The sequence below is a fragment of the Buchnera aphidicola (Aphis fabae) genome (assembly GCF_009069125.1).
GTDB lineage: Bacteria > Pseudomonadota > Gammaproteobacteria > Enterobacterales > Enterobacteriaceae > Buchnera > Buchnera aphidicola_BB.
The window spans coordinates 115,343-173,013 of record NZ_CP042427.1 but is presented as its reverse complement, the minus strand read 5'-3'; the positions used below and the strand labels follow the sequence as shown (position 1 = coordinate 173,013).

Here is a 57,671-nt window from a genome sequence, read left to right as displayed (position 1 = left end):
GCTTTTATTATTTTTTATAAAAATAATTTAATATATCAAAAAAAAAGATTAGTACATTGGGATTCAAAATTAGAAACAGTTATTTCAGATTTAGAAGTAGAACATCGTTTAATAAAAAGTAAAAAATGGTTTATTCGATATCCTATTATTTGTGATAAAAAAAAAAATAACAATCTAATTAAATATTTAATAGTTTCTACAACTAGGCCTGAAACTTTGCTAGGAGATACAGCTTTAGCCGTTAATCCACAAGATAAAAATTATAGTAAGTTTATCGGTCAATTTGTTATATGTCCTTTAGTTAATAGAATTATACCTATTATTGGAGATCAATATGCTGATATAAAAAAAGGAACAGGTTGTGTAAAAATTACACCAGCACATGATTTTAATGATTATAAAGTTGGATTTCGTCATAAGTTACCAATGATTAATGTTTTTACTTTTAATGGAAAAATTAAAACTCATTTTGATGTTTATGATTATAAAGGTCGAACTTCTAAGATATATAATTTATTAGTTCCGAGTAAATTTCAAAATTTAGATATTATTTCTGCAAGAGTAAAAGTAATTGAAGAAATAAAAAAAATAGGACTTCTAGAAAAAGTCGAGGAATGTGATATTCTTACACCTCATGGTGATAGAAGTGGTGTTATAATCCAGCCTATGTTAACCAATCAATGGTATTTAAAAACGTCAAAATTAGCTAATTTAGCTATTTCTGCAGTTAAAGATAAAAGAATTAATTTCATTCCATCACAATATAAAACTATGTATTTATCTTGGATGAACAATATCGAAGACTGGTGTATTTCACGTCAATTATGGTGGGGACACCGTATTCCAGTTTGGTATGATCATAAAAAAAATATATATGTTGGATATAGTGAAAATGAAATACGAAAAGAATATAAGATAGCAAATAATATAGAATTAATTCAAGATGAAGATGTTTTAGATACTTGGTTTTCTTCTGGATTATGGACTTTCTCTACATTAGGATGGCCTAAAAAAACAGAATTTTTAAAAATTTTTCATTCGACTAACGTATTAGTTAGTGGTTTTGATATTATTTTTTTCTGGATTGCTAGAATGATTATGTTAACTATGTATCTTGTTAAAGACAATTTTGGTATATCTCAGGTTCCTTTTAAAAATGTTTATATTACAGGTTTAATACGTGATGAAGAAGGTCAAAAAATGTCAAAATCAAAAGGAAATGTAATTGATCCTTTAGATATGATAGATGGTATTTCATTAAATAATTTAATTAAAAAAAGAACAAGTGATTTATTACAACCACAATTATTCGATCAAATTAAAAAACGTACTATAAATCAATTTCCCAATGGAATTAGTCCAACGGGTACAGATGCACTACGTTTTACATTTTGTGCTTTAGCTTCTAATACACGTGATATAAAATGGGATATGAGTAGATTGAAAGGATATCGAAACTTTTGTAATAAGCTTTGGAATGCTAGCCGATTTGTTTTAATTCATACAAAAGATCATGTTTTTTTTCATTTTAAAATCAATAATAACATGTTATTTATAAATAAATGGATTTTAATAGAGTTTAATAACATAGTAAAATCATATAGAAATTCATTAGATAACTATCGGTTTGATATTGCAGCGAATATTTTATATGATTTTACTTGGAATAATTTTTGTGATTGGTATTTAGAATTTGCTAAATTAATTATAAAATTTGGTTCGTCTCAAGATATACATGCGACTAAAAATATTTTGATTTACGTTTTGGAAAAACTTTTAAAATTATTACATCCAATTATTCCTTTTATTACTGAAAGTATTTGGCAACGTATAAAAAAAATTAAAAATATTAAAGAAAAAACCATTATGCTTCAGCCTTTTCCAAAATATAATAATTCATTTTTTAATGAAAATATTTTATTTCATATGAGCTGGATTAAAAAAATAATAATTTTTTTAAGAAATATTAGAGCTGAAATGAATATTAGTTCTAAAAAACTTTTATCATTGTTCTTAAAAAATATTTCTTTTGATCAAGAAAAAATTATTCAAAAAAATTTATTGTTATTACGAAATATAGCTCATTTAGATAAAATTGAAATTGTATCTAAAGAATATAAGGAGCCTTTGTTGTCTATAAAAAAAATAATTGACGGAGTAGAAATTTTAATTCCTTTACTTAAAGTAATAGATAAAAAAATTGAATTAAAAAGATTAAATAAAGAAATAAAGAACATAAAATTAAAAATATCATATATAGAAGAAAAAACTTTAAATAAAGATTTTTTACATTATGCACCTAAACATATTATAACAAAAGAAAAAGAAAAACTAAAAGATTTAAATGAAATATATTTAAAATTATCTCATCAAATAGAAATTTTTAATAATGCATTTAATGAAAATTAATAATAATTGAGTACCATATTTATTTTTAAAATAGTGTGAGTTTATCATGTCGATTTTACATAATTGTATTTCTAAAAAAGAATTAAAAAATCATATACTTTTAAATAGAAAACCTCGTTTAATTCTTTCTTTTTACAAGTATTTTTATATTAAAGAACCTAAAAATTTTAGAGATGAAATTTATAAAAATTTTTTTGAATATAATATATTAGGTAGAGTATATATATCTCATGAAGGAATAAATGCTCAAATTAGTATTCCTGTTAATATGTATTCAGTATTTAAAAAATTTTTATATCAATTTAATCCAGTATTAAATGGTTTACGAATTAATAAAACATTTAATATTAACAATACAAATGCATTTTGGATACTTTCTGTAAAACTTAAAAAATATATTGTTAATGATGGAATTAAAGATCCTTTATTTAAATTTAAAAATGTTGGAAAATATATTAATGCAGAACAAGTTAATTTAATGTTAAATAATAAAGATACAATATTTGTTGACATGAGAAATTCTTATGAATATAAAATAGGTCACTTTCCTAATGCTGTAGAAATTAAGAGTAAAACTTTTCGAGAACAATTAAAAAACGTAATAAAAGTTATGAACTATGATAAAAAGAAAAATATAGTAATGTATTGTACAGGTGGAATTCGTTGTGAAAAAGCAACATCTTGGATGATTTTTAATGGTTTTAAGAATATTTATCATATAGAAGGTGGAATAATTGGATATGTAAATGAAGCAAAGAAAAAAAGATTACCTATTTTATTTAAGGGTAGTAATTTTGTATTTGATAATCGTATGAGCGAAAAAATATCAAAAGATATCATGTCTGTTTGTAATCAATGTCGTCAACCTTCAGATAATTATGTAAATTGTGCTTTTAATTTATGTCATTTATTATTTATTCAATGTGGTAATTGTGCAATTAATTTTAAACATTGCTGTTCTTTAAATTGTATGAAATCTATATAATTTCTATAAAAGTAAAGAGCACATTAAATTTTCAATTAATTGTTTAAGTTTTTATTTATATTTTTCTAAATTTTCCCAACATATTAATTGTTTTTCTAGTTTTTTTTCTTCTAAATTTAATTTTTTTAATATAGGTAATTGATTAATAATATTTTTTTTAAAAAATTCAGGTTTATTGATTTCATCTTGTAAAATTTTAATATTTTTTTCTATATTTTCAATTTGATTTAATATTTTTTTTATTTCTTTTTTTAGTTGATTTTGATTTGATAAGTTTAATTTTTTATTTAAAGTGTATATATTTTTTTTATTTTTGTTTTTTTTAATTTCTTTTTCTGTTGGTTCTTTATATGCACCTAAATGTGTAGTAATTAATCCATTTCCTTTAAATAGCCAATATTTATTTACTGTATTTTGAATAAAATGTCTATCATGACTTACTATTAAAACAGTTCCGGAATATTGAATAATAATTTTTTCTAATAATTCTAATGTTTCTAAATCTAAGTCATTTGTTGGTTCGTCAAAAATTAACACATTATTTTTTTTTAAAAATAATTTAGCTAAAAGCAATCTATTGCATTCTCCACCAGATAAAGTTTTTACTAATCTTGCAAGATCATATGGTTTAAATAAGAATTTTTTTAAATATCCTACTAAATGTTGTTCTTTTCCATTAATTAATATTTTATCTTTACCTTCGTTAATATTATCTAAAATAGATTTGTTAGAATTTAAAATAGATCGATTTTGATCAAAATATGCTATCTTTAGTTGTTTTCCTGAATAAAAATCTCCTGTTTGAACTTGATTTTCTCCTATTAGTATTTTAATCATAGTACTTTTACCAGAACCATTTTTACCGATTAATCCTATTTTATCACCATGCTGTATTATTGAAGAAAAATTTTGAATAATAGTTTTGTTTTTTATACAAAAATTTATATTTTTTAACTTAAAAGCTATTTTTCCAGAATAATCTTTAATTTCATTAATTGTAATATTATTAAATTTTTCTACTTTTTTATAATTTTTATTCTCTTTTCTTAATATTTCTAAATTTCTTACTCTACCTTCATTTCTTGTAGTACGTGCTTTAATTCCTTTTTTAATCCAAATTTCTTCTTTTTCCAATTTTTGATCAAATAATTTTTTTTTAACTTTTTCAATAGAATTATTTTGATATTTTAATTTAATAAATTTTTTATAATCCCCTGGGAAAGATATTAATTTACCTCTATCAAGATCAATAATTCTTGTACAAACCTTTTCAATGAACCATCTATCATGTGATATAAAAACAATACTACCAGAAAATTTTTTTAAAAAATTTTCTAACCATTTAATTGTATTCATATCTAAATGATTAGTAGGTTCATCAAGTAATAATATATCAGGTTCATCTACTAAAGTTGCGCTTAATGCAATTTTTCTTAAAAATCCACCAGATACTTCTGAAAGTAAGGTATTTTTATTTAATTTTAATATGTCAATTATTTTTTCTATTTTTATAATTTCATTAGTATTAATTTTTTTAAACTTTTTTTTAATAAATTCAAAAATAGAAATATTTAAATAATTTAAATTTTCTTGTGCTAAATACGAAGTTTTAATATTTTTTCTATATGAAATAACACCTTTATCTAAGTCTTGTGTTTTATTAATTATTTTTAATAACGTTGATTTTCCAGCTCCATTTTTACCAGTCAAACAAATGCGTTCGTTTTTGTTTATATAAAAAGAAGCATTTTTTAGTATTTCTAAATTGCTAAATGATAATGAAGCATCTTTAATGCTAATTAAATTCATAGTTTTCTCATGTAAAATTTACTATATATGTTTTATTAACCAAGAATAATATTTTTTATTTAAAAAATCTTTTGATTGTACTAAATGGGTAATGTTTTTAACATATAATTGCATTTTATTAACTTCATCAAAATTAATTTGAAAATTATTTGTAGAACTTGAAAAAATAATATAACCATTTTTTCTTAAATTTTTTTTTAAACTGTTTATTAAATCAAGATAATCTTTTTTTAATTCAAAAATTTTTTTCATTTTTTTAGAATTTGAAAAAGTAGGTGGATTAAGAAATATTAGATCAAATGTTTGATAATTTGATTTAATCCACTCTAAACAATTTGATTGAATAAAAGAATGTTGTTTTCCAATTAAATTGTTAATTGACATATTTTTTATTGACCATTGTATATATGTTTTAGATATATCTATAGTTGTTGTAGTTTTAGCACCTCCCAATCCAGCATAAACACTAGCGCTGCCAGTATATGCAAATAAATTTAAAAAATCTTTTCCATAAGACATTGTATTAATAAGTTTTCTTATACGTCGATGTTCTAAAAATAATCCAGTGTCTAAATAATCAGTTAAATTTATTAATAATTTTGCATAATATTCTTGAACTATAAAAAATTTATTGCTATTAAAAAGTTTTTGATATTGTGATTTATTTTTTTGTTTTTTTCTGATTTTAAATACTATGTTATCTATTGGAATAGATAGTATTTCTTTAGTGTAATAAATTGCATGGCATAATCTTTTATAAGCATAATGTGTATTTATTATTTTTGGTGATTCATATTCTTGAATGATTAACCATTTTTTATAAACATCTACAACAATATTATAATTAGGTATATCTCTATCATATATACGAAAACATTCTATTTTTTTAAAATCATTCCATTTTTTTAATTTTTGAATATTTTTTTTTAATCTATTTTCATATTCTGTATTTTTTTGATTCAGTATTTCTGAAAATATTTTATAATTTTTTAAAAAACAGTTTAATGGACCATTTTTAAAAAATAATTTTTCATAAGCTTGCATTTGTAAAAAATTTGATAAAAATTCTGATGCAGTAAAAATTGATAATTTCCAATTTTCAAAATATTTTTTAAATATATATCCCATGTGAATATATAACGATACTAAAGCGTTTTCAGTATTTTCTCTTTCTCCATATGGCGGATTGATTAATAACGTTCCAATTTCTTTTTCTTTATATGGATTATTAAGATCATTTAAATTAGATGTTGAAAATTGAATAATATCTAATACATTTGCATTAAATGCATTTTCTTTAGCTTGTTCTATAATCTTATTATTACAGTCATATCCTATAAATAAATTTTTTTTACATTCTTTTATTTTAGTTTCAAATTTTTTATTTGCTTCATTAAGAACTGTATTCCATAAAAATTTATTATATCCTTTCCAAGATTGAAAACCCCATCTTGTTCTTTTTAGTCCTGGTGCCCTATCAGAATAAATCATTGCAGCTTCAATCAATAATGTTCCTGACCCACACATTGGATCGATTAAAGGACTGTTTTTTATCCATGCAGAACTTAATACAATTGCTGCGCTTAAGTTTTCTTTAATTGGTGTAGTATTAGAAAATTTTCGGTATCCTCTTTTATTTAAAGACTGACCACTTAAATCTAACATAATATCTATTGTGTTGTGGTTTAATATTGCTTGAATTCGAATATCAGGAGTAATAAGATTAATATTAGGACGCATAGAATATTGTTTGTAAAATTGATCAACAATCGCATCTTTTATAGTTAATGCTCCAAATAAACTATTTCGAATAATATTATTATTTCCTTTAAATTTTACTAAAAAAGTTTTATTTAAATATAAAATTTTATCCCAATTAATTTGGTAAGTGTGAATATATAGATCATTATTATTTTTAATAATAAATTTTTTAATGCATATAAAAATTCTTGAAGCAATTCGACTCCATATTAAACTTTTATATAGTAATACATCTTCAGCTTCATAATAAATACCTCCTTTAGTTATATTTAAGTTTTTTGCTCCTAAAAAAATGAGTTCACTTTCTAATAATTTTTCACATCCTAAATTTGTACTAGCATATAAATAATTCATTTTATATATCTTATAGTATAAAATTATTTTTTTAAAAAATATAATTTTTTTAAATATTTTATTTTAAAATAATTTATCGTGTTTATTTTTAAATTAAAATTTTTATAAAAATAAAATACTTTATAATTTTTTGATTATATTTCTAATAAGTTTTGGACCATGGTATATTAGTCCAGAATATATTTGTATTAATTTAGCTCCTGATTTAATTTTTTCTTTTGCTGAATTTATAGAATTAATTCCTCCTACGCCAATTATAGGAATGTTTTTTTTAAGTTGTTTGTATAATATTGAAACTATATCATTACTTTTTCTTTGCAAAGGCAAACCACTTAACCCTCCTTTAATTTGACTGTTTTTTATTTTATGTATTAATGAATGGTCTAAAGTGGTATTAGTTGCGATCACTGCATCTATTTTAAATTTAATTAATTGCTGTGAGATATAAATTATCTCATTTCTTGATAAGTCTGGTGAAATTTTAATCGCTATTGGCACATATTTTGAATGTTTTATATGCATTTCTTTTTGTTTTCTTTTTGTTTTCTTTAGTAAATTTTTAAATAATACTCCGAATTGTAAATTTCTTAAATTTTTTGTATTAGGAGAAGAAATATTAATAGCAATATAATCAGTATAACAATATATTTTTTCTATACATATTAAATAATCATTTATTGCATTTTCAATAGAAGTATTTTTATTTTTTCCTATATTTACTCCAATTATACCTTTAAATTTTGATTTTTTAATATTATTAATAAGATTTTCTATACCAAGGTTATTAAATCCCATTTTGTTAACAATTGCTTCTTCTGAAAGCATTCTAAATATTCTTGGTTTTGGATTTCCTACTTGAGGTAATGGAGTGACTGTACCTAATTCAATAAAACCAAATCCTAATTTAGAAAAAAAATCTATATACTCTCCATTTTTATCCATTCCAGCAGCTAAACCAACTTTATTGGGAAATGTTAATCCCATACATTTAATTGGTCTTGATGGAATAGGTTTTAAAAACATATCTATTAGTATCTGAATATATTTAGAATTAAGACATTTTAATGTCAGTGTATGTGATTTTTCAGGCTCTATTAAAAACAAAAGTTTACGTACAAAATAGTAAAACATTATAATTCCTTTTTAATTTTAAAATAAAATATGTATTTTAAAACTATTTTTTCATTGATATGTAAAAAAATATAATTGTTTTGTTATAATTTTAATAAACATTAAAAATTTAACATTATTATTCAGTTATAATAAATATATATTTTTTTCAAAAATTGATAACTTTTTTATTTATGTTATATTTTTATATAAATTTTATAGATAATTTTATATATAAAATCGTATAGTAATGATCATTAATATAAAAAAGTAGAATAAAAATAGATACATTATGAAGAAATATAATTATCCAATAGTAAAAACATTGCTAGATACTGATGCATATAAACTTCATATGCAGCAAGCTGTATTTTTTTGTTATAAAAATGTTAATGTTGTTGCAGAGTTTATTTGTAGAGGTGCTAATTTTTTAGGAATTTATTCACATATTTTATTAGATCAAATTAATATGATGGCATCTTTATCTTTGAGTCATGAAGAATATCTATATATGAATTCTTTTCCATTCTTTAAAAAAGAATATTTATATTGGTTAAAAAATTTTCGTTATAATATAACACAAGTAGAAGTAAATAATTATTATGGTCAATTACATATTCGAATTACTGGCCCATGGCACGAGGTAATTTTATGGGAAGTTCCTATTTTATCATTAATTAGCGAAATTTTTCATAAAAACCATTATCCTGATATTACTCCAAATATTGCAGTAGATTATTTAAACTTAAAGTTAAAAAAATTTTTTAATTATACTAAAAATTTAGATTTATCTCGTTTAAAAATCATTGATTTTGGAACAAGACGCAGATTTTCATATGATGTACAATATTCTATTATTAAAAGCTTAAAAAAACGATTTCCTTTTTTAGTTGGTTCAAGTAATTATCATATTTCTCGTATTTTAAAATTATCTCCAGTAGGAACCCAGGCACATGAATGGTTTCAAGCGCACCAACAAATTAGTTCTAATTTAAAATATAGTCAATCTTTAGCTTTGAAAATATGGTTATGTCAATATAATAGGCATTTAGGCATTGCGCTAACAGATTGTATTACAATGGATGCATTCTTGCGTGATTTTGATTTATCTTTATCTAAATCATATCAAGGTATCAGACATGATTCAGGTGATCCAATACAATGGGCTGAAAAAGCTTTAAAACATTACCAACATTTAGGAATTGATCCTTCTACTAAAACATTATTATTTTCAGATAATTTAAATTTTAAGAAAATTATAACTTTATATAAAAAATTTAATAAGAGAATTAATGTTATATTTGGTATTGGAACAAAATTAACTTGTGATATTCCCAATGTGAAACCACTCAATATTGTAATTAAATTAGTTAAATGTAATGGAAAACCAGTGGCAAAAATATCGGATAGTCCTGGTAAAACATTTTGTTTAGATAAAGAATTTATGAAATCTTTATTTAAAGCATTTAATTTACCTTTAAAAAATATAAAATAAGATTGGTAATTTTGATAAAACTTATTTCTATAGCTATTCTTTAAGAAATAAGGTATAAGGGAAAAAATTATGAATACAGTATCAATATCGAAAATATATCAAAATGATATTATCTTAAATAGTTCAATTACTGTATATGGATGGGTTCGAAATCGTAGAAGTTCAAAATCTGGGTTTTCTTTTATTACAGTATATGATGGTTCATGTTTTCATTCAATACAAGTTATTGCTAATAATACTTTATACAATTATGATAAAGAAATACTTCGTTTAACTATTGGATGTTCTGTATTAATTAAAGGTAAGCTTATTTTATCTTTAGGTGAAAAACAAAAATATGAGATTCAAGCAATAGAAGTTCAGGTGTTAGGATGGGTTGAAAATCCAGATACTTATCCAATTTCTGCGAAAAAACATAGTCTAGAATATTTGCGAGAAGTAGCACATTTACGTGGAAGAACAAATTTAATTGGGGTGATAGTAAGGATAAGAAATTATGTATTTCAATCATTACATAAATTTTTACATAAAAAAGGTTACTATTGGATTCCAACACCTATTATTACTGGTTTTAATGCAGAAGGTGCTGGAGAAATGTTTAATGTTTCAACATTAAATATGAAAGATATTCCTAAAAAAGATAATGGTTCCGTTGATTTTAAAAAAGATTTTTTTGGAAAAGAATCTTTTTTAACTGTTTCGGGACAACTTAATTTAGAAACATATGCTTGTTCTGTATCTAAAGTATATACTTTTGGACCAACTTTTAGAGCTGAAAATTCAAATACCATTCGTCATTTAGCGGAATTTTGGATGTTAGAAGTTGAGTCATCTTTTGTAAATTTAAATGAAATATCTAAATTTGCAGAAGAAATGCTAAAATATGTTTGTAAAGATGTTTTAAAAAATTGTATTGAAGATATTAAATTTCTTAAAAATTATATTGATAGTGATATAATTAATCGTCTTAAAAAGTTTTTGTTATTAGATTTTATACGTATAAAGTATATTGATGCTATAAATATTTTAATTAATTCTCGAAATAAATTTGATAAAAATATTGTCCCAGGAATAGATTTAAGTTCTGAACATGAACGTTATCTTGTTGAGAAACACTTTAAAAGACCTGTAATAATTACTGATTATCCTAAAGAATTAAAAGCGTTTTATATGAGATTAAATAATGATGAAAAAACTGTTGCAGCAATGGATATTTTAGTTCCAGGTGTGGGTGAATTAATAGGTGGTTCTCAACGTGAAGAACGTATTTCTATATTAGATTTACGTTTATCTGAGTTAGGTTTAAAAAAAGAAGAATATTGGTGGTATCGAGATCTTAGACGTTATGGTACTGTTCAACATTCAGGTTTCGGAATGGGTTTTGAGCGATTTATTTCTTATATTACTGGAGTTTCTAATGTAAGAGATATTATTCCATTTCCTCGTACTGTTAAAAGCTCTCATTTTTAAATAAATTTTTTATATCAAATTATTTTTATAATTGTTTGATTTATATTAAATTTACTAATAAGGTAATTTAAAAATTATGAACAAAAAAAAATCTTTATCAATGTTAATACCAATATTATTTGCGACTAGCAGTGCAGTTACAGCTGCAGAAATTTTTAATAAAAATGGTAATAAATTAGAATTATATGGCAGTATAAATCCTAATCATGATTTTTCTAATCAATTTTTATCTACTAAAATTACTTCGAAAGAAGATAATACAAATGGTATTTTAGGATTATCCGGAAAAGTTAATATTACTAATAAACTTTCTAGTTATGCAAAAATAGAATATAAAACTGATTTTTTTATGCCTGAAGACTTAATGAATAAACAACAATCTAGTACTATACGTTTAGGATATGCTGGTTTGAAATATGGTAATTTAGGATCTATAGATTATGGTAGAAATTATGGTGTTATTCATGATGTAGAATCTTTAATTAATTATTCTCCATATATTAAAAATGACAGTGTTTTTGCATATAATGATAATTATATGGTAAGTAGAAATAGTAGTTTACTTACTTATAGAAATGATAATATTTTTGGTTTAGTTAATGGAGTTAGTTTTGCATTGCAATATCAAGATGAAACTAAAAACAGAAGTGCAAATCAAAAAAATAATTCAGGCTGGGGTGCATCCTTAAAATATGACAGTCATTCAGGATTGACTGCAATTGGTTCTTGTTTTACATCTAAAAGACCTCAATCTACAGTAGACAAAAATTTAAAAAATGAATCTGTAAGTGCATATGGATTAGGTTTTAAATATGATGCTAACAATGTATATATTGCTGCTTTTTACGGTGCTGCAAGAAATTTAACACCTCATAATGTTCATAGTAATAGTTATATAAATGAAACACAAAATATTGAAGCAATTGCAGAATATAGTTTTAAATCTGGATTTCGTCCTTCTTTAAGCTATTTAGAGTCTAAAGGCTACAATATTAATGGTTCTGAAAAAAGTGAATTAGGTTTAGCAAAACAAATTAATATTTCGACTCGTTATGAATTTAATAAAAATATTTCAACTTATATGAACTATAAAATTAATTTATTAAAAGAAAATGATTTTATTAAAACAAACAAAATTTCTACAGATAATATTATTGGTGCTGGACTAGTTTATCAATTTTAATTTGTATCGTAAGTTATTCTTTTAATTAATTTTTAAAAAAATTTTAATATAAAAAATTAAGAGTTAGAACTTTCTACTGTTTATAATTCGTAAAATATATTTTTTATTTAAATATTAAAAATATATATTTTATAATATAAATTTTAGTAGAAAGATCTACTCTATTAAACATTTTAATAATTTATAATTAATATGTATTTTATAAAAAATCAAGAGTCTTTGTTTTATAAAATATAATTTCTCCTGTTTGTACAAGTATTAATTTAATTTTTAATAATAATGATTTATTATCAATAATAATACTGCTATCAAGATAGTATGTTGCATTGTTGTTTCTAGCCAATAATATTGCAGTACTTATATTCAAAAATTGATTTTTTTCAGATAATCCTAATTCTTTTTTACTTTTATTAATTTGATTAGCATTAATAATACTAAATGTGTTTATTTTTTTTGAAACTTGATTGTTTATAACATTCGTTAATTTTTTATTTTCTAAAAAAATATTGCTTTCATTTCTTAATATATTAATGTATAACGATATTTTTTTAGAAAAAAAGATGCTTTTATCATTAGACATTTCTGAAATAATATTTTCAATGGAATTTTTAAAATTTAAAAAAATAAGATTTGTATTTTCTTCAGCAGTGTTACTTTCTTTTAAAGAAATGTGTGTTGTTTGAAAAAGTGAACAGCTATTAATACATAATAAAATAATAAATAAAAATACTGAGCTCTTACTCAAATTATTACCTTTTACAAGAATTATATTTTTTAATATAATGTTTTTAGTTTAATTCCACCTAATAAATGCATATGTAAATAATTTATTTCTTGACCTCCATTTTTATTGCAATTAATAATTATTTTATATCCATCTTTGCTAATTTTTTTTTCTTTTGCCATTTTTATTGCAATACAAAACATATGTGCAATAATATTTTGATTTTTTTGATTTATATCGTTTGCTGTTTTTATGAAATCGTTTGGTACAATTAGTATATGTATAGGAGCTTTGGGATTGATATCTTCAAAAGCAGTTACTATTTGATCTTGATATAAAATATTTGATGAGATTTCTCTTTTTATAATTTTTTGAAAAATTAAATGATTATTCATAATTAAATTTTTTTACTCATATATTTTTGTGAAACATATTTTATTAATTATTGGGCGAGTGAAGCTTTACTCACCCCCTTTTTTATGTTTTATTTATATATTCATCCATCGCTGTTTTAATATTTTCAGATCTAGTGCCAAAAACAGCTTGTATTCCTGATCCTGATATGACTATTCCCGCTGCTCCTAGGTTTTTTAAAGCAATTTTATTTACTTTTGATATTTCCAAGACTGTAATGCGTAACCGAGTAATACAAGCGTCTAAATTTTTAATGTTTTCTTTTCCGCCTAAAGCGATAATAATATCAGGTGCTATTTCAATATTATTTTTTGTAATAGTATTATTCTGATCGTATTCTCTTCCTGGAGTTTGTAAGTTAAATGTAACTATTAGAAAATAAAATATAATATAATATAAAGTACCATATAAAATACCAATAATGGGAAAAAGAAATAGTTGATTGCTATGTCCACTTAATACTATAAAATCTATAAATCCATGAGAAAAACTTGTTCCAGCGCGCATATTTAAAAAAATACATAATGGAAAAGATAAACCTGCTAAAAAAGCATGAACAACGTATAATATTGGAGCAACTAATATAAATGAAAATTCAATTGGTTCAGTAATTCCAGTTAAAAAAGCTGTTAAAGCAGCAGAAATCATAATGCTACCTATTTTTTTTTTGTTTTCTTTTTTTGCTGCATGCCAAATTGCTAATGCGGCTCCTGGTAGACCATACATTTTAAAAATAAATCCACCTGATAAATTGCCAGCAGTAGAATCTCCAGCCATATATCTTGCAATATCCCCATGAAATACTTGTCCAATAGAGTTGGTATATTCTCCAATTTGCATTTGAAATGGAACGTTCCATATATGATGCAAACCAAATGGTACTAATGCCCTTTCTACCAAACCATATAGAGAGAAAGCAAAAATTGGATTTTGGTAAGCAGCCCATTGGGAAAATATTTGAATTTTTTTTGCAATTGATGGCCAAATAAAAGATAATACTAATCCTATAAATATTGAAGATAGACCTGAAATAATAGGAACAAATCTTTTTCCTGCAAAAAATCCTAAATATTCAGGTAGTTGAATTTTATAAAATTTATTAAACATATATGCAGAAATAGCTCCTGCTATAACTCCTCCCAATATTCCTATATCAGAAAAATTTTTATTTTTTATTGTCTCAATATTTGAGTGTAATATACTTGGTTCAAGTACAGATAATGTTTTAATTAAAATACTATATGCAACAACTGCAGCTAAAGCTGCTACACCATCATTATTGCTAAATCCTAAAGCAACTCCAATTGCAAAAATTAATGGCATATTTGAAAAAACCGAACCTCCTGTTTGAGCCATAATTTCAGAAATAGTATCTGGTATTAAGCTAAAATGAGCAGATCCTATACCAAGTAATATTCCTGCGATCGGCAATACCGAAACAGGCAACATAAGTGATTTTCCGATTTTTTGAAGGTTTGAAAATACATTTTTAAACATATCAAAAAACTCCTAAGTATATATAAAATATAAATTATTAAATAATATATTTTATTTTAAAATTTAAATAATGTATAAAAATTATTTTTTATAATTTTAGCAAATTTTTCTAAATGTATTTCTTTTATTAAACAAATATGTTTTGCTATATCAAGCAAATATGCTGGTTGATTTTCTTTTCCTCTATATGGAACAGGTGATAAATATGGAGCATCTGTTTCGATTAATAAATTTTCTAACGGTATTTTTTTTAGTGTGTTTCGTAATTGAATTGAATTTTTAAAAGTAATAATTCCAGAAAAAGAAATATAAAATCCTAGATCTAATAATTTAAATGCTATTACATCATTTTCGGTAAAGGAGTGCAAAATACCTCCACATTTTTCTGCATTTTCTTCTTTTAATATTCTTATTGTATCGTCTATAGCATTTCTTGTATGTACTATAATGGGCTTATTTAATTGTATTGCAATTTGTATATGTTTTCGAAAAAAATATTGTTGTATTTCTTTTGTTTGAATTGAATAATGATAATCTAAACCTGTTTCACCTAAGGCAATAACACGTTTGTTTGTAGATAATACTTGTAATTGATTAAAATTTTTTATTTCTTTTTGACAATACAAAGGATGTACACCGCAGGAATAAAAAACAGAATTATATTTATCAAATAATTGTTTTATATTATAAAAATTACTAATAGAAGTAGATACTGTTAAAAATTTTTTTACAGAATTTTTATGTGATTTTTTCAGCATATCTTCTATGTTTTTATGTAATTCATTATAATTTAGTTGGTCAAGATGACAATGAGAGTCAATTAAAAACATAATTTTATCTCTTTAATGTAAAAATTAAGATTAAACAATAAAACCTAAAATTTTTTCCCATTTAAGTAATTGTTCTAATAATAATAATTCATTGTTAATACCAGGTATATTTGATAATCTATATCGACATTTGGTCCAGGTTTGAATACTTTGATTTAAAGTAAAATAATTATAATTATGAGAAAAAAATTGAATTAATTCTAATTGATCAAAATTAATTAATTGTTTTTTTATGTTAAAATAGATTTGTATAGCATCAAATAATAATAGACAAATCCAATCTATTTTTAATAAAGTATTATTCATGGATAAAATTGGTAATATTTTTAGTAGGTTGTAATTTTTAATGGATCTTAAAAAAAATACAAATAAATTTTTTCTTTCCTCCCAAAGTCCATTATTAATAAATTTTTTAGCAGATATTGGTGAGCCTTGGTTAATACGTAATGAAATTACATTAAATGTTTTATTTAATAAATTTTGATTTTTTAACCAATTTAAACTATTTTTTTCTTGTGGAGGAAATAATCTATATATTAAACAACGGCTATGTAATGTAGAATTAATTATTATGTTTCTATAATCTATTAAAAAAAACCAAGTGTTTTTTGGTGGTTCTTCTAAAGTTTTTAATAATGCATTTTTTGCAGATTCTGTCAACTTTTGAATATTAGATAAAAATATTATTTTATTTTTTCCTTGTTGTGGATATTTAAATATTTTTTCATTAATTTCACGAATATGATCAATAGTAATAATTTCATTTCTATTTTTCATATATTGATGCCAATCTGGATGGTTTCCTGATGACATTAGTTGACAACTATGACATTTTTTACAAGATTCGATTCCATTTATTTCATTACATAGTAACCATGTGCTAATATTCCAAACTAATGTAAATACTCCTAATCCTCTTACAGTTTTTATTAAAAATGCATGATGTGTTTTTTTTATTTGATGTTGTTTAATAATTCTTTTATATGGATTTTTGAGCCAAGGATAGTGTTTCATATAAATTGTTTTTGAAGCCATTTTAATAGTTGCTTTTTGATATTTTGAGTAACGTTTGTAATATCTAAATTAGCATTAATTTTAATAATTTTTTTGTCTGATTTTATATTATTTAAATAACTTTTTCTTGTTTTTTTAAAAAATGTTAAAGATCTTTTTTCTATTCTATCTAATGAACTGCGTTTTAATGCTCTTTGTAAACCAATTTCTGGCATAACATCTAAATATAGAGTTAAATCTGGAATAAAATCTCCTAATAATAAATTTTTTAATTGATTAATAATATTTTCATTAATACCTAAACCTCCACCTTGATAAGCTAAAGAAGATAGGTCGTGACGGTCTGAAATCACCCAATCTCCTCGATTTAAAGCTGGTTGAATAATTGTTTTTACTAATTGCATTCTTGCTGCATATATTAATAATAGTTCTGTTTCTTTTGTAATTTTTTCAGTATAATATGTTTTAATTAATTTTCTTATTTCTTCTCCAATAGGTGTACTTCCTGGTTGTCGAACTAATATAATATTTTTAATATTATGATTTTTTAGAATATTTTTTACACAAGTACATGCATGTGTTTTCCCTGCACCTTCTAATCCTTCAATTACAATAAATTTGTTTTTTATCATTATTTTTTATATATTTCATATAAATTCATTTTTTAATAGAGTTTAATAATTTTAATCTTGAAGTTTACTATTAATAAAATTTACAGCATTTTGTACTGTTTTAATTTTTTCTGCTTCATTGTCAGATATTTCTATATTAAAATCTTCTTCTAAAGTCATAATTAATTCTACAATATCTAATGAATCAGCTCCAAGATCTTCTAAAAATGAAGAATTATTAGTAATATTTTCTATTTTTATATCTAATTTTTTTGCAATAATTTTTTTTATTTTCTTTTCAATATTATTCATATTATGTTACTCACTGTTGAATATGTTGTTTTTACATATAATATATTTTATATTATATATATTACATATACATTCCACCATTTATATGTAATGTTTGTCCAGTAATATAGGAAGCTTTTTTAGAAGATAGAAATATTACAGCATCTGCTATTTCTTCTGCTTTTCCCAAGCGTTTCATTGGAATATTAGACAGATACTTTTTATATTGAAATATATTTAAATTTTTAATAAAATCTGTTTGAATAAGTCCTGGTGCTACCATATTAACAGTGATTCCTTTCGAAGCAACTTCTAGTGCTAAGGATTTATGAAATCCAATAAGACCTGATTTTGCAGTACTGTAGTTAATTTGACCTTTATTGCCTGTATAACCAATTATAGAATTAATTGTTATTATTCGTCCTTCTTTTTTTTTAATCATAGAACGAATAACAGCTTTAGAAGTATAGAATATAGATGTTAAATTAATTTTTATTATATCTTCCCACTCTGTATTATTCATATGCACTAATAATTTATCTAATTTAACTCCAGCGTTATTAACTAATATATCAATAGAATATTTATGTTTATAAATTTCTTTAATTTTTTCTGTAATCGAATTAGTATCTTTTAAATCTAAAATGAAACCGAAACCATTTTTTTTTAAATATTTATTAATTGTTTGCACTCCATATTTATTAGTAGATGTGCCAATAACTCTTATTCCTTGTTCTAATAATTTTATAGCTATTGCTTTTCCAATTCCTTTATTTGCTCCTGTCACTAGAGCTGTTTTTGTTGTAATTTTCATTATTTTTAATTTATTGTTTTGAAAGCTTGTAAAAAATATTTTTTATTACTTGTATTAAGAGATATTAAATTAATATTTTTTTTATTTAAATTAGTTAAAATATTATTTGGTCCAATTTCTAGCATAGTAAAAATATTTTTTGATTGTATAAAATCTATTATTTCTTTCCATCTTACAGTTTTATATACTTGCTTTATTAATGCTTTCTTGATATTTTCACTATTATTTTCGCATTTTACATCTACATTATTGATCACTGGTATTTTAGGTTTTTTTATTTCGATATTTTTTAATATATGTTTAATTTTTTTAGCCACTGGTTTCATTAAATAACTATGTACTGGTATGTTGAGATTAATATCAAATATAAATTGAGCTCCATTTTTTTTGCAATCTAAGCTTGCTTGGTATACATCTAGCTTATCTCCCGAAATAATTATTTGATTATCAGAATTAATACTTGCAATAGAAACAGTATTTGATGTATATTTTCGACAAATTTTCTTAACAATATTTTTATTTAAACCAATTATAGCTTTTACTAAACATGATCGATTTAACGTTACTTTTTCCATATATTGTCCACGTAAAGCAACAATTTTTAATGCATCACTAAATTTTAAAGCATTAGAACAAACTAATGCAGAATATTCTCCTAAACTATGTCCAGACATAAATAATGGATTTTTTCCATTACATTTTTTCCAAAGTTTATAAATTGCAATTGATGAAGTTAATATTATTGGTTGTGTATATTTACTATTATTTATTTTGTTTAACGGTCCTTCTCTTATGAGTTTTAATAAATTATAACCTATATGTTCTGATGCTTCTTTGAAAGTGTTTTGAAAAAGTTTTTCTTTTTGTAAAAAAGAAGATAACATGTTTATATATTGAACACCTTGACCTGGAAATAACATAGCAAATAAAGCCATTAAAACAACCTTCTCTATTCAATAAAATATTTTTAAAAATAAATTATATTTAATATTAAAACTCACTTTTTATAAAACGGTATTTTTTAAAATACCGTTATTGATGTTTTTTTAAATAACTTTTTTACCTTTATAAAATCCTTTTTGAGTTATATGGTGTCGAATATGTGTTTCTCCAGAAAACTTATCTATAGATAATGATATGTTTTTTAAAGCGTCATGTGAACGACGCATACCTCTTTTAGAACGAGTAGGTTTATTTTTTTGTACAGCCATATTGTTTTTTCTCTGTGAATATTGTTAGATAAAAATAAATTCTTTTTTAATACCATCATACAAGAGTTTGTAGAAAATTTCTAATATTCATATCTAATGGTGCTTCTATATGTAATATATTACCATTATTTGGATGTGTAAAATCAATTGAAATAGCATGCAATAAAAGTCTATTAGAATTAATTTTATTTTTAATTAATTTATCTAAATCCGAGTTTCCATAACGTTTATCAAATAATATTGGATGTCCTGCATGTAAAGTATGTGCTCGAATTTGATGTGTTCTACCTGTTTGAGGAAAAATAGACATTAATGTTGTAAAAGAATATTGTTTTTTTATTTTAAAATAAGTTTCTGAAGTTTTTCCATTATTACTAATTAACATTTTTTTTTGTTTATTTTTTAGATGAACTTTTAATAAAGGTGCTGATATTTTTTTTAAATCATGTGGCCATAAACCATGTACTAACGCAACATATTCTTTTTTTATTTTTTTTTCTCTTATTTGTTGATGCATAGATACAAGAGATGTTCTTTTTTTCGCTAAAATTAATATACCTGATGTTTCTCGATCAATACGATGTACAAGCTCAAGAAATTTATCTAGTGGACGAATATTTCGAAAGTATTCTATGACTCCAAAATTAATACCGCTTCCACCATGTACTGCAATACCAGAAGGTTTATTTATTATTAGTAAATAGTTGTCTTCATAAAGTATATTATTTAATAAATTTTTTTCATAATTATTAACATGAAAGCAGGTTTTTTCTTCGATTAAAATCTTTATCGAAGGAACTTTTAAATGATCTCCAATTTTTAATTTATAATTTGGTTTTATTCGTTTTTTATTAATTCGAATCTTTCCTGTTCTAATAATACGGTAAATCATACTTTTTGGTATATTTTTAAATTTTTTTTTCAAAAAATTATCAATTCGTTGATTTATCATATCTTCATTAATATATATAATAGATGCAGATAATATTTTATATGTCATTAAAAAAATCTCTATAATTAAGTAATTTTTTTAATTTTTATTAATTATAATATAATTAAATATATAAATATATTAGTATCAATAATTAAATTATTTATGATTTTAAATTATAGAAAAAATAATATTTATTAATTTTTAAGTTATTTTTATAGTATTTTAAAACAACTTATTTTTATATATATTTTAAATAAAAATCATAGTTAGATAATAAAATATTAATTTTTTAAAAGTATATATTTCCTGTTGATGTATTTACTTATTTATAAAAATAAGAGAGAAAATGTTACAATGAAAAGAATGTTAATTAACGCAACTCAGCAGGAAGAGTTGCGTGTTGCTCTTGTTGATGGTCAGCGTTTATATGATCTTGATATAGAAAATTCCGGATCAGAACAAAAAAAATCAAATATATATAAAGGAAAAATTACTCGTATAGAACCTAGCTTAGAAGCTGCTTTTGTAGATTATGGGATAGAAAAACATGGGTTTTTACCTTTAAAAGAAATTTCTGAAAAATATTTCCCGAAAAATTATAAGAGTAATGTACGTTTAAATATTAAAAATATTTTACAAGAAGGAAAAGAGCTTATAGTTCAAATAAATAAAGAAGAAAGAGGAAATAAAGGTGCAGCTTTGACTACTTTTATTACCCTAGCAGGAAGTTATTTAGTGTTAATGCCTAATAGTCCTAATGTTACTGGCATATCTAGAAGAGTTGAAGGCAATGATCGAATTGAATTAAAAGAATTATTATTTTCTTTAAAACTACCTAAAAATATGGGTTTAATTATTAGAACAGCGGGAGTTGGAAAATCTATAAAATCATTGCAATGGGATTTATCTCTTAGATTAAAACACTGGGATGCTATTCAAAAAGCTTCAGAAAGTAGATCTGCACCATTTTTAATTCATCAAGAAAATAATGTAATTTTTCGTGCATTTAGAGACTATTTACGCCAAGATATTGGTGAAATTTTAATTGATAATCCTCAGACACTTAATATAGCTCGAGAACATATTTCTTCTTTAGGTCGTCCAGATTTTATTAATAAAATAAAACTCTATACTGGCGAGATTCCTTTATTTAGTTATTATCAAATTGAATCTCAAATCAATTCTGCTTTTCAAAGAAAAGTCCGACTTCCTTCCGGCGGTTCAATTACAGTAGATACTACAGAAGCTTTAACAGCTATTGATATTAATTCAGCTCGTTCTACACGTGGTGTGGATATTGAAGCAACTGCATTTAATACAAACTTAGAAGCAGTTGAAGAAATTTCGAGACAATTAAGGTTGCGAGATTTAGGTGGTTTAATAGTAATTGATTTTATAGATATGACGCCTATAATCAATCAAAAATCTATTGAAAACAAACTTCGAGAAATTGTACGAGAAGATCGAGCACGTGTTCAAATTGGTAATATTTCTAGATTTGGTTTATTAGAAATGTCTAGACAAAGACTGAGCTCGTCTTTAGGTGAATCTAGTCATCATATTTGCCCTAGATGTACAGGAACAGGTACTATCAGAGATAATGAATCTTTATCTTTATCAATCTTACGTTTAATTGAAGAAGAAGCATTAAAAGAGAATACATATGAAGTACATGCTATTGTACCTATAGAAATTGCTTGTTATTTGTTAAACGAAAAACGAGATGCAGTACATGCAATTGAAAAAAGACAGGCCGGTGGGAAAACAATTATTGTTCCTAATAAAAATATGAAAACTCCTCATTATCTTGTTTCTAGAATTAGAAAAGGGGAACATATACCATCAATGAGTTACTATCTTTCTAGTGTTTTAAAGAATAAAAATTTAAAACATATTAAAAGGGAAATTATAGAAAAAAAAATTAAATCGAAACCATTTTTAAAAAATAGCACATTATTTAATTATTCTGTCAATCCAAAAAATATTATTAAGAACAAAGTATCTAAAAAAAGTATTTATAATAATTTTTTGATTAATTTTATATCCTGGATAAAAGGGTCTTTTTTTATAAAAAATATTTTTATTAAGAGTGAAGTATTGAAAAAAAATATTTTTCAGTATAAAAATAATATTTTTTTCAAGAAAGAAAATAACTTTTCAAGTAATAACACTAAAAATAATATAAATCTTATATCTATAGATGATAAAATTAAAAAAAACAATAAACTTAATTCATTTAAACAAACAAAATATAATATATCTGTTAATAATAACTATTTAAAAAAAGTTAATATTATTTATTATATGGAACAATTTAACCTTTTTAAGTTGAATTTAAATAATACAAAAAACAATATTTTTTTAAAAAAAGCAGTGTTCTTTAAAAACATCATTGCTCAGAAAAAAAATATTATTAAAAATCAAGATAAATATATTAATTTAATTAAAAATGAAAATTCTATTATTTTACAACTTCATAACACGTCTAATATTAAAAATTTAAGACCTTTAAAAAATAAATTTATTAATTTATGCTCTATTAATTCTTCAACATTAATTGGTACTAGTATTATTTTTTCATTAGAATTAGCATTAGGAAGAGTTTGGTGTAAAACTTCATTAATAAAAGTTAATACAATAAAAAAAGATAACAATTTAAGTGTTAAAAAAAAAATAAATATTTCGTCTGTTTATGAATACAATAATATTATTAAAAAAAATATATCATTAAAACAATTTAATAATTTAAAAGAAAATAAAAAAAATTGTTTTTATAAAATTAAAAAAAATTTTCAAGATCTAAATATAATTCAAGAAAGAAAAAAAAATAAATTATCTTATAACAAAGATCATATGTTAACATCAAATCAAAAAAAAATTTTAGGTAATCAAAATTTAAATAAAGAAAAAAACAAAAATCAAGCTTATGCACCTATTACTAAAATTTTTAATAACACACTTTCTAATAAACATAAAAAAATAATAAAATCTTCAATTTTTTTAGTAAAACCAAATAAAAAAAAGAGTTCTGCCGGAGCACATTCTGCAACTAATTTTTCTACTTCACCTATTACTAAAACTGAATAAAATTATTTTTTTATAAATTATTGTACTTTATATTAAATATTCAAAAATAAATTAATTCATTATTAAAAAAAATAAATATAAAAAATAAAAACTTACTTTTTAAAGTAAGTTTTTATTTTGAGAAAAACTTATAAATATTAACTATAACAATCAATAATATCATTGAAAATACTTTCAGCCATTTTTAAGATTTTCACATTTGCAATATAACATTTTTGTTCGTAACTAAGCTTTTGATAATCTTCATTTATATCATCAGATACTGATAATTTTTTATTTTGTAATATTTTAATCATTTGACGTTTAAAAGGAACTTTTTCTTCAAGATCATTACATTTATAAGATATAGATTTTAAAAATTTCAGATAAGACATACCTAATGTATCTTTTTTATTTACTAATTTATCTTTATTTAAATTCTGTATGATAATTGCGTTATTTTTATTTTGCTGACTAATATCATTTGTTGAGGAAAATGCAAATGGACTATTTTCTACAATTAGCAATTCTAGTTCATCTAATGTTTTAGCATATGGTTTGATCATATACATATTACCTTCGTTGTTATTTCCTTCAATTTTTAACTCCATTCCATCAAAAGTAAGATATGTATTATTATTATTTTGATATATTTCTGGTTCAAATATTGTTTGATCGCGTAATCTTTGAACTATCCAGTGATTATTTCTCATAGATACTACATAATCAGTATCTTCTGCTTCGTTAGTAGACATCCATTTAATAGAAGTAAAAGGATTTGATTGATTCTTTGAACTAGATATAATTTGAGGTTCACTGATATTAAATACTTGTTTTCCAATGTTACCAAGTAAATCATATCCTAATGTATGATTTTCATTGATACTATCAGCAAAATTTACAGTTAGTTGTCCAAGTTTATTTTTAGCATTTTTTAACTCTTCTCTTCGAAATGAAAAAAGTCCACCTAAAGATCCACTTGGAATCATATGTTCCATTTTTTTAAGTTTTTTTTCATTTTCATCCCAATATGCAACACTAACATATTTTTCATCAGTATTAGATGTTAAAATCATTAAATTTTTCTTTTTATCATTCTTGATAAGAGACATACCACTATTTAAGCGTACTTCAAAATTATCATTATCTTTAATTACTGTAACACCGATAATATCATTTAACTCATCGACTAGTTGATCCCTCTCAGCAATATATTTGTATATACCGTTAGGAGCTTCTTTTACTGGAAAATAGTGAATATCAATGTTGAGATTATAAATTTTATTAATTAAGATATTTGCTTTTTTTATTTTTTCTAATATATTATTTCTAACATCATTTTCTAATAAATTTAATTTATCATGAAAAATTTTTAATTCACTTATAATATTTTTTAAATTAGTTTCAATTTCTTCATTAAATACATTTTGATTTCTATTAACAATATTTTCCTGTATAGAAGAGTATAATTTATTCATCAAGTCATTAAATACATGTATTTTCTCAATAAATAAATCTTCTAATTTTAAATATTCTTCAATACGTGTCTGTTCATCTTGTACTCGTTCACTGGTTTTTCGTTTTTCTTCTTCAATAAAATTATTATATTCATCATATACTTTTTGTATTCTTACTCCTGCATTAGCATTAGATTCATCTATATTATTCTCTACTGAAACACGTTCTGATGAATTTCTATAATTTGGATTTAAAACTTTTTCTGATGTATTATCAATTAATATTTGTATAGCATTAATATTAGAAATAGTAGAAGTTAATATGGAACTCATATAGCTCCCCTTAAGAAATTGTTATATATGTAGTTTTTTTTGTTCAATTTGTTTTAAAATAATATCTGATAATCCAATACCTTTTTTAGTTAATTCTTTTGAAATTTGCTCATCATATACTTCCGTATATAAACGACTTTGATCGTTATCTAATAAATTCCCTTCTGTCAAGGAATATCTCATACTTTTCAATAACATATGAATAAAAATACCTTCAACTTGCTTAGCAGTTTCTAAGGAATATTTTTGAGGATTAATTTTTACTTGATATTTTAAATCATCGACTAATTTAGCATGGTAGTTTGTTATATTAAATAAATATAAATTGTTTTGCATTAAATAATTTCCAATTTCGCGTAAAGACAACCTGCACTTTTCATTGATTGAAGAATAGATATTAATTCATCAGGCTTAGTTCCTAAAGAATTTAATGCTCGTACTATGTTATTCAAACTTTCATTATTAAGTGTTTCATTTTCAAGATAATTTTTATCATTAATACTTGTTAACAAATTTGATTTATCATTTAATGATGAGCGTGAAAAACTTAAATGATTATTTGTATTAATTATTTTATTAACTATTACAGATAAATTTTTATGAGAAACAATGCATGTTCCTAATCTTACTTCTTTATTCATAACAATTGAACCAGTCCGAGGATTGACTATTACTTTTGCTTCTTGTGATGGCATTGAAATATCTATATCTTGAATATTAGAAAGCATATGAACTTGTATTGTATTATTAGCATATGTATTTAATTGTACTGTTTTAGAATTTATTGCGATAGCTGTATCTGGATACTTTATGTTAATCATATCACTTATTTTTTGTGCAATACTAAAATCTTCTTGATTTAATTGTAGGTTAATTATTTTTTTCTTTCCAAAATTAGTATTTATTTCTTTCTCAATTGTTGCTCCATGATGAATTTTTCCTGAATTTACTTGATTAAGTATCATGGGATTATTTTTTTTTTGAGAATTACTTTTTTCAGATACTAATATATTTCCTTGAGCAATTGCATAAATTTGATTATCAGTTCCTTTTAAAGGAGTCATTAGTAGTGTTCCTCCTTTAAGACTTTTTGCATTCCCCATAGAAGAAACGACTACATCTATTTGTTCTCCTGTATGGCTAAATGGAGGTAATTTTGCTGTAACTATTACAGCTGCTACGTTTTTTAAATGTAAATTAGTATCTGGTGGAATCGTAACACCTAATTGAGAAAGCATATTATATAATGATTGGTTAGTAAATGGGGCTTGTGTTGATTGGTCACCAGTTCCATCTAAACCTACTATTAAACCATAACCAATTAGTTGATTATCTCTTATACCTTCAATACTAGTTAAATCACGTATTTTTTCGGCATGAGCAAAAGAATAAAAACTTATTAAAATACAAATAATAAATTTTAATAACGATATTATCTTAAACATAAAATACCTTATACATTTACTTTATTAATTCTATTTTTAAATATATATTATATACAAAATATATAATATGTCATTTATGAATAATTTTTAATTTTATATAAAATCTTTGCTCATAAAGGATTATTTTCTATCCTTTATGAGTTTAAATGATATTAAGAATTTTATTTTTTAATTTTTAATATTAAATAGGAGAAATTTTTAATAACAATCGTTGTAACCAACCCATTTTTTGAGTTTCATTCATTCGACTATTACTGACATATTCAATACGTGTATCCGCAATTTGAGTTGAAGCAATTAAATTGTTTTTATTAATGTTATGAGGATTAATGACTCCTGAAAATCGAATAAATTCTATTCCTTCATTAATAGCCACTTGTTTTTCACCAACTACTTGTAAATTTCCATTTGGAAGTACTTTTTTTACAGTTACAGTAATGAGACCTGTAAATGTATTTTTAGCTGAATGACTACCTTTTCCATAAAAATCATTTTTTCCTATACTATCAAATCCTGTTTTACTTTCATTAATATTAAATCCTAATATAGGATTTAATTGTCCTGGTGTAATTGTCATGCCTAAATTTGCCGTACCATTTCGGCTCATATTAGAAGAAGAACTATTACTTGCACTGATATTCTCTTGTAATACAATAGTTATTGTATCTCCAATATTATGAGATCGATGGTCTTCAAATAGTGGTTGATAGCCATAATTGATAGGTGTCGTTTCTTGAAATAAAGAACCATTTGTAGTTTTAGGAAAAACATTTGGAGCTATAGCTGTAGTAATCCCACTAACTAAAGGTTGATGTTCAACAGAAGCGCAACTTTGAATCGCTAATAAAGCAAGAATAGTTAAATAATATTTAATTTTATAACTAAATAACTTTACCACAGAAAAATGATCCTTAATAAAAAAATTTTAATATATAAATTTTTAAATTCATTTTTAGTATAAAGATCAATTGTTATAATTGAGATAATTTTTGCAACATTTGATCTGAAGTATTTATAGATTTACTATTAATTTCATAAGCTCGTTGAGTTTGAATCATATTTACTAATTCTTCAGCAACGTTAACATTAGATGTTTCAACATACCCTTGATATAACAAACCTGTTCCATTTAGACCTGGCGTGGTATCTATTGGGCTTCCAGATGCTTGTGTTTCTTGATATAAGTTTTCTCCTAGACTTTCTAATCCAGAATCATTAATAAAGTTAATTAAATTTAATTGACCGATAGAAATTGGTTGAGTTTGTCCTTGTGTAACTACACTTACAATACCATCTCTTGCTATATTAATATTTGTCGAATTAGGTGGAATATTTATTTCAGGTACTACTGTAAATCCACTATTAGTTACTAGCTGACCATTTTGATCTAACTGAAATGAACCATCTCTTGTATATGCTGTATTTCCATCTGGCAATTGTACTTGAAAAAAACCTGGTCCATTAATAGCTACATCTTTTGAAGAATCTGTTTTAGATAGATTTCCTTGACTATGAATTCTTTCAGTAGCAACAGGTCTTACCCCGGTACCTATTTGTAATCCTGAAGGTAAAGTTGTATCAATAGACGAATTTGTACCTGCTTGTCGTATTGTTTGATACATTAAGTCTTCAAAAACTGCTCTAGACCTTTTAAATCCGTTTGTACTAACGTTTGCTAAATTATTAGAAATAACATTCATATTAATTTGTTGTGCATCAAGACCTGTTTTAGAAATCCATAAAGAAGGAATCATACTTTTATCCTTTTAATTATTAACATTAAATAATTGATTTGCTCGTTCTGTATTTTGATCGTACATTGATATCATTTTCATATTCATATCAAACGCTCTAGCATTTGATATCATATCAACCATGTTTTTAGTCGGATTAACATTACTTGCTTCTAATACTTCTGATTGTACACGTACAGTGTCATCGTGTGGTACTTTTAAATTTTGATTTAATGTATGATTTTTTAAATAAAACAGTCCATTATCTTTTTGAATAAGATTGTTTTTTGGAAAACGTACTAATTTTAATGATCCTATTGTTTTTTCAAAAATTTTATCTTCTTTTTCTTCGATTTTTTTAATTGTACCATCAGATAAAATTTTTATATTTATATTATTTGGTATTTTTATATCGCCTTGATTTATAACTACTTTGTAGTTTTGAATGGTAAGTTGTCCTTGTGCATTTATTTGTAAATGTCCATTTTTTGTATATGCTTCTTTTCCATTCATATCTTTTATTACTAACCAGCCATTTTCTTTAATAATTAGATCTAATTTTCTTTGTGTGTTAGTGAGTATACCTTCTGAAAAATTATAATATTTTTGTGTTTGCGTTTTATATAAATTATTTACATTTTCATTTTTTATTATCAAATTAAATGTTTCTTTAAAACCATTAGTAGATACATTAGCTAAATTGTTTGCAATAATATTTTGATTTTCTAATAATCGAATAGCTGCTTGCATTGATTGATAAATTGTATTTTCCATTAAAATACCTAATGTTTAAAATTATCTTAAATTAATTAATGTATTAATTATTTTATCTTCTGTTTTAAAAGCTTGTGCACTAGATTGATAATTACGTTGTGCTACAATCATATTAATTAATTCTTTATTTAAATCAACATTAGATGATTCTAAAGTTTTTGAAATCATAATTCCAAATCCTTTATCTCCTGCTATTCCAACGTTTTCATTTCCAGCTTCTTGAGTTGCAGACCAAACATTTCCACTTTCAGGTTTTAATTTTTCTGGGTTAACAAATTTTGATAAAAATATTTGTCCAATTTTTTCTATTTTTTGATTTGTATATTGCCCAATAATTTCACCATTATTTAAAATTTCAAAAGATTTTAAATTACCTTCTGGATACCCATTTTGAGAAAGTTGTATTGTATGATTATCATGTTCTGATTTTCTAAGTGTACATTCCATATTTAAAGTAAGATTTTTAAAAATTTTTGATTTAATTGGTATAGTTGAATCAGAAATTAATTTACCTTCAGAATCAAATTTTAAATGAATAGTATGATCAATTTTTTCGTCATTTGAATGATTTATATCATTTGAGTGAATTTTTAAAATCCATTCATTATCTCCTTTTGTAATAGAAATGCTTATAGTTTGAGGTTTTCCATTTTTATCATAAATAGTAATATCATTTGTTTCTAAATTTGATATATCGTCATCAGAACCTGTTATACTATTAGTAGAATTAGCATTTTCAATTAAATCTGCATTTAATTTAATTACATTTGTTTGTTTTGATTTAAGAATTTCAGATTTTTTTAAATTAATAGGTTCTAATTTAGATATATTATTTAGATCGTTGTGTAAATCAAATTGATTTTGACCAGTTAAATACATTCCTTCCATATTGACAATATTTTTATCTTTATCTAATAAAAATTGCCCATTTCTCGTATAATATACGTAACCTTTAGAATTTAATACTCTAAAAAAACCATCTTGCACAATACCTAAGTCTAAATCTCTTCCTGTTTGAACTAATATTCCATTGCTAAAATTTTGTCTCATGTTAGAAACGCCAACACCAGATCCGATTAATCTGTTAGAGTAAAATGAATTAGATACTATATCAAAAAAAGAAAGAGTACTAGATTTAAATCCAACAGTAGAAGCATTTGCTATATTATTAGATACAACATCTATGTTATTACTATTTGCCATTAATCCACTAATCGCTTCCATAGTTGACATATTTTTTATTCCTTAATAATTAATTTTTAAATTGTTTTAAATGTATAATATTTATTTAAAAATTTTACGAATTTTTGATAATGTTGTCGTTCCCATTACACCTAGATCTATTATAGGATCTCTAGAAGAAGTAATAATACTGTGTACTAATGCTTCACATAAAATTTGAATTGGAATATCTTTATCTTTATTTTTAGCTACTACACTGACATTGTATTTTCCAGTAGGAACAGTTTTTTTATCTAAATCTAAACCATCCCATATAAAGCTGTATACTCCAGGTTCTGTATTGTTGATTTTTTTTACATGTAAAACTTTCCCCTTTCCATCTAATATTTTGATTTCAACTGATGTTGCATAACTAATCAAATCTATTCCAAATTCTGTATTGATATCTTTAGTATGTACAATTTGTGAACTAGGTATCATCACGCGATGACCAATTAAAGAAGATATTTGAATGTTTTGATTTTGATTTATTTTATCAGAAAAGTTTCCTACAGTATTATTTAATCTTTCAATTCCAGTTGCTGTATTAATTTGTGCTAATTGCGATGTTAGTTCAGTATTTTTAATGGGATCAGTAGGATCTTGATTTTTAATTTGAGCAATTAATAAGCTTAAAAAATTATTTTGTAAATCTAATGGATTAGAAGCATGATTTAAATCATTAGTACTTTTATCAATTATATTATTATTTATAGAAGAATTAATATTAATATTACTCATTTTCTATTCCTTTATTCTCCGATAGATAATGTTTTTAATATCATATTTTTTACAGTTTTTAAGACTTCTATATTAGCTTGATACGCTCTTGAAGCAGAAATATGATCTATTGTTTCTGTAATTGGATTAGTATTAGACTTTAAAACATATCCTTTTGTATTAGACAACGGATTATTAGGATCATATATCATTTGTATTGGATTTTTATCATTAACGATTGCTGCTATTTTTACTCCTCCCACTCCTGTTTTATTCGAATTAGATGATTCAAAAATAACTCTTTTTGCAATATATGGATAATATTTGCCATTTTTGTATATTATACTTTCTGAATTTGCTAAATTTGTAGCAATAATATTTATTTTTTCTGATTGTGCAGTCATTGCCGAACCTGCAATGTTAAGTATATTAAATAAAGACATATTTTTTATCCTTTTAGTACATGTATTATATTTTTAATCTCATTTTTTATAAATATTAAATTTTCTTCATATTTTAAAGTATTTTTGATAAATTCAATTCGTTCTCGATTCATGTCTACTGTATTTCCATCAATCTTAATGTTTTTAGTTTTTATGGGTTCGATGGAAAATAAAGAAATATTATTTTTTTGTAATTTTGGTGTTAAATGATTCTCTGAAGTTCGTTGTAAGGTAATTTTAAAAGAATTAGAATTATTTTGTTTTAATATTTTTTTAAAAGCATCTTTAAAGTTAATATCCATTGCTTTATAGTTAGGTGTTTCAGAATTAGCTATATTAGATGATAAAATTTCTTCTCTTTTAGCATACAAATTTAATAAATTTTCATTTAAATTAAACATTTTATTTATTTTTTCAAACATATTCATGCCCTTAGTTGATTTTATCAACTTATTTTAAAAATAATAATATTGTTATATTCTATTTTCTTAATACCAAATATTCTAATATTCAAAATTTATTTTAAATTGATTTTAAAATTTAAACTTATAAATTATGATTATATTATAAATTTTTAAAAACTTTAAATTTTAAAACATATTTACATTAAATTTTTACTTAATATTTTTTATTAAAAACGAACTATTAAAATATATGATATTTATGTCATTCTTAATAAATTAAATGTCAATGAGCATTCTAGTTAATAAGGAAAAAAATGAAATTAGTAAAATTTTTTTTTGTTTTATTATTTTTTTTATCTTTTAAAATTAATGCTGATGATTTGATAAATCATTTAAATGAATTTTTTAAGCAAGAGTATTCTCTTAATATAAATAATTTTAAAATAATAGTACATACTCCATTTGAAAAAAAACAAATTTGCAAAAAACCATACTTTTTATTAGCTAATAATTTTTATAATTTTGGTTTATTTGATGTTTTATATGTTTGTAATCAGAAACATCAATTGTTAAAAGTAGAATTACAAGTCACAGGAGAATATATTATAGCAAATAAAAAAATTCTTCGGGGCACAAAAATAAGTGAATCTGATTTAAAAGTTAAAATAGGACGTTTAGATAAATTACCTAATGGAACTTATATAAATAAAAAAGATGTTATCAATAGGGTAAATTTACGTGATATTCTACCTTTCCAACCCATTACCTCTTTTATGACACGTGTATTTTGGACTGTTATATCAAATCAAGAAGTTACTGTGAAAATTAAAGGAAAGAATTTTGAAATTATTACTTTTGGTAAAGCATTAGATAATGCTGGTATTAAGGAAAAAGTACGTGTAAAAGTTAGAAATGGAAAGATTATTACTGGAGTAATTAATAAAAATAGAGAAGTAATAGTTGTTTTATAAAGTGAATAATATTATATTTTATAAATAGTACATTTTAAAAGATGGAAAATTAATGAAAAAATTAATCGATATTTTTCAAAAAATAGATAACATTCTTCTTTTATTAGATGAAACAATGCATGAAGAGTATAAAAATTTATTAAATCCTCATACTGATATGAAAAAATTATTTGCTATTATTGAAAAAAAACAGAATTTGTTACATAAATTAACTGATGCAAAAAAAATACGCATATCGCTTGAACAAAGTTATAATATTTTTCCTCCTTATTTAAAATTTAATAAATTAAATCATTATTCAAATCAAATAATTAATAAATGTATACTTTTGAACAAAATAAACCTTAAAAACAAAAAATTAACAAAAAACAAATTTTATTTAAATCAAAATTTTTTAAATGTTTATAAATCTTATAATAACTCGATTTATAATATTCATGGAAATTTAGATAATTAATATTTTCAAAATTTTTATAAAGATATTAAATAATTTTAGTGATATTTAAAGAATCGACCAATTCATTGTTTCACCGGATAAAAAGGGTGTAATAAAATCTTTTCCAACACTAACTTTTTTTAAAATTTTATAAGGTTTTTTTATTAATGTAATACTTTCTTTATTTATTGGTATATTATAAAAATTTGGTCCATTTTTTGAGCAAAAAGATTCAAAATGTTTTAATGCTTTCATTTGTTCAAAAATAGTAATATAACATAATAAAGATGATGGAGCATTGAATATTCCTGCACATCCAATTAAATTAATTTTATTTTTATGAAGATGTGGTGCGCTATCACTTCCTAAAAAAAATCTTGTGCTTCCATTAGATATGGCTGTTCTTAGAGCATTTTGATGTATATTTCTTTTTAAAATAGGTAAACAATACAAATTCGGTTGAATTCCATTGATAAACATATTGTTTCTATTTAGCATTAAATGATGAGGTGTAATAGTTCCTGCTAAATATGATGAATTATTTTCTTCAATATAATCAACAGCTTCTTTAGTAGTAATATGTTCTAATATTATTTTTAGTTCTGGAAATATTTTACGTAATGGGATTAGTGTTTTTTCAATAAATTTAGCTTCTCGGTCATAAATATCAATATTAAAATTATTTTCTTCTCCATGAATTAGTAATGGCATTTTAATTTTTTGCATAATTTCTAATATATGAAAAATTTCACTAATTTTAGTTATACCTGTTTTTGAGTTTGTTGTAGATTGATTAGGATATAATTTAGCTCCTATGAATATTTTTTTAGAAAAACCGTATTGTAGTTCTTGTAAAGAAGTTTCTTTTGTTAAATAACAAGTCATTAATGGTTCAAATGTAGTAGTTAATTCAGATGCATCTATAATTCTACGCTTATAAGCAATAGCTCTCTTACAATTAATAATAGGTTTTTTAAGATTAGGCATGATTATTGCACGTTTATAAAATAATTGAGTATATTTTAAAACTTTTTTTAAAATTTTTTCATCTCTGAGATGAAGATGCCAATCATCAGGTTTAATTATTTTTATTTTGTTTAAAGAGGACATTTTTGAATGATTTAGTTTAAGGATAATAAATATTATTTAATGATATTTTATTTTATAGCATGTTCAATATTTCATAAGCAAGAAAATTTTATTCATGTTTAAAATAAAATATTTTTTAAATTCAAATTATAATATTTGAACTTTTTAGGTTAGTTTAAGATGAATCTTTTAAAATCTTTATTTTCTCTTAGTTTTATGACATTGATATCACGTATATTAGGTTTTTTTAGAGATCTCATAATTGCTCACATTTTTGGTGTTTCTATTTATACTGATGCTTTTTTTGTAGCTTTTAAGATTCCAAATTTATTACGTCGATTATTTTTTGAAGGTGCTTTTTCACAATCTTTTATTCCTATTTTAATATATTATAAATCAAATAAAAAAATAAAATATACAAAAGATTTTATTGCATCTTTATCAGGTTTAATTATTGTTTTGTTATCTATTATAATAATATTAGGAATAACATTTTCTGATGATTTAATTAAATTTAGTGCGCCAGGTTTTACTCAATCACTTCAAAAATTTAAAATATCTTGTACTTTATTAGAAATTATGTTTCCTTATGTTTTATTAGTTTCTTTGTCTTCTTTATATTCTTCTATTTTAAATAGTTGGAATTATTTTTCTATTCCTGCATTTGCACCATGTATTTTAAATATTACGATTATTATTTTTTCTATTTTTTTTAATAGTTTTTTTAAACCTTCAATTCTAATATTAGCTTGGTCTGTTATTGTGGGAGGAGTTATTCAATTAGTATATCAACTTCCATATTTGTCACAAATAAATATGCTAATATTTCCAAAATTTAATTTTAAAGATATTGGTCTTTTAAAAGTATTAAAAAAAATAGGTCCATCTCTTATTGGGTCGTCTGCAAATCAAATTTCTTTAATTTTTAATACTATTTTTAGTTCATTATTAAGTTCAGGTTCTATATCTTGGATGTATTATGCTGATAGATTAATTGAATTTCCAATAGGTATACTAGGTGTTTCTTTAAGTACAATTTTATTTACATCTTTATCAAAAAGTTATTCAAAAAATAAATTAAAAGAGTATAAGCAATTACTTAATTGGGGCTGTCGTATTGCTTTAATTTTGTCTTTACCTGCTTCTATTGTATTATTTATTCTTGCGAAACCATTGATTGTTATTTTATTTCAATATGGAAAATTTACAGATTTTGATGTGTTGATGACACAAAAGGCATTAGAATTATATTCTTTTGGTTTAGTTTCTTTTGTTTTAGTTAAAATTTTATCTTCAGCTTTTTATGCATCCCAAGAAATACATATTCCAACACGAATTTCGCTTTTTACTTTATTGATAACACAAATATTAAATCCATGTTTAATTTTCTATTTCCAACATGCAGGTTTAGCTTTATCTTTTAGCATATCTGGATGGATAAATTGTTTCTTATTATATTGGAAACTATATCAAAAAAGACTGATTTATTTTAATTTTAATGAATTAATGTTTATTTTCCGTTTATTAATTGCAATATTTTCTATGACATTTGTCTTAATTTTTATGTTATATTTTATACCTCTATATGGTATTAATTCTTTTGTTACTAAAATAATACGTTTATTTACAATCTTATTCATTACTGGAATAATTTATTTAATTAGTTTATATTTTTTAGGAATATCTTTTTTAAATAATTTGAATAAATAAAAAATAAAATTTCAATTTCAATATATATTATATAAATAATATAAACATATAATAAATGATATAAACATATTGATTTATATTATTAATATAATATTTATTATATAATAAAAAATGAATTATAATTTATTTTAACAATCATTTATTTTTTTAATTCTTTTTAATTTATCTCAAAACGGAGTTTTCAAATGAAAAAAAGAGCTCTTGCTATTCTAGTTTTATTAGTAAGCTTAGTTAGTAGTGTACAATCAAAAAGTAATGATGGATGGTATTTAGGTGCTAAAGTTGGATGGTCTAATTTTAATCTTTTAAAATATAAAGAAGTTCAATCTTTAAGTAATGATAAAAATACAAATGCTCCTGTTTTTGGATTATTTTTAGGATATGACTTTAATCCATATTTTGGTTTAGAAATAGAAAATGATACAACTGGAGTATCTCCTCATTTAATGTTCCAAAAATCTAAAGACATTATGCAAGCTAATAATGTTCAAATTTCAACAAAATTATCATATCCTATTTCAGATGATTTCCGACTATATACGCGATTAGGAGGGATGATGTTTTGGGAAAATCTAACATCTAAATCAGATTTAAAAACTATTGTAAGTAAGCATAGTTTGTTATTTCCTAGTTTATCTTTAGGTGCAGAATATATTTTTAATGATGAATTTATTACTCGCTTTGATTATACATGGAAAAGTAGTGTGGAAAAACTTATGAATTTATCAAAACCTACTTTAGGAGATGCAGTTATTTCTTTTGCATGGAAATTTGGAAAATCTAATATTAATGATATATTTACATCATATACACCAGAAACATCTCCTAACAAACAATATATTGCACTGAATGATAATATTAATTTTCCTTTTAATAGTACAGAATTAAGACCTATATCTTATGATAAATTAAAAAAAATTGACAATGAAATAAATAATATTAAATCAAAAAATATTTATATTACACTTTCAGGTCATACAGATAGAATAGGTAACAAAGAATATAATCAAAGATTATCTGAAGATCGTGCGTATAGTATTAAAAATTATTTTACTGCTCATGGAATATCTGAAAATCAAATAAATATTCAAGGAATGGGAAATCAGTACCCTTTAACTGATCAAGTATGTAAAGGTATAAAGAGTAGACCTTTATTAATTAGTTGTTTAGCGCCTGATCGTCGCGTAGAAATTGAGGTTGCTGCTAATCAATAATATTTTTTAATTTGATTTTTTGAGGAGATATTATTAATTAATTATATTAATTAATTATATTTAATAGTTTTTCGGAGAGAGAGAGATTCGAACTCTCGGATGATTTCTCATCGGCGGTTTTCAAGACCGCTGCCTTAAGCCACTCGGCCACCTCTCCATCATATTATAAATATTTAATTTAATCTCAATTAATTAATTATAGAATATTAATTCTAAAACATTCTATTGCAAAATGTAAAGATAATTTTTTTACTTTAATAAAACTTTTATATAAATATTTTCATATTTATAAAATTTTGTTTGTAATTTTATTTTTTTTTTTCTATAATAAAGAAAATAAGGCGTGTTGACAGATTGGCTATGTAGCGGATTGCAAATCCGTATAACCCGGTTCGATTCCGGGATACGCCTAAAAAAGCCCGGATGGTGAAATTGGTAGACACAAGGGACTTAAAATCCCTCGGCTTTAAAAGCTTTGCGGGTTCAAGTCCCGCTCCGGGTACCATTTTCACAATTAATTTAATAAAGCTTGATACACTTTGTATAGACTCGTTTTATTAATAATACTAAATTTTTTAAAATTTTTCTTTAAAATAAAATCATAATTAAAACAGCTATTCACAACAAATCTTAGCTCACCTCTGTATTTTAAGTATTTTACAGCATCAATTATAATATTGTTAATTATATTAAAATTTACTTTTAAATCATCATGGAATGGTGGATTTGATATAATTAAATCAAATTTATTAGATATATTAGAGTAAAGATTACTAGATAGAACTTGTGCTTTTAGTTGATTAGAAACAAGAGTTTCTTGGCTTGATAATATTGCAGATTCTTTATTATCTATCATAGTTACAAAAGAATTTGGTGATTTTTTTAATAAATACGCTGATAAGAATCCGGATCCACATCCTATATCTAATATTTCACCATGAATATTTTTAGAAAAAGTACAAGCAAGCATTTGACTGCCTAAATCTATTTTTTTATAACCAAAAACTCCTGGTAAACATTTTATATATAAATCTTTCCAAATATGTGTTTTAAAAAAATTTTTTAATATGAATTTTGTTTTATATTTAAGAATACCTGAAAATAAAATAGAATGTTTTGCACTGTCTAATTTTTTTAGTTTTGTCCATTTTTCTAATATTTTTATTGAACTTTTTACACCGCTTGAGTTATTTCCTACAATAAAAATTTCAGTTCCAATAGAAAAACAAGATAATAGGTTATATAATTGAAATTTTGCTTCTGATTTACTTTTAGGCCAATAGTAAATAAGTGTATTATAATTTTTTACAACTTTTTCTGATACAAGTAAATTATAATATATATTAGGTTTATTAATATTTTGTGTTTTATTTATGTAAACATTATCATTTATACTAAGGTGTAGACCTGTTTTTATACTAGATAAATATTTTGGTAACTCATCTTGTATATTGCCTGAAAAAAAAATTTTTTTATTTTTAAAAATATTTTGATGACGTAAAATAATTTGACTATTTTGAGAAAATAACAAGATTTTAATTTTCCTTATAAAGTTTATATTAAAATATTTAATATTTTTTATTAACTTATAGAATTGATATAAATTTTGTATGATATTAATTGTATTTAAATATTTTGAATTATCTAAAAACTCTAAAAAATAGAAATTGTTATCAAATGATATTTATATTATAATTTAATTAAATCCATTATTAATTAGTTTTTAAAAATAATACATGTACATTTAATATGCATATAAATATAAATTATTGAGCAATATATATGCAAAAAACGTCTATTGAAATAAAAGGTAGTAATTTCACATTATTAGTATTATACCTAAAGAGTAATAATATAGATTTAATTAATAAGTCATTATATAAAAAAATTCAAGAATATCCTCAATTTTTTAAAAATGCACCTATTATTCTTAATGTATCACATTTATCATTAAATCAAACAAATTGGAGAAAAATACAAGAAGTTGTTATTTCACACAGTTTTTTTATTGTAGGTGTAACTGGTTGTAAAGACAAATATCTTAAAAAAATTATTATTGATTCAGGTTTACCTGTTTTATTAGAAGGAAAAACAACAGAAAATACAGAAAATAATATCAATAAAAACATTAGTTTTTTTTATAAAAAACATAATTTTGAAAATACAATTAATACAAGAATAACAAAAAAGACAGAAAAAACACATATTATAAACACACCTGTTCGTTCAGGTCAAAAAATATATGCTAAATATTCTGATTTAATAGTCACAAATAATGTGAGTGCTGGAGCTGAATTAGTTGCTGATGGAAATATTCATATTTATGGATCAGTACGAGGTAGAGTACTTGCAGGCGCTAATGGAGATATTACAAGCAATATATTTTGTACAACATTATTTGCTGAATTATTATCAATATCTGGTGAATACTGGTTATCAGATCAAATACCATTAAAATTTATTGGAAAATCAGCTCAAATTTATTTAAGTAATAAAGTTTTAACTATAAATTCTCTTAGTTAAGTGTATTTTTAGGAACTTTTTATATGACACGGATTATTGTAGTTACTTCAGGGAAAGGAGGTGTAGGTAAAACTACTTCAAGTGCTGCTATTGCTACTGGTTTGGCAAAAAAAGGGAAAAAAACTGTTGTTATAGATTTTGATATAGGTTTAAGAAATTTAGATTTAATTATGGGATGCGAACGTAGAGTAGTATATGACTTTGTTAATGTTATTCAAGGTGAGGCAAAAATTAATCAAGCTTTAATTAAAGATAAAAAAACAAAAAATTTATTTATTTTACCAGCATCTCAAACTCGAGATAAAGATGCTTTAACATATTTAGGAGTTGAAAAAGTTTTAAATGAGTTAATTAAAATGGATTTCGATTTTATCATTTGTGATTCACCTGCCGGGATTGAGAAAGGAGCTATTTTATCATTATATTTTGCAGATGAAGCTATTATTACTGCAAATCCAGAAGTTTCTTCAGTTCGTGATTCCGATCGAATATTAGGAATTATATCATCTAAATCAAAAAGATCCGAACAGAATAATACTCCTATTAAGGAGTACCTTTTATTGACACGTTATAATCCAACACGAGTTAAAAACGGTGAAATGTTAAGTATGAATGATGTATTAGATATACTTCGTATACCAATTATTGGTGTAATTCCTGAAGATACTTCTGTGTTAAGAGCATCAAATCAAGGAGAATCTGTGATTTTAGATAACAATTCTAATGCAGGACATGCTTATTTTGATACAGTAAACAGATTGCTAGGTGAATATCATAAATTTCGTTTTATTGAAGAAGAAAAAAGAAGTTTTTTACGACGTTTATTCGGGAGATAGATATGGCTTTATTAGATTTTTTTTTATCCCGGAACAAAAACACTGCTCACGTAGCTAAAGAAAGATTGCAAATTATTGTTGCAGAACGAAGAAAATTTCAAAATGAACCAGATTATTTTCCACAATTAAAACGTGAAATACTTTCTGTAATTTGTAAATATGTAAACATAGAACCTAATATGGTCACAATACAGTTAGAACAAAAAAATGAAGAAATTTCTATATTAGAGTTGAATGTTGTTTTACCGGATTGACAATTTATAACAATTATATAAAAATTAAAATAATTTATCAAATTTAATCTATATTAAATATAATAATTAGATCAATACTGAAGTATATTTAGTATTTCAGTATTGACATTTTTATATTGAAATATGTGTATTTAAAAAATATTATTTAAATAATTAGGAACTACTTCAGTAGCATGTAAGAAGTTTTTGTTTTTTATATTAAATAAAGAAAATGGGATAATATCTTTTGCATTAGGTGATATAACTTTTATTTTTTTAAATTTTACAAAATCTTTGCATTTCATTTTTTCCCATCCATCACCAACAAGTAACCAATCATTATTAAAATATTTGATTTTTTTTTTAATTTCATCAAAATTAAGCAAAGATTCTGTTTTTTCTCCAATCCATAATAATTTTTTATCTCTAGTATATTTAGCCCAATATACCTTATCAGTTTTAGCATGAATAGCAATTAGTATTTTTTTTTGATTATATTTTCTCCACGCTTTTTCAGCTATAACGGATAAAGTTGAAATTCCTAAAATAGGAATTTTTAAACTTAAAGATAAACTTTGTGCAATACCTGTCGAAATTCGTATTCCAGTAAAATTACCTGGTCCTTTTGAAAAAGCTATATAATTAATTTCTGTAAGCTTTATATTCGAAATTAATAATATTTTATGAATCATTGGTAATATTTTTATAGTATGTTCTTTATTGCATTTATCTGATAATGTATATATATTTTTTTTTTTATATATAGCTACTGAGCAATAATTAATTGAAGTATCAATTGCTAAAATTATATTAGACATGCTTTTCTCAATATTCAAAACTCATTTATTTTATAATAGAAAATTTATTTTTTAAAAAATACAATAATTTTGATTTTTTAATATCATTAATATTTTAATGTTTAATAATTCTAACTAAATCAATACGATATTCTGTTGCTTTAACAATATGAAAAGCAAAAGAATTAATATTAATTATTTCTCCGGGGATAGGTAATTGGCCGTTTTGAGCTATTAGCAATCCTCCTAAAGAAGCACAATCGTCTTCTTGAATAAGTTCTTTTGTATTTAGTAGTTGTTGTAACGAATGTAAATCTGTTTCTCCTTTGACCAACCAGCTGTTCTGTTCTTTTATAATATCTGGTGTTTCATCAGCATCTGGAAACTCTCCAGCTATGGCTTCTAAAACATCTAATGGAGTAATTAAACCTTGTACTACACCGAATTCATTACTAACGATTACAAAACTTCCTTGAGCACGACGAAGTACACCTAGAAGATTTATAGGATCAAGAGTATCAGGTATAATTATAGGTGGTATTTGGGCAGCAAACTTATAAACATCTATATTTTTTTCAATAGCTACTAATAATTCTTTAGCACGTACAATACCAATAATTTCATCTAATTCACCTTTACAAACTGGAAATAAACTGTGAGGTGTATCTAGTAATTGAGTTCGAATTTCGTTGGTATTTTTTTCTGTATTAACCCAAGATATATTACTTCTTGGTGTCATAATACTTTTAATTGATCGTCCTGCTAACGTAAGTACTCCATTAATCATATACTTTTCTTCATCTTTAAACATTTCTGTTTCTAATGAAGGAACAATAGATGTTTTTTCATTATTATCTAATTGTGCTTTTTGATTATTTTTGTTTTGATTTTTTTCTCTTATCATTAATCGTAAAATTGCTTCAGCAGCTCTTTGTCTCATGGGTTTCCTAGATTGATTTTTCATAAAGTTATGTCGAGCTATTTGATTGAATATTTCAATTAAAATTGAAAATCCTATAGCTGCATATAAATATCCTTTTGGGATAGAAAATTTTAATGCTTCTGCAACTAAACTAAAACCAATCATTAATAAAAAACTAAGACATAAAACTACAACAGTTTGATGTAAATTAATAAAATTCGTTAATGCTTTTGAAGCTAATAACATAAGTATTGTAGCTAATATAACTGCAATCATCATAATTAATAATTGATTAACCATTCCCACTGCTGTAATAATAGCATCTAATGAAAAAACTGCATCTAGTACAACAATTTGAATAACTACAGCCCAAAATCCAGCATAATTTTTATTTTCTGTGTTTTCATGATCTTCATTTTCTAATCGTTCATGAAGTTCAATTGTAGCTTTAAACAACAAGAATAACCCGCCGATAAGTAAAATTAAATCACGAACTGATAAGGCAAAAAATCTATTATTAATAATCGGAGAAGTTAATGTTACAACCCAAGATATTAGTGACAATAATCCCAATCTCATTATCAATGCAAACCCTAAACCAATCAAACGTGCTTTATCTCTTTGATTGGGTGGTAATTTTTCTGATAAAATTGCTACAAAAATTAAATTATCAATTCCTAGCACTACTTCTAAAACAACTAGTGTTAATAAGCCGGCCCAAGTTGACGGTTCTAAAAAAAAATCCATCAGAAAAACTCCGTAGAAAAAAATAGGACAGCGTAGTATTTAATATATTAATATTACATGTTTTATTTTTAAGAAGATTAAAAAATCATTTAGATATAACTAGATCATATGTTTGAATAAACAGATTTTGAGAGAATTTATCTGCAAAGTTAAAATATTATATACTGAAATAATTTAATTTACGGACTATTGATTATTTGATAGTTTTTAATTATTAGAAAATTTATATTTAGAAAATAAGCCCTCTGATTTTTAGCAGAGGTCTTGTATAAAAGATTTTATTTATTTTTTTTATATAGAACATACGTTAATAGCAGAAGGACCTTTTTGTCCATCTTGAATTTCAAATTCAACATTTTGTCCTTCTGATAGTGTTTTAAAACCATTTCCTTGAATAGATGAAAAATGCACAAAAACATCTTTAGTTCCATTTGATGGCGTAATAAAACCAAAACCTTTAGATTCGTTAAACCACTTAACTTGACCTTTAATCTTACTCATTTTTTTTCCTTTGAAATTATTAATTTTTTGATTATGTTCAGAAATTAGAAACATTACTGCATGAGGCATGAATTTAAGATTTTTTAAGAAAAGTTTTTAACGTCTTCTACTCTAAAATTTTTTAATTTTAAAATGCCATGCATAAACAGAATTGTTGCTTTTTTCAACTATAATTTTTTTTTCCTAATGATTATAAACGTTTTTATATAAAAAAACAAGCTTAAAAAAATCTAAAAAAGATAAATTTTATTGAATATTTTCTCTTAATAGATATATTTCTACTAAGAGAAATTTTTTATTCGATTTATTTTACATGTATTTTCCACTATTTAAAGCTTGTATTCTTTTATCTACAGAAGGATGCGAAGCAAACAATTCAACAGTTGATTTAGATTTTCCATTAATACAAAACGCAATAATGCTATCAGATTCTTGTGGTTCATAACTTGATTTTAATTTATTTAATGCAGCAATCATTTTTTCACGACCAACTAATTTCGCAGAACTAGCATCAGCGTAAAATTCTCGATGCCTAGAAAACCACATAGTTATAACACTTGCAAACATGCCAAATGTTATTTCTAATATTGTTGAAATTATAAATAAAAAAAATGAATTTTTTTCATTTTCATCATTATTACTTAAGAATGTATTATTTAATATTTGTGAAATAATACGAGATATAAAAATAACAAAGGTATTCACTACTCCTTGTATTAAACTCATGGTAATCATATCACCATTAGCAATATGACTGATTTCATGTCCAAGAACTGCTTCTGCTTCATTTCGAGTCATGTTTTCTAGTAACCCTGAAGATACTGCAATTAATGCTGAATTACGTCGAGGACCTGTTGCAAATGCATTAATACCAACAGCATCATATGTTGCAATTTGAGGTGTTTTTATTCCTTTTTTTATTGCTTGTTTTCGTATGGTTTCAATTAGCCATTTTTCTGTATCATTACTAGGAGATTTAATTACTCTACCGTTTACTGAACGTAATGCAATCCATTTAGATATAAGAAGTGATACAAGCGAACCACTAAAACCAAATAAACCAGAAATAATTAATATACCATAAATGCTTTCAGAATTAATTCCTGTTATCGCAAGAATGAGAGCAAATGTTGATGTAACCGCTAAGTTAGTTAATAAGAAAAGAATAATACGTATCATAAGATATTATTTTCCTCAATTCAGGCAAAATAGTATTTTTTGAAATTAATTTAAAAAATAATAGTTATATAAATAATTTAAGTTTAAATGCAAATTTAAATTAAATATTTAAAAAATATTTTAAACCTAACATAGTTTTCTTAAAAAAGTCAAGATAGATGAATTAATTGTATTTTTAATCAAATTTATGCCAATTTCTTCCATCTTTTCTAATTATTTTATCTGAATTTTTTGGCCCCCATGTACCTGCAGCATATAATTGAAGACTATTTTTTTTAGTTTTTTTCCAAGCGTCTATAATTGGGTCAATCCATTTCCATGCTTCTTCTGTTTCTTCACGACATACAAATAAAGATTGTACTCCTTTCATGCTTTCTAATAAAAGTCTTTCATAAGCATCAATTTGGTTGTGAGTTTTTTTGATAGAAGAATTTGATTCAATTCTATTATTTGTTAATTCATATATTTCATTTAGTCCTGATATTTTTTTTAAAAAATCTATTTTAATACTTTCATTAGGCTCTAATCGTATAATTAATTTATTTTGAGATAAATTATTATTATGTTTTTTGAATAAGTTAATCGGCATATTTTTAAACACAATTACTATTTCTGAATATTTATGTGCTAATCTTTTACCTGTTCTTAAATAAAATGGTACATTAAACCATTTATCACTTTTAAGTTCAACTTTGATGCATACAAATGTTTCAGTTTGGCTTTTTGGGTTTGCACCATTTTCTTCTAAATATGCAGGTACTTTTTTACCGTTAATATTACCAGAAATATATTGACCTCGTACAGTTTGATTATTTATGTTTTCTATATCAATAGTTTTTAAAGCACGTAAAATTTTTATTTTCTCATTTCGAATATTTTCTGATGAGATATCTTTTGGTTGATCCATTGTAATTATAGTTAATATTTGTAAAAGATGATTCTGAACCATATCTCTTGTTTGTCCCATTTCATCAAAGTAGTTCCATCTATTTTCAATACCTACTTCTTCAGATACAGTAATTTGAATATGATCAATAATTTGATTATTCCAATTATTAAAAAATAATAAATTAGCAAAACGTAAAGAAAAAAGATTTAATATTGATTCCTTTCCTAAATAATGATCAATTCTGAAAATTTGTGATTCTAAAAAATATTTAGATATTTGATCATTAATTTCTTTGCATGTTTTTAAACATGTACCTAAAGGCTTTTCTATTATGATTCTTGATGGAAATAAATTTAAACCAATTTTTCCTAAGCCTTTAAAAATAGCATTAAAAGCACTTGGAGGTACAGCGCAATAATAAATAATTGTGTTTTTTGTTTGATCTAATATTTTTTTTAATTTTATAAAATAAAGATCTTTATAAACATCAATATTAAAAAAATGTAAACGTAAACTTAATTTATTCCAAACATTGTTATCAATGTCTTCTTTTAAAAATTTTTTAATTGCTATTTTTACTATTTTTATATATTCTTCTTTAGTCCAATCAGCACGACCTGCTCCAATTATACGTGTATCAGGATGTATTTTTTTAAATTTTTCTAATTTATACAAAGCAGGTAATAATTTCCTTCTAGCCAAGTCTCCTTTTGTCCCAAAAATAACCAAATCGCAAGCTTGAGTGATTTCTGTAATCATAAATTTTCTCTTTTTTTGAAATATAATATTTTTATACGTTTTAACAATTTAAAAAAAATAATAAACTATTTTTAAAATTAATTACTATTAAAATAAACATTGTTTAAGATTTTTTATTTGATATCAGGTATATTAATATTAAATCTAAAACTATTTTTATTAATTTTTGATAATAAATAAATATAAATATATGCTTGATACTTTTTATATTTTTTAGAAAAATTAGTTTTATATAAAATATATTGGATAATATTGAAATTAAATAAATTAATAGAGGTTTTTATGTTAACTCGTTTAAGAAGAACTAAAATTGTTGCTACTTTAGGACCTTCTACTGATCAAGGTAATAATCTTAAAAAAATTATTACAGCTGGAGTAAATGTTCTTCGTTTAAATTTTTCTCATGGTTCTCCTGATGAACATATAAAAAGAGCAAAAAAAGCAAGAGATATAATGTTAGATTTAAATTGTAATATTGCTTTACTTGGTGACTTACAAGGACCTAAAATCAGAATTTCTAAATTTAAAAAAAACAGTATTGTACTTTATAAAAATTCAGTTTTTATATTAGATTCAAATTTACAAGATAGTGATGGAAATCAAGAAAGAGTGGGCATTGATTATAAGAGATTACCACACGATTTAAATATTAATGATATTTTACTCTTAGATGATGGTAAAATACAACTAAAAGTATTTAAAGTTACAGATTTTGAAATATTTACTAAAGTTCTTATAGGAGGTATTTTATCCAATAATAAAGGTATTAATAAATTGGGTGGTGGATTATCAGCAGATGCTTTAACAGAAAAAGATAGAAAAGATATAATACTTGCTTCTAAAATAGATGTAGATTATTTAGCTATATCTTTTCCTAGATGTGGAGAAGATTTAAAAAAAGCAAGATTTTTATTAAATCAAGCTGGCAGTCAAGCTAAAATTATAGCAAAAATAGAACGTGCAGAAGCTGTAAGCACTCAAAATGCTATAGAAGATATAATATTATCTTCAGATGCTATTATGATTGCTAGAGGAGATTTAGGAGTAGAAATTGGAGATGCAGAGCTTGTAGGTATTCAAAAAAACTTAATTAGAAGTGCTAGAAAATTAAATAAAGTAGTTATCACTGCTACTCAAATGATGGAATCTATGATTTTCAATCCATTACCTACTCGCGCAGAAGTTATGGATGTTGCAAACGCTGTATTAGATGGAAGTGATGCAGTCATGTTATCTGCTGAAACTGCTTCTGGACAATACCCATCTGAAACTGTTCTAAATATGGCAAAAGTTTGTATGGGAGCTGAAAAAATACCAAGTATTAATGTATCTAGGCATCGTATTAATATAAAGTTTAATGATATAGAAGAAGCAATTGCTATGTCAGCTATGTATGCAGCAAATCATTTAAATGGTATTGCAGCAATTATTACCATGACAGAATCTGGAAAAACAGCTTTAATGACTTCTCGGATTACATCTGGATTGCCTATTTTTGCTTTATCTAAACATAAAAAAACTTTAAACTTATCAACTCTATATAGAGGGGTGGTTCCTATTTATTTTAATAGTAAAAAAGATGGAGTTCAAGCTGCTAATGAAGCTATAATGTTGTTATGTAAAAAAGGTTTCTTATGCAATAACGATTTAGTTATTGTAACTCAAGGTGATATAATGGGAACAACAGGAAAAACAAATACTAGTAGAATTTTAAAAGTAGTTTATTAAATTTAAATTATACAAATTAGATATATTATTTTAATTTTGATAGAATTATTTGAGATGTTTTAAAATATGAAATTAATTCTTTTTGTGTTAGTGGTTCTATAAAGCTAGCTTGAGCATATATTGGATTAATTGCATGTTTGTTAATCCATATTTCATAATGTAAATGTGGTCCAGTTGTTCTTCCGGTGTTTCCGGATAATGCAATTTTTTGGTTTATTTTTATTTTTTGACCTACTGTAACTAAAATTTTTTTAAGATGCATATATTTAGTTGTATATTGATTTTTATTGTTTAACACTATGTAAAAACCTGATGTTTTACTAAATGCTGTTTTGGTTATTTCACCATTACTAGTTGATAGTACTAAAGTACCTTCAGGCATTGCTAAATCAACTCCTAAATGACGACTTATATGATGTGTAATTGGATGAAGACGATGTAAATTAAAATGAGAAGAAATTCGGTATTTTTTTAAAAATGAAAAATCCATAATCATTTTTGATTTGTTAATGCCATTTATATTATAAAAATTTCCGTTAGTTGCTCGTATAGCATAATATGTTTTTCCTAAATTATTTACTTTTATTCCTAATAATATATTTTTATTTTTTTTTGAATTTATTTGTTTTTTCAAAAAAATTAAATTAAATGTACTATTAATATTTAGTTTACGAAAGTTTATTTGCCATTCTATTGCTTTAATAATAGTATTAATATCAGATAAATTTAATCCTGATTCGTATGCGCTTTTAAAAAAATTAGAATTTTTTTTAATATAAATTATTTTTTTAATAAATATGTTCTTTGATGAATATGGCAGAAAATCAGATTCATTTTGAATTTTTTTATAATTTTTAAAAATTTGAGTATTAACATTTTTATTTTTTTCTTTATTATTTTCTTTTGTATTGTTGCTTAATTGATTATTTGTTTTAATAAAATCAAATTGATTAAAAGATATTTTTTTGCCTTCTGTTAAAATACTACAACTTGATAATATTAAAGAAATAATAATAGTTTTGATAAAAAATATAGACATATTATAATAATCAAATATATTCTTTAAATATAAATAAATCTTTTTACAAATATGTCTCACTTTTTTATTCCTTACATATTTTAAGCAGATAATATATTGAGTAAAAAATTATAAAATAAATTTCATCTTAATTTTAAAAATAAAAACAATTTAAATAATTGATCTAGAATATTTTTTTAAGTGTTTTCTATATTATACTATAAATAATTTTTAAATTCTTCTTGTATTCTTAAACTGTTTATAAAAATTTTTAATAGATTGAATTTGAAATATTTATTTAATATATTATGTCGAAGAATCAACTTAATTTACATATTATATGTATTTAATAAAAAGTTTTTATAATTTAAACAATTATAAATATATTTTATAAGATATATTATGAATTTTCTTATCATTTTGTAAAGCATTTTTTTATTTAAGTTAAATTTATACATTAAAAATAATTTTAAATAAAATTTAATACTATTAATATCTTACATATTTAAAAAATGTTTCTTTTATATTTTTAATATGAAATTTATATTCATTTTGAAAAAAATATTTTATAATACCAACATTATAAGATGATATAAAAAGTTTATTTAGTTATGTCAGAATTTGTTGTTTTAAAAAATATTTCTGTGAATTTGTCCGATCGTTCTATTCTTCACGATATATCATTATCTTTAAAAGCTAATCGTATAATTACGTTAATTGGTCCTAATGGAGCTGGAAAATCTACTTTAATACGTGTGATTTTAGGATTAATCAAGCCTACATCAGGAATAGTTTTTCGTTCATCAAATATATCAATTGGTTATGTGCCTCAAAAATTATATCTTAATAATTTATTACCTATTACAGTAGAACGATTTATGCAATTATCTAGACATAAAAAAACTACAAATATTTTAAAAATATTAAAACGTGTAAAAGCAGAATCGTTCAGATATTTATCATTGAAAAAATTATCTGGTGGTGAAATGCAGCGTGTTTTATTAGCTAGAGCTTTATTAAATAATCCCAATTTACTTGTTTTAGATGAACCAGTACAAGGAGTTGATGTAATGGGCCAATTAGATTTGTATAATTTAATTCATTGTATACGTGATGAATTAAATTGTACTATCTTAATGGTTTCTCATGATTTAAATTTTGTTATGGCTCGAACTGATCATGTTATTTGTTTAAATAAACATATTTGTTGTTCGGGAAGTCCAAAAACAGTTTTTAAAAATTTAGAATTTATTTCAATATTTGGTTTAGATCGAATTCAAGAAATAGCAATTTATCATCATCGTCATGATCATATCCATCGATATTAAAGTTATAAAATAAAATTTTAGAGTATTTTATATTATGTTTGAATTAATTGTTCCAGGGTGGTTATCCGGAGTTTTTCTTTCTTTTGCTACAGGACCTTTAGGTGCTTTTGTAGTTTGGCGTCGTATGTCATCTTTTGGTGATACATTATCACATTCATCTTTACTTGCATTGGCAATATCTATAGTATTACAAACTAATTCATTTTATATTATTTTAGGCTTTGTGAGCCTACTTGCTTTTTTTTTAGCATGGTTAGAAAAAATACTACCGATTTCATTGGAAACTATATTAACTATAATATCACATAGCTCGCTATCTTTAGGGATAATATTAGTTAGTTTTTTTTCTAGTTCAAAGAAAATAGATTTCAATAGTTATTTATTTGGCGATCTATTATCTATAAAAATATCTGATTTGATTTCGATTTTTTTAGGAAGTATAACTGTTTTAATTGTTTTAATTGTTCGTTGGAATTCAATTTTATTAGTAACAGTTAATCCAGAGCTGGCTCAAATTGATGGAATTAATCTTTTTTATGTACGTTTAACTTTAATGTTAACAACTGCTTTAACTATTGCTATTGCAATTAAATTTGTAGGGGCATTATTAATCACTTCTCTTTTAGTAATCCCTCCTGCCACTGCACAATATTTTTCTAATTCTCCAGAAAAAATGGCAGTTATTGGAACTGTAGTAAGTATTCTTTCTATTACAGGAGGAATAATTTTATCTATATTTTTTAATTTCCCAACTAGTCCATCTATTGTATTGTTTTCTTCTTTTCTTTATTTATTAAGTGCTATAAAAAATTTTTTTTATAAAAAATTATAATTTTTATTTTTCAATAATTTTTATACCTAATTCATTTAAATCTTTATCTTTTAATATACTAGGAGCTTTAGTCATAAGACATGATGCAGAAGTTGTTTTAGGAAAAGCAATTACATCTCTAATATTATTTGTTTGTCTTAATAGCATAATTATTCTATCTAGTCCTAACGCTATTCCTGCGTGAGGTGGAGCACCATATTTTAATGCTTCTATTAAAAACCCAAATTTTTCTTTTTGATCTTTTTCATTTAAACCAATAATATTAAAAATTTTCTTTTGTATTTTTGCATCATGAATTCTAACTGAACCCCCTCCAATTTCATACCCATTAATTACTAAATCATAACTATCTGATAAAACATTATTTAAATCATTGAACAGTTTTTTTTCATGATTTTTTTTACATGAAGTAAAAGGATGATGAACAGAAGAAAATTTTCCAAAATTATCTTTTTTAAACATGGGAAAGTTTATGACCCATATAGGTTTCCAAATGTTTTTTTGATAGATTTTGAAATCATTTCCTAATTTTATACGTAACATTCCAAGAGATTTATTTACGATATCTTCTGTATCAGCTATTATAAATAAAATATCTCCATTTTTGGCACTGGTTTTATTTATAATTTTATTTAATATTACTTCGCTTAAAATTTTTTTGATTGAACTTTCAATACCTTCTTTGCCTATTTCATATTTTTTGATTTTTATATAAAATAATTTTTTTGCACCAAATTGATTAACATAATTACAATATTTTTCAATTTTTTTTCTATTTATTTGTTCACCTTTAGGAAAACATAACAAAGCTATTCTATTTTTTTTTGATAAGTCAATTTTAAAGAATTCAATAAATTTTTTTTTGTTAAAAATATTAAATATATCAACAATTTCTATAGGGTTACGTAAGTCAGGTTTATCTGATCCATATCGTTTTATTGCTTCGTGAAAAGATATTGTAGGAAATTTATTTAAATTATAATTAAGTGTTGTTAACCAAATTTTTTTTATTAGTTGTTCTATAATTTTCCTGATTTTTACAGCACTCATAAATGCAGTTTCAATATCAACTTGTGTAAATTCAGGTTGCCGATCAGATCTTAAATCTTCATCACGAAAACATTTTACTATTTGATAATATTTATCAATACCAGAGATCATTAATAATTGTTTAAATAATTGTGGTGATTGTGGTAAAGCATAAAATTTTCCTAAATAGTTTCGACTCGGAACTAAATAATCTCTAGCTCCTTCAGGGGTAGATTTTGTTAATAATGGTGTTTCAATATCTAAAAATTTTTTTTTTGTCATGAAAGTTCTGATTAAATCAGTAACTTGACTTCTAATCTTTAAATTTTTAAATAAAGAACATTTCCGAAGATCTAAATAACGATATTTTAATCTCAATTCATCACTATTATTATTTAAATAATCTAATGGAAGTGATTGTGAAATATTAAAAATATTTATTTTTTTAGCTAATATTTCTATGTCTCCAGTATCTAATTTTAAATTTTGATTTTTAATATCTCTTTTTTGTACAACTCCTATAATTTGAATACATGATTCATTTTTTAAACTTAATGCTTTTTTAAAGACAGTATGATTATTCAATTCAAAAATAACTTGTACAATTCCTGTATAGTCTCTCATGTCTATAAAAATAAATTGACCAAAATTTCTTATTTTATTGACCCAGCCAGATAAAATTACGGATTTGTGTAAATCAATTATTCTAATATTTCCACAATATTTAGTACGCATAAATTCTCTGTAAAATTTTATTTTTAATAATATTTTCTTACAATAGAGTTTTTGTATATAAACTCTTATAATATTAGTTGTTTAAAAGAAATAATTAAAAAATTTCTAGGGAATTATTATAGTATTTAATAAAATTAGTAGGTTTTTAAATTAGTTTATTAAAAAAGTTTTTAAATTACTATTAAAAATTTATATCGATTAACGACTTCTAAAAATAATTCTACCTTTTGTTAAATCATATGGTGTTAATTCAATAGTAACTTTATCACCTGTTAATATTCTAATATAATTTTTTCGCATTTTTCCTGAGATATGTGCTGTAATAATATGTTTATTTTCTAGTTCTACACGAAACATTGTATTTGGTAATGTATCGATAACTATTCCTTGCATTTCAATATTATCTTCTTTAGGCATTTTTTTTCTCTAACATGATAAACGATAAAAATTTTTTATAAAATTATAACTGATACTAGTCATTTTGACTAGTATGTTTTTAGAACTACAGAAAGATTTGATTTTTTAATTAGAAAAGTTTAAGTAACGTTCACTATCTATTGCTGCCATACAACCACTGGCAGAAGATGTAATTGCCTGTCTATATACATGATCTGTAACATCACCTGCAGCAAAAATACCTGGAATACTTGTTTGTGTATAGTTCCCATGTGTTTCTTTCTTAATTTTAATATATCCATTTTCTATTTCTAACTTATTTATAAAAATATCTGTGTTTGGAATATGTCCTATGGCAACAAATAATCCAGATACAATTATTTTTTTTTGAATATTTTCTTTTGAGTTGATATTATTTATCATTAAATGTGTAACACCTGAGTTGTTTCCTAGTATTTCTTTAATAGTATAATTTAAATAAAGTATTACTTTTTTATTTTTGACTAGTTTCTGTAATCGGTCAGTTAATATTTTTTCTGCTTTAAAATAATTTCTTCGATGTATTAAATGTATTTTTTTTACAAAGTTTGATAAGTACAATGTTTCTTCTATAGCTGTATTTCCTCCTCCAACTACCGCTATTTCTTTATCTTTATAAAAAAAACCATCACATATAGCACAAGTAGAAACACCTCTGCCTTTAAACTCTTCTTCTGAATTTAATCCTAAATAACGAGGATTGGAACCAGTAGCAATAATCACTGAATCAGCTGTATATTCGTTTTTTTCACCTAATAAAAAAAATGGTTTTTTATTAAATTCTACAGAAATAATTTTATCAGATATAATTTTTGTTTGATATTTTATCGCATGCTCATACATACGATGCATTAATTCTGCACCAGTAATTTGATGTTTATCTCCAGGCCAATTTTCAATTTCATTAGTATTCATTAATTGACCTCCTTTATTATCTCCAGTAAGAAGTATTGGATGTAAATTTGCTCTCGAAGCGTATACAGCGGCGGTATATCCAGCTGGACCTGATCCTAAAATAATAATTTTAGTATGTTTTATAGTTTTCACATTAGTTCCTTTTATAATAAAAATATTAAATTTATTACTACAATTATTTTTATGATTTTATAAACTATAAATATACAGATTTATATAAAATTTAATCATTTAATTTCAATGTTACTATGATGTAGTATAGTAAAATAAAATTATAAAATATAATGAAACAAAAAATTTTTAAATATTTATTTGATTAATCTAATTAAATCGTTAATTATAAAACAAAATATAATCAACGATATCTAAAAATTTTATCATTTTGTTAAAAAGATATAAAACTATGTTAAATCCTTATTTATTGCGCAAAGAATTACTTTCAGTTGCAAAAAAATTATTAAAGAAAGGTTTTCAATTAGATATTGCATTAATATCTGAAATGGAAAATAAAAGAAAAAAATTACAAATAAAAACTGAAAATTTACAATATCAACATAAATTATTATCAAATTTATTTAAACAATCAAAAATGTTAAAAGAAAATAATGAAAATTTAAAAAATAAAATCGTTCAATCCAATCAAGACTTAGATATATTAAAAAATGAATTCAATCTTTTAAAAGAAAAAATTTATAATTTTTCTATATCTATACCTAATATACCATCTTCAGATGTTCCAGAAGGAACTGGTTCACATAATAATAAAGAAATAAAATATTGGGGTGAGAAAAAAAAATATAATTTTCTTGTTCGAGATCATGTAGAAATAGGAAAAAAACTTAATCAAATAGACTGGAAATCTGCAGTTAAAATATCTGGTTCAAAATTTGTTGTTATTAAAGGAAATATTGCACTTTTACATAGAGCATTAAGTCAATTTATGTTAGATTTTCATACTACTCAACATGGTTATTTAGAGACACATGTTCCTTATCTAGTAAATTATGATGCTTTGTATGGTACAGGACAATTACCTAAATTTAGTGATGATTTATTTCATGTCAATAGTTTAGATAAAAAAAAATATATATTAATACCTACTGCAGAAGTTCCTCTAACTAATTTATTTAGAAATGAAATATTAGATGAAAAATATTTACCTATTATGTTAACTGCTTATACACCTTGTTTTAGATCAGAAGCTTATTCTTATGGACGTGATAGTAAAGGTTTAATTCGATTGCATCAATTTGATAAAGTAGAACTTGTACAAATTGTGCAACCAGAGTTATCTATGCAAACATTAGAAATATTAACCAATCATGCAGAAAAAATTTTACAGCTTTTAGAATTACCATACAGAAAAGTTTTATTGTGTGGTGGGGAAATGGGTTTCTCTGCAGCTAAAACATATGATTTAGAAGTATGGTTTCCTTCTCAAAATAGATATAGAGAAATTTCATCTTGTTCAAATATGGGTGATTTTCAAGCACGTCGTATGCAAACTAGGTATCGAAAACAATCAGAAAAGAAACATGATTTTGTACATACATTAAATGGATCTGGTTTAGCTATAGGTAGAACACTAGCAGCAATATTGGAAAATTATCAACAAGAAGATGGTCGAGTAAAAATTCCAAAGATATTACAAACTAAATATATGCAAGATATAAAATTTATAAACTAATTATATTTATAATAATTATTGGTGCAATAATGAATTCAATCTACAATTTTAGTGCTGGACCAGCTATCCTTCCTAAGGATGTTCTTTATAAAGCTCAAAAAGAATTAAAAAATTGGAATAATTTAGGTTGTTCTGTTATGGAGATCAGTCATCGTACTGAAGAGTTTCATCAAGTTATTACAGAAGCAGAAAAAGATTTAAGAGATTTATTAAATATACCTGATACTTATAAAATATTATTTTGTCAAGGAGGTGCTAGAGGTCAATTTTCAGCAATTCCTATGAATTTATTACGAAATTTTTTAACAGCTGATTATATTAATAGTGGTTATTGGTCTAATTCTGCATTTTTAGAATCAAAAAAATATTGTAATTCTAAAAATATATTAATTAGGAAAACAAAAAATAATAAAACTTATCTTTTAAAACCTTCACAATGGAATGTTAGTGATATCTCTGCATATATTCATTACTGTCCTAATGAAACTATAGATGGATTATCATTGTATGAAGAACCAAGTTTTAAGGATAAAATAGTTGTTGGAGATTTTTCATCATTTATTTTGTCTCGATCAATTGATATTAATAAATATGGGCTTATTTATGCTGGTGCTCAAAAAAATATTGGTCCTTCAGGAATTACAAT

At 23.5% G+C, this 57,671-nt stretch carries 53 protein-coding genes and 3 tRNA genes (2 of these 56 running past the window's edge); 20 read left to right on the top strand and 36 right to left on the bottom strand.

The window, feature by feature from the left end:
- Both FQV33_RS00795 and FQV33_RS00790 read left to right on the top strand, forming a co-directional pair.
- On the top strand, positions 1-2,409 hold the 3' portion of the coding sequence (locus FQV33_RS00795) for a valine--tRNA ligase (RefSeq protein WP_158347738.1). The gene continues 465 nt to the left of window position 1, outside the view; only the last 2,409 of its 2,874 coding nucleotides appear in the window; the start codon falls outside the window, past its left edge; it ends in the stop codon at positions 2,407-2,409.
- 46 nt (positions 2,410-2,455) lie between these two features.
- Positions 2,456-3,394, top strand: coding sequence for a rhodanese-related sulfurtransferase (locus FQV33_RS00790; RefSeq protein WP_158347736.1), 939 nt, complete (start codon positions 2,456-2,458; stop codon positions 3,392-3,394).
- Positions 3,395-3,445: 51 nt separating this feature from the next.
- On the opposite strand, the gene FQV33_RS00785 is transcribed toward FQV33_RS00790, so the two are convergent.
- From FQV33_RS00785 to pyrD, 3 genes are all read right to left on the bottom strand, one after another.
- Positions 3,446-5,203, bottom strand: a complete 1,758-nt coding sequence (locus FQV33_RS00785; RefSeq protein WP_158347734.1) for an ATP-binding cassette domain-containing protein — start codon at positions 5,201-5,203, stop codon at positions 3,446-3,448.
- 21 nt (positions 5,204-5,224) lie between these two features.
- A complete protein-coding gene (gene rlmKL, locus FQV33_RS00780; protein WP_158347732.1) occupies positions 5,225-7,318 on the bottom strand; it encodes a bifunctional 23S rRNA (guanine(2069)-N(7))-methyltransferase RlmK/23S rRNA (guanine(2445)-N(2))-methyltransferase RlmL in 2,094 nt (697 codons plus the stop codon).
- A 120-nt stretch (positions 7,319-7,438) separates the two neighbouring features.
- Positions 7,439-8,449, bottom strand: a complete 1,011-nt coding sequence (gene pyrD / locus FQV33_RS00775; protein WP_158347730.1) for a quinone-dependent dihydroorotate dehydrogenase — start codon at positions 8,447-8,449, stop codon at positions 7,439-7,441.
- Positions 8,450-8,720: 271 nt separating this feature from the next.
- Here pyrD and pncB point away from each other — a divergent pair, with 271 nt between their 5' ends.
- The 3 genes from pncB to FQV33_RS00760 all read left to right on the top strand — a co-directional run bounded on the left by pncB (position 8,721) and on the right by FQV33_RS00760 (position 12,576).
- Entirely contained in the window at positions 8,721-9,923 is a 1,203-nt protein-coding gene (gene pncB / locus FQV33_RS00770; protein ID WP_158347728.1) for a nicotinate phosphoribosyltransferase, read from the top strand.
- Positions 9,924-9,992: 69 nt separating this feature from the next.
- Positions 9,993-11,393 carry an asparagine--tRNA ligase gene (asnS, locus tag FQV33_RS00765; RefSeq protein ID WP_158347726.1) on the top strand — a complete coding sequence of 467 codons (1,401 nt, stop codon included), beginning with the start codon at positions 9,993-9,995 and terminating at the stop codon, positions 11,391-11,393.
- A 76-nt stretch (positions 11,394-11,469) separates the two neighbouring features.
- Entirely contained in the window at positions 11,470-12,576 is a 1,107-nt protein-coding gene (locus FQV33_RS00760) for a porin (RefSeq protein WP_158347724.1), read from the top strand.
- A gap of 199 nt (positions 12,577-12,775) precedes the next feature.
- Here the strand turns inward: FQV33_RS00760 and FQV33_RS00755 are convergent, their stop codons facing one another.
- The 11 genes from FQV33_RS00755 to rluC form a co-directional block, all read right to left on the bottom strand.
- Positions 12,776-13,321, bottom strand: coding sequence for a hypothetical protein (locus tag FQV33_RS00755; protein ID WP_193201186.1), 546 nt, complete (start codon positions 13,319-13,321; stop codon positions 12,776-12,778).
- A gap of 29 nt (positions 13,322-13,350) precedes the next feature.
- Entirely contained in the window at positions 13,351-13,695 is a 345-nt protein-coding gene (locus FQV33_RS00750; protein ID WP_158347720.1) for a histidine triad nucleotide-binding protein, read from the bottom strand.
- Positions 13,696-13,777: 82 nt separating this feature from the next.
- On the bottom strand, positions 13,778-15,211 hold the full coding sequence (gene ptsG / locus FQV33_RS00745; RefSeq protein ID WP_158347718.1) for a PTS glucose transporter subunit IIBC: 1,434 nt from the start codon (positions 15,209-15,211) through the stop codon (positions 13,778-13,780).
- 56 nt (positions 15,212-15,267) lie between these two features.
- Positions 15,268-16,041, bottom strand: a complete 774-nt coding sequence (locus FQV33_RS00740) for a TatD family hydrolase (RefSeq protein ID WP_158347716.1) — start codon at positions 16,039-16,041, stop codon at positions 15,268-15,270.
- 30 nt (positions 16,042-16,071) lie between these two features.
- Positions 16,072-17,076: a DNA polymerase III subunit delta' C-terminal domain-containing protein gene (locus tag FQV33_RS00735; protein WP_226856631.1), complete on the bottom strand. Its 1,005-nt coding sequence runs from the start codon at positions 17,074-17,076 to the stop codon at positions 16,072-16,074.
- Positions 17,052-17,687: a dTMP kinase gene (gene tmk, locus FQV33_RS00730; RefSeq protein ID WP_158347714.1), complete on the bottom strand. Its 636-nt coding sequence runs from the start codon at positions 17,685-17,687 to the stop codon at positions 17,052-17,054. Before tmk ends, FQV33_RS00735 begins: the two co-directional genes overlap by 25 nt.
- Positions 17,688-17,738: 51 nt before the next feature.
- Entirely contained in the window at positions 17,739-17,978 is a 240-nt protein-coding gene (acpP, locus tag FQV33_RS00725; protein WP_158347712.1) for an acyl carrier protein, read from the bottom strand.
- 61 nt (positions 17,979-18,039) lie between these two features.
- Complete coding sequence (locus FQV33_RS00720) at positions 18,040-18,771, bottom strand: beta-ketoacyl-ACP reductase (RefSeq protein WP_158347711.1); 732 nt, start codon at positions 18,769-18,771, stop codon at positions 18,040-18,042.
- Between the two features lie 5 nt (positions 18,772-18,776).
- Positions 18,777-19,706 (bottom strand): ACP S-malonyltransferase, encoded by a 930-nt coding sequence (gene fabD / locus FQV33_RS00715; protein WP_158347709.1) that lies wholly within the window; start codon positions 19,704-19,706, stop codon positions 18,777-18,779.
- Between the two features lie 111 nt (positions 19,707-19,817).
- The gene (gene rpmF / locus FQV33_RS00710) at positions 19,818-19,982 is read right to left on the bottom strand and encodes a 50S ribosomal protein L32 (RefSeq protein ID WP_158347707.1); all 165 of its coding nucleotides are present in this window, start codon (positions 19,980-19,982) and stop codon (positions 19,818-19,820) included.
- A gap of 55 nt (positions 19,983-20,037) precedes the next feature.
- Positions 20,038-20,982, bottom strand: a complete 945-nt coding sequence (gene rluC, locus FQV33_RS00705; RefSeq protein WP_158347704.1) for a 23S rRNA pseudouridine(955/2504/2580) synthase RluC — start codon at positions 20,980-20,982, stop codon at positions 20,038-20,040.
- 288 nt (positions 20,983-21,270) lie between these two features.
- Here rluC and rne point away from each other — a divergent pair, with 288 nt between their 5' ends.
- Positions 21,271-24,003, top strand: a complete 2,733-nt coding sequence (gene rne / locus FQV33_RS00700; protein WP_158347702.1) for a ribonuclease E — start codon at positions 21,271-21,273, stop codon at positions 24,001-24,003.
- A gap of 137 nt (positions 24,004-24,140) precedes the next feature.
- On the opposite strand, the gene FQV33_RS00695 is transcribed toward rne, so the two are convergent.
- The 10 genes from FQV33_RS00695 to flgB all read right to left on the bottom strand — a co-directional run bounded on the left by FQV33_RS00695 (position 24,141) and on the right by flgB (position 32,530).
- Positions 24,141-25,772 (bottom strand): FlgK family flagellar hook-associated protein, encoded by a 1,632-nt coding sequence (locus FQV33_RS00695; RefSeq protein WP_158347700.1) that lies wholly within the window; start codon positions 25,770-25,772, stop codon positions 24,141-24,143.
- A 21-nt stretch (positions 25,773-25,793) separates the two neighbouring features.
- Complete coding sequence (locus FQV33_RS00690; RefSeq protein ID WP_158347698.1) at positions 25,794-26,108, bottom strand: rod-binding protein; 315 nt, start codon at positions 26,106-26,108, stop codon at positions 25,794-25,796.
- Positions 26,108-27,217 (bottom strand): flagellar basal body P-ring protein FlgI, encoded by a 1,110-nt coding sequence (locus tag FQV33_RS00685; protein WP_158347696.1) that lies wholly within the window; start codon positions 27,215-27,217, stop codon positions 26,108-26,110. The genes FQV33_RS00690 and FQV33_RS00685 overlap by 1 nt, the downstream gene beginning before the upstream one ends.
- Positions 27,218-27,398: 181 nt before the next feature.
- A complete protein-coding gene (locus FQV33_RS00680) occupies positions 27,399-28,115 on the bottom strand; it encodes a flagellar basal body L-ring protein FlgH (RefSeq protein WP_158347693.1) in 717 nt (238 codons plus the stop codon).
- A 73-nt stretch (positions 28,116-28,188) separates the two neighbouring features.
- Positions 28,189-28,971, bottom strand: coding sequence for a flagellar basal-body rod protein FlgG (gene flgG / locus FQV33_RS00675; RefSeq protein WP_158347691.1), 783 nt, complete (start codon positions 28,969-28,971; stop codon positions 28,189-28,191).
- 12 nt (positions 28,972-28,983) lie between these two features.
- Entirely contained in the window at positions 28,984-29,724 is a 741-nt protein-coding gene (gene flgF, locus FQV33_RS00670) for a flagellar basal-body rod protein FlgF (RefSeq protein WP_158347689.1), read from the bottom strand.
- 21 nt (positions 29,725-29,745) lie between these two features.
- On the bottom strand, positions 29,746-30,957 hold the full coding sequence (locus tag FQV33_RS00665; protein WP_158347687.1) for a flagellar hook protein FlgE: 1,212 nt from the start codon (positions 30,955-30,957) through the stop codon (positions 29,746-29,748).
- A 51-nt stretch (positions 30,958-31,008) separates the two neighbouring features.
- Positions 31,009-31,686: a flagellar hook assembly protein FlgD gene (locus FQV33_RS00660; protein ID WP_158347685.1), complete on the bottom strand. Its 678-nt coding sequence runs from the start codon at positions 31,684-31,686 to the stop codon at positions 31,009-31,011.
- An 11-nt stretch (positions 31,687-31,697) separates the two neighbouring features.
- On the bottom strand, positions 31,698-32,108 hold the full coding sequence (gene flgC / locus FQV33_RS00655) for a flagellar basal body rod protein FlgC (protein WP_158347683.1): 411 nt from the start codon (positions 32,106-32,108) through the stop codon (positions 31,698-31,700).
- Positions 32,109-32,113: 5 nt separating this feature from the next.
- The gene (gene flgB / locus FQV33_RS00650) at positions 32,114-32,530 is read right to left on the bottom strand and encodes a flagellar basal body rod protein FlgB (RefSeq protein ID WP_158347681.1); all 417 of its coding nucleotides are present in this window, start codon (positions 32,528-32,530) and stop codon (positions 32,114-32,116) included.
- Positions 32,531-32,826: 296 nt separating this feature from the next.
- Here flgB and flgA point away from each other — a divergent pair, with 296 nt between their 5' ends.
- Positions 32,827-33,483, top strand: coding sequence for a flagellar basal body P-ring formation chaperone FlgA (flgA, locus tag FQV33_RS00645; RefSeq protein WP_158347679.1), 657 nt, complete (start codon positions 32,827-32,829; stop codon positions 33,481-33,483).
- Between the two features lie 52 nt (positions 33,484-33,535).
- Positions 33,536-33,940, top strand: a complete 405-nt coding sequence (flgN, locus tag FQV33_RS00640) for a flagellar export chaperone FlgN (protein WP_158347677.1) — start codon at positions 33,536-33,538, stop codon at positions 33,938-33,940.
- A gap of 45 nt (positions 33,941-33,985) precedes the next feature.
- On the opposite strand, the gene pyrC is transcribed toward flgN, so the two are convergent.
- Positions 33,986-35,029, bottom strand: coding sequence for a dihydroorotase (gene pyrC, locus FQV33_RS00635; protein WP_158347675.1), 1,044 nt, complete (start codon positions 35,027-35,029; stop codon positions 33,986-33,988).
- A 159-nt stretch (positions 35,030-35,188) separates the two neighbouring features.
- Here pyrC and murJ point away from each other — a divergent pair, with 159 nt between their 5' ends.
- Together murJ and FQV33_RS00625 are read left to right on the top strand one after the other, a co-directional pair.
- The gene (murJ, locus tag FQV33_RS00630) at positions 35,189-36,718 is read left to right on the top strand and encodes a murein biosynthesis integral membrane protein MurJ (protein ID WP_158347673.1); all 1,530 of its coding nucleotides are present in this window, start codon (positions 35,189-35,191) and stop codon (positions 36,716-36,718) included.
- A 185-nt stretch (positions 36,719-36,903) separates the two neighbouring features.
- Positions 36,904-37,932: an OmpA family protein gene (locus tag FQV33_RS00625; protein WP_158347672.1), complete on the top strand. Its 1,029-nt coding sequence runs from the start codon at positions 36,904-36,906 to the stop codon at positions 37,930-37,932.
- A gap of 72 nt (positions 37,933-38,004) precedes the next feature.
- Here FQV33_RS00625 and FQV33_RS00620 read toward each other — a convergent pair.
- Positions 38,005-38,089 (bottom strand) — tRNA-Ser (locus FQV33_RS00620).
- 183 nt (positions 38,090-38,272) lie between these two features.
- Between FQV33_RS00620 and FQV33_RS00615 the strand changes: the two genes are divergently transcribed.
- Positions 38,273-38,343 (top strand) — tRNA-Cys (locus FQV33_RS00615).
- Between the two features lie 6 nt (positions 38,344-38,349).
- Positions 38,350-38,437 (top strand) — tRNA-Leu (locus FQV33_RS00610).
- A 9-nt stretch (positions 38,438-38,446) separates the two neighbouring features.
- Here FQV33_RS00610 and rsmC read toward each other — a convergent pair.
- Positions 38,447-39,463: a 16S rRNA (guanine(1207)-N(2))-methyltransferase RsmC gene (gene rsmC, locus FQV33_RS00605; RefSeq protein ID WP_158347671.1), complete on the bottom strand. Its 1,017-nt coding sequence runs from the start codon at positions 39,461-39,463 to the stop codon at positions 38,447-38,449.
- Positions 39,464-39,714: 251 nt separating this feature from the next.
- On the opposite strand from rsmC, the gene minC reads away from it, so the two are divergent.
- From minC to minE, 3 genes are read left to right on the top strand one after another with little or no spacing between them, the layout of a single operon-like run.
- On the top strand, positions 39,715-40,455 hold the full coding sequence (gene minC, locus FQV33_RS00600; RefSeq protein WP_158347670.1) for a septum site-determining protein MinC: 741 nt from the start codon (positions 39,715-39,717) through the stop codon (positions 40,453-40,455).
- Between the two features lie 23 nt (positions 40,456-40,478).
- The gene (minD, locus tag FQV33_RS00595; RefSeq protein ID WP_158347669.1) at positions 40,479-41,291 is read left to right on the top strand and encodes a septum site-determining protein MinD; all 813 of its coding nucleotides are present in this window, start codon (positions 40,479-40,481) and stop codon (positions 41,289-41,291) included.
- A gap of 2 nt (positions 41,292-41,293) precedes the next feature.
- Positions 41,294-41,545 carry a cell division topological specificity factor MinE gene (minE, locus tag FQV33_RS00590; protein ID WP_158347668.1) on the top strand — a complete coding sequence of 84 codons (252 nt, stop codon included), beginning with the start codon at positions 41,294-41,296 and terminating at the stop codon, positions 41,543-41,545.
- 131 nt (positions 41,546-41,676) lie between these two features.
- Here minE and tsaB read toward each other — a convergent pair whose 3' ends face one another.
- From tsaB to zwf, 5 genes are all read right to left on the bottom strand, one after another.
- Positions 41,677-42,342 carry a tRNA (adenosine(37)-N6)-threonylcarbamoyltransferase complex dimerization subunit type 1 TsaB gene (gene tsaB / locus FQV33_RS00585; RefSeq protein ID WP_158347667.1) on the bottom strand — a complete coding sequence of 222 codons (666 nt, stop codon included), beginning with the start codon at positions 42,340-42,342 and terminating at the stop codon, positions 41,677-41,679.
- Between the two features lie 94 nt (positions 42,343-42,436).
- On the bottom strand, positions 42,437-43,990 hold the full coding sequence (locus tag FQV33_RS00580) for a TerC family protein (protein WP_158347665.1): 1,554 nt from the start codon (positions 43,988-43,990) through the stop codon (positions 42,437-42,439).
- A gap of 291 nt (positions 43,991-44,281) precedes the next feature.
- Positions 44,282-44,491, bottom strand: a complete 210-nt coding sequence (gene cspC, locus FQV33_RS00575; protein WP_158347663.1) for a cold shock-like protein CspC — start codon at positions 44,489-44,491, stop codon at positions 44,282-44,284.
- 309 nt (positions 44,492-44,800) lie between these two features.
- Entirely contained in the window at positions 44,801-45,670 is an 870-nt protein-coding gene (gene htpX, locus FQV33_RS00570; protein WP_158347661.1) for a protease HtpX, read from the bottom strand.
- Between the two features lie 175 nt (positions 45,671-45,845).
- Entirely contained in the window at positions 45,846-47,318 is a 1,473-nt protein-coding gene (zwf, locus tag FQV33_RS00565) for a glucose-6-phosphate dehydrogenase (protein WP_158347659.1), read from the bottom strand.
- Between the two features lie 282 nt (positions 47,319-47,600).
- On the opposite strand from zwf, the gene pyk reads away from it, so the two are divergent.
- Positions 47,601-49,046 carry a pyruvate kinase gene (pyk, locus tag FQV33_RS00560; RefSeq protein WP_158347657.1) on the top strand — a complete coding sequence of 482 codons (1,446 nt, stop codon included), beginning with the start codon at positions 47,601-47,603 and terminating at the stop codon, positions 49,044-49,046.
- Positions 49,047-49,071: 25 nt separating this feature from the next.
- Here the strand turns inward: pyk and FQV33_RS00555 are convergent, their stop codons facing one another.
- Complete coding sequence (locus FQV33_RS00555; protein ID WP_158347654.1) at positions 49,072-50,085, bottom strand: peptidoglycan DD-metalloendopeptidase family protein; 1,014 nt, start codon at positions 50,083-50,085, stop codon at positions 49,072-49,074.
- Between the two features lie 590 nt (positions 50,086-50,675).
- On the opposite strand from FQV33_RS00555, the gene znuC reads away from it, so the two are divergent.
- Together znuC and znuB are read left to right on the top strand one after the other, a co-directional pair.
- Positions 50,676-51,392 (top strand): zinc ABC transporter ATP-binding protein ZnuC, encoded by a 717-nt coding sequence (gene znuC / locus FQV33_RS00550; RefSeq protein WP_158347652.1) that lies wholly within the window; start codon positions 50,676-50,678, stop codon positions 51,390-51,392.
- A 34-nt stretch (positions 51,393-51,426) separates the two neighbouring features.
- Positions 51,427-52,224: a zinc ABC transporter permease subunit ZnuB gene (gene znuB, locus FQV33_RS00545; protein WP_158347650.1), complete on the top strand. Its 798-nt coding sequence runs from the start codon at positions 51,427-51,429 to the stop codon at positions 52,222-52,224.
- A 3-nt stretch (positions 52,225-52,227) separates the two neighbouring features.
- Here znuB and aspS read toward each other — a convergent pair whose 3' ends face one another.
- The 3 genes from aspS to trxB all read right to left on the bottom strand — a co-directional run bounded on the left by aspS (position 52,228) and on the right by trxB (position 55,470).
- Entirely contained in the window at positions 52,228-53,988 is a 1,761-nt protein-coding gene (gene aspS / locus FQV33_RS00540) for an aspartate--tRNA ligase (protein WP_158347648.1), read from the bottom strand.
- Positions 53,989-54,186: 198 nt separating this feature from the next.
- Positions 54,187-54,405 (bottom strand): translation initiation factor IF-1, encoded by a 219-nt coding sequence (gene infA / locus FQV33_RS00535; RefSeq protein ID WP_053940270.1) that lies wholly within the window; start codon positions 54,403-54,405, stop codon positions 54,187-54,189.
- A gap of 105 nt (positions 54,406-54,510) precedes the next feature.
- Entirely contained in the window at positions 54,511-55,470 is a 960-nt protein-coding gene (gene trxB, locus FQV33_RS00530; RefSeq protein ID WP_158347646.1) for a thioredoxin-disulfide reductase, read from the bottom strand.
- Between the two features lie 271 nt (positions 55,471-55,741).
- On the opposite strand from trxB, the gene serS reads away from it, so the two are divergent.
- Positions 55,742-57,025, top strand: coding sequence for a serine--tRNA ligase (gene serS, locus FQV33_RS00525; protein ID WP_158347644.1), 1,284 nt, complete (start codon positions 55,742-55,744; stop codon positions 57,023-57,025).
- 29 nt (positions 57,026-57,054) lie between these two features.
- Positions 57,055-57,671 carry the 5' portion of a 3-phosphoserine/phosphohydroxythreonine transaminase gene (gene serC, locus FQV33_RS00520; protein ID WP_158347642.1) on the top strand. It continues 469 nt past the right edge of the window, so the window shows 617 of its 1,086 coding nt (coding positions 1-617); its start codon is at positions 57,055-57,057; its stop codon lies off the right edge, out of view.

Bases quoted from the DNA above. Each gene is read 5' to 3' on its own strand.
- FQV33_RS00790 (WP_158347736.1), top strand. From the start codon at position 2,456: ATGTCGATTTTACATAATTGTATTTCTAAAAAAGAATTAAAAAATCAT.
- FQV33_RS00785 (WP_158347734.1), bottom strand. From the start codon at position 5,203: ATGAATTTAATTAGCATTAAAGATGCTTCATTATCATTTAGCAATTTA.
- rlmKL (WP_158347732.1), bottom strand. From the start codon at position 7,318: ATGAATTATTTATATGCTAGTACAAATTTAGGATGTGAAAAATTATTA.
- pyrD (WP_158347730.1), bottom strand. From the start codon at position 8,449: ATGTTTTACTATTTTGTACGTAAACTTTTGTTTTTAATAGAGCCTGAA.
- pncB (WP_158347728.1), top strand. From the start codon at position 8,721: ATGAAGAAATATAATTATCCAATAGTAAAAACATTGCTAGATACTGAT.
- asnS (WP_158347726.1), top strand. From the start codon at position 9,993: ATGAATACAGTATCAATATCGAAAATATATCAAAATGATATTATCTTA.
- FQV33_RS00760 (WP_158347724.1), top strand. From the start codon at position 11,470: ATGAACAAAAAAAAATCTTTATCAATGTTAATACCAATATTATTTGCG.
- FQV33_RS00750 (WP_158347720.1), bottom strand. From the start codon at position 13,695: ATGAATAATCATTTAATTTTTCAAAAAATTATAAAAAGAGAAATCTCA.
- ptsG (WP_158347718.1), bottom strand. From the start codon at position 15,211: ATGTTTAAAAATGTATTTTCAAACCTTCAAAAAATCGGAAAATCACTT.
- FQV33_RS00740 (WP_158347716.1), bottom strand. From the start codon at position 16,041: ATGTTTTTAATTGACTCTCATTGTCATCTTGACCAACTAAATTATAAT.
- FQV33_RS00735 (WP_226856631.1), bottom strand. From the start codon at position 17,076: ATGGCTTCAAAAACAATTTATATGAAACACTATCCTTGGCTCAAAAAT.
- tmk (WP_158347714.1), bottom strand. From the start codon at position 17,687: ATGATAAAAAACAAATTTATTGTAATTGAAGGATTAGAAGGTGCAGGG.
- acpP (WP_158347712.1), bottom strand. From the start codon at position 17,978: ATGAATAATATTGAAAAGAAAATAAAAAAAATTATTGCAAAAAAATTA.
- FQV33_RS00720 (WP_158347711.1), bottom strand. From the start codon at position 18,771: ATGAAAATTACAACAAAAACAGCTCTAGTGACAGGAGCAAATAAAGGA.
- fabD (WP_158347709.1), bottom strand. From the start codon at position 19,706: ATGGCTTTATTTGCTATGTTATTTCCAGGTCAAGGTGTTCAATATATA.
- rpmF (WP_158347707.1), bottom strand. From the start codon at position 19,982: ATGGCTGTACAAAAAAATAAACCTACTCGTTCTAAAAGAGGTATGCGT.
- rluC (WP_158347704.1), bottom strand. From the start codon at position 20,982: ATGACATATAAAATATTATCTGCATCTATTATATATATTAATGAAGAT.
- rne (WP_158347702.1), top strand. From the start codon at position 21,271: ATGAAAAGAATGTTAATTAACGCAACTCAGCAGGAAGAGTTGCGTGTT.
- FQV33_RS00695 (WP_158347700.1), bottom strand. From the start codon at position 25,772: ATGAGTTCCATATTAACTTCTACTATTTCTAATATTAATGCTATACAA.
- FQV33_RS00690 (WP_158347698.1), bottom strand. From the start codon at position 26,108: ATGCAAAACAATTTATATTTATTTAATATAACAAACTACCATGCTAAA.
- FQV33_RS00685 (WP_158347696.1), bottom strand. From the start codon at position 27,217: ATGTTTAAGATAATATCGTTATTAAAATTTATTATTTGTATTTTAATA.
- flgG (WP_158347691.1), bottom strand. From the start codon at position 28,971: ATGATTCCTTCTTTATGGATTTCTAAAACAGGTCTTGATGCACAACAA.
- flgF (WP_158347689.1), bottom strand. From the start codon at position 29,724: ATGGAAAATACAATTTATCAATCAATGCAAGCAGCTATTCGATTATTA.
- FQV33_RS00665 (WP_158347687.1), bottom strand. From the start codon at position 30,957: ATGTCAACTATGGAAGCGATTAGTGGATTAATGGCAAATAGTAATAAC.
- FQV33_RS00660 (WP_158347685.1), bottom strand. From the start codon at position 31,686: ATGAGTAATATTAATATTAATTCTTCTATAAATAATAATATAATTGAT.
- flgC (WP_158347683.1), bottom strand. From the start codon at position 32,108: ATGTCTTTATTTAATATACTTAACATTGCAGGTTCGGCAATGACTGCA.
- flgB (WP_158347681.1), bottom strand. From the start codon at position 32,530: ATGTTTGAAAAAATAAATAAAATGTTTAATTTAAATGAAAATTTATTA.
- flgA (WP_158347679.1), top strand. From the start codon at position 32,827: ATGAAATTAGTAAAATTTTTTTTTGTTTTATTATTTTTTTTATCTTTT.
- flgN (WP_158347677.1), top strand. From the start codon at position 33,536: ATGAAAAAATTAATCGATATTTTTCAAAAAATAGATAACATTCTTCTT.
- pyrC (WP_158347675.1), bottom strand. From the start codon at position 35,029: ATGTCCTCTTTAAACAAAATAAAAATAATTAAACCTGATGATTGGCAT.
- murJ (WP_158347673.1), top strand. From the start codon at position 35,189: ATGAATCTTTTAAAATCTTTATTTTCTCTTAGTTTTATGACATTGATA.
- FQV33_RS00625 (WP_158347672.1), top strand. From the start codon at position 36,904: ATGAAAAAAAGAGCTCTTGCTATTCTAGTTTTATTAGTAAGCTTAGTT.
- minC (WP_158347670.1), top strand. From the start codon at position 39,715: ATGCAAAAAACGTCTATTGAAATAAAAGGTAGTAATTTCACATTATTA.
- minD (WP_158347669.1), top strand. From the start codon at position 40,479: ATGACACGGATTATTGTAGTTACTTCAGGGAAAGGAGGTGTAGGTAAA.
- minE (WP_158347668.1), top strand. From the start codon at position 41,294: ATGGCTTTATTAGATTTTTTTTTATCCCGGAACAAAAACACTGCTCAC.
- tsaB (WP_158347667.1), bottom strand. From the start codon at position 42,342: ATGTCTAATATAATTTTAGCAATTGATACTTCAATTAATTATTGCTCA.
- FQV33_RS00580 (WP_158347665.1), bottom strand. From the start codon at position 43,990: ATGGATTTTTTTTTAGAACCGTCAACTTGGGCCGGCTTATTAACACTA.
- cspC (WP_158347663.1), bottom strand. From the start codon at position 44,491: ATGAGTAAGATTAAAGGTCAAGTTAAGTGGTTTAACGAATCTAAAGGT.
- htpX (WP_158347661.1), bottom strand. From the start codon at position 45,670: ATGATACGTATTATTCTTTTCTTATTAACTAACTTAGCGGTTACATCA.
- zwf (WP_158347659.1), bottom strand. From the start codon at position 47,318: ATGATTACAGAAATCACTCAAGCTTGCGATTTGGTTATTTTTGGGACA.
- pyk (WP_158347657.1), top strand. From the start codon at position 47,601: ATGTTAACTCGTTTAAGAAGAACTAAAATTGTTGCTACTTTAGGACCT.
- FQV33_RS00555 (WP_158347654.1), bottom strand. From the start codon at position 50,085: ATGTCTATATTTTTTATCAAAACTATTATTATTTCTTTAATATTATCA.
- znuC (WP_158347652.1), top strand. From the start codon at position 50,676: ATGTCAGAATTTGTTGTTTTAAAAAATATTTCTGTGAATTTGTCCGAT.
- znuB (WP_158347650.1), top strand. From the start codon at position 51,427: ATGTTTGAATTAATTGTTCCAGGGTGGTTATCCGGAGTTTTTCTTTCT.
- aspS (WP_158347648.1), bottom strand. From the start codon at position 53,988: ATGCGTACTAAATATTGTGGAAATATTAGAATAATTGATTTACACAAA.
- infA (WP_053940270.1), bottom strand. From the start codon at position 54,405: ATGCCTAAAGAAGATAATATTGAAATGCAAGGAATAGTTATCGATACA.
- serS (WP_158347644.1), top strand. From the start codon at position 55,742: ATGTTAAATCCTTATTTATTGCGCAAAGAATTACTTTCAGTTGCAAAA.